Here is a 57,671-nt window from a genome sequence, read left to right as displayed (position 1 = left end):
TGCCCACCCACGAATTCGCCTTCCAGGTCATGGCTCAGCAGGCGGTGCGTTTCAACGAGTTCCGCCGCTTCCCGCTGCTCAAGGCGCTGGACTGGCTGGAAACCAACTTCCGGCCCTACAACCCGGAAGAAGAGCTGCAGGTCGGGCTGTTCCGCGTGCCGGTGCCCAAGGTGGACATGGGCGCGTTCCGCGAAGCGGTGGCCAATGCGCTGGTTCACCGTGACTATCACGGCCGTGGCGCGGTGCATGTGCGCCTGGAGGACGATGCCCTGGTGGTCAGCAACCCCGGCGGGCTGGTCGATGGCGTGACCCTGGACAACCTGCTGGTCACCGAGCCGCGCCCGCGCAACCCGGCGCTGGCCGATGCCATGAAGCGCATCGGCGTGGTCGAACGCTCCGGTCGCGGCGTGGATAAGATCTTTCGCGGCATGCTCAAGTTCGGCCGGCCCGCACCGGACTATGGCAACACCACCACACAGAGCGTGGTGCTGCGCCTGCCCACCACCGAGGCCGATCTGGAGTTCCGCCGCCTGGTGGTCGAGCACGAACGCGCCCACAACGCCGAACTGCCGATCGACAGCCTGATTGCGCTGGCCGCCCTGCGCGCGACCAAGCGGGTCACTGCGGATGAGCTGGCGGTACAGATCCAGCGCGACACCACCAGTGCCAAGCGCACCCTGGAAGCCCTGACCGAGGCGGGCCTGGTGGAAGCGCACGGCGCCACGCGAGCACGCAGCTACACCCTGTCAGCCAGCCTGTACCAGGCCGTGGGCGATAAGGCTGCCTACACCCGACAAGCCGGATTCAGCCCCATCCAGCACGAGCAGATGGTGTTGAGCTACGTGCAGCAGCATGGACAGATCAAGCGGGCGGAGGTCATGGACCTGTGCCGGCTTACCGAGGATCAAGCCTGGCAACTGCTCAAGCGCTTGGTGTCGGCTGAAAAGCTGGTCAAGCACGGCGAGCGGCGGTGGAGCTTCTATACCCTGCCAGGAACGGATTGATACACGGCGCTATGCGTTTCTATACGGATCTATACGTTTGCGTATACGCATAGAAGGACACGAGGCCGCATGAGACATGGGTAGCGGCGAGTGAGCCTTCGACGCCGCATAGAATGTTATGGGGTGATTGCCCCATACAGGTCGGATTAAAAGGAGTGGCCTGTGGGCTGGGAACTGGAAGATGTCGAGAAACCCTTTGTCGTTCAATTGCAGGGGCTGGGCTGGACGCCTGTGGAGGGAAGTCTCGACGACCCGGCACTGACCGAGCGCAAGAGCTTCGCCGAGGTGCTACAGGAGTCGGTACTGCGCGAGCGGCTACGCGCCATCAATCTGCGCGATGGCCAACCCTGGCTGGACGAGGAGCGCCTTTGCGAGGCGGTCGCGGCCATCACTCGATTGGGTGCCGCCAAGCTCATGGAAGCCAACCAGAAGGCCACGGAACTGCTGCTCAAAGGCATTACCGTCGATGGCCTGCCGGGTTGGGATGGCGGGCGTGGGCAGACCATTCAGTACATCGACTGGGATACGCCGACCAATAACCGCTTCACGGTAATCAATCAGTACCGGCTGGACTGCCCGCCCGGCTATGACAGCGGCAAGAAATTCATCGTCCCCGATCTGGTGTTGCTGGTGAACGGCATCCCGCTGGTGGTGGTGGAGTGCAAGAGCCCATCCATCCCCGAGCCACTGGCCGAAGCGGTGGACCAGCTGCGTCGCTACAGCAATCAGCGCAAGGCGGTCTTCGAAGTCGAGGAGAACGAGGGCAACGAGGCGCTGTTTGCCAGCGTTCAACTGTTGATCGCCACCAGCTACGACGAGGCGCGGGTGGGCTGCATCGGCGCCGGCTTCGCCCATTTCGCCCAATGGAAGACGGTGGTCGGTCCGGATGGCAACGGCAGCGAGCAAGGCGTCGCGGCGGCGCTGGGTAAGGCGACGCTGTCTGAACAGGAGCGACTGGTGGCGGGCATGTTGGCGCCGGCCCATCTGCTCGATCTGATGCGCCATTTCATGCTGTTCATGCAGGTGGGCGGGCAGACCATCAAGACGGTTTGCCGTTACCAGCAATACCGCGCGGTGAACCATGCGATTGCGCGCCTCAAGCGCGGCCAGACCCGCGCGGAGCACGGCGAGAGCGATCAGCGCGGCGGCATCATCTGGCACACCCAGGGCTCGGGCAAGAGCCTGACCATGGTGTTTCTGGTGCGCAAGATGCGCACCAACGAGCAACTGCGGCGCTTCAAAGTGATCGTGATCACCGACCGCAAGGATCTGCAGAACCAGTTGGCCGCCACGGCAACCTTGAGCGGTGAACTGCCGGAGGTGGCCTCCAACATCGAGGGTGTGAAGGCTCTGGCCCGACGCAAGGGGCCTGGGCTGGTGTTCGCCACCATTCAGAAATACCGCAATCCGGAGCTGGACGACGAGGCGTCGGTCGCACCGGATTCGGCAGGCGCCGCCACGCCAGCCAAGGCGGCGGAAAAGCGCGCGCCTTACCAGGCAAGCAAGCCATGCGAAGTGCTCAACGACGATGAGAGCATTCTGGTGCTGGTGGACGAGGCACACCGCACCCAGGCCGGCGACCTGCACGCCAACCTGCAGGCCGGTCTGCCCAATTGCGCGCGCATCGGTTTTACCGGCACGCCGATCATCATGGGCGAGAAGAAGCGCACCCATGAGATCTTCGGTGCCTTTATCGACAAGTACACCATCAAGGAAGCCGAGGCCGACGGCGCCACGGTGCCGGTGCTCTACGAGGGGCGCACGGCAAACGGCGCGGTGAAGGACGGCGCCAGCTTGGACGAGCTGTTCGAGGACCTGTTCCGCGAATACAGCGAGGAAGAGCTGGAGCTGATCAAAAAGAAGTACGCCACCAAGGGCCATATCTTCGAGGCGCCGGCGCTGATCGCCGACAAGGCGCGCGACCTTCTGCGTCATTACGTCACCAACATCCTGCCCAACGGCTACAAGGCCCAGGTGGTGGCGTACAGCCGGATCGCGGCCATTCGTTATTTCCATGCGCTGCAGGTTGCCCGCGACGAGCTGCTGGCCGAGGCCGACGCCCTGTCGGCAACGGACAAGGGACTCGACGATGAGGCGCTGTGCCAGCGCTCGCCCCAGGTACAGGCGCGGGTGCAGGCCTGGCGGTACCGCGACACGCTGCGCACGCTGGAGTTCGCGCCGATCATTTCCGGGGCCAACAACGATCCGTCCGAATGGAAAGCCTGGACGGATGGATCGAAGCACGAACAGCTGATCAAGCGCTTCAAGAAGCCCCTACATCATGAGCAGCCGGGCAAGGCCGACCCACTGGCCTTCCTGATCGTCAAATCCATGTTGCTGACCGGCTTCGATGCGCCCATCGAAGGGGTGATGTATCTCGACCGACCGATCAAGGAGGCCGAGCTGTTACAGGCCATCGCACGGGTCAACCGTACTGGCTTCGGCAAGCGCTGTGGCATCGTGGTCGACTACTACGGGGTCGCCAATCACTTACAGGAAGCCCTGGCCGCCTATGCCGACGAGGATATCGAGGGCGCGCTGAGCAACATCAAGGACGAGGTGCCGGTGCTGCGTGATCGCCATCTGCGTGTTGTGGATGTGCTGCGCCGCCAGGGCGTCGAATCGCTGGAAGGCATTGAGGCCTGCGTTATCGCGCTGGCCAGCGAGAAAGTGCGCGCCGAATTCACGGTCAAGCTCAAGGCCTTTCTGGATTCACTGGATACTGTGCTGCCGCGCCCCGAGGGCTTGCCCTTCGTTAAAGATGCCAAGCGCCTGGCTTATATCCATGCGCGGGCGCGGGGGCGCTACAAGGACCTGCCGCAACTGGGCAAGGATGTCGGCGCCAAGGTGCGCAAGCTGATCGATGACCACGTCATCTCGTTGGGCATTGACCCGAAGATTCCGCCAATTCAGCTCACCGATGCGGATTTCGAGAAGCAGCTGGCTCGCAACGCGAACGACCGCGCCAAGGCCTCCGAGATGGAGCACGCCATTCGCTCGCACATACGCAAGCATGTCGACGAGGACCCGGTGCGCTTCCGCAAGCTGTCCGAGCGTCTAAACGAACTGCTGAAATCCCTGGGCGAACAATGGGATCAGCTCGTCGAACAGCTCCAGAAAATCATTGATGAGTTGCGCAGTGGCCAGCCAAGCGACGACAACGCTGCCTTGGATTTGCCCGAGCACTACGCCCCCTTCCTGCGTACCTTGCTGGATGTGGTGTGCGCCGAGCGCGACCCGCAACCGGCCGAGCTATTGCGCCTTAAGGATGCGACGGTGGAATTGGTGGACATGCTGGTCATCGAACTGCAGAGCCATCGCGATATCTGGAGCCCGCGCAAGCGGGCCGCCCAGGACGAGCTGGGCGGGCAGCTGTTCGATCACCTGATGCGCTTACGACCGCCGCTGGTGGACGCCGATACGGCGGGCGTGCTGGCTGACCGGCTGATCGATCAGGCCAGGGCCAGTCATGAGAGATTGATGCAGGTATGAGTGATCAAATGCTGATCGTGGACGATCTGCAGCTCACACTGCGCCGCAGCGCGCGGCGCAAGACGATGCAGATCACCGTCGAGCGCGATGGCGGCCTGATGCTGTCGGCCCCTCCCGAGCTGGCAGAGGAAAAGCTGCGTCAGTTCGTGCAGGAGAAGAGCTTCTGGATCTACTCGCGACTGGCTGAAAAGGAGCGGCTGCAGCGCGCCATCCCGGCCAAGGAGTATGTGGACGGCGAGGGTTTTCTTTACCTGGGACGCAGCTACCGATTGAAGCTGGTGGATGAGCAGGCTGTGCCGCTGAAACTATCGGCTGGGCGTTTCAACCTGCTACGCAGCGAGCAGTTTCGTGCCCGCGAGCATTTCATCCGCTGGTATAGCGACCATGCCCGTGATTGGCTGACATTGCGCGTGAAGAGCTATCAGGGCCGCATGGACCTGGCACCCACCGCCGTGCGGGTCCAGGACCTCGGCTACCGTTGGGGCTCCTGTGGCAAGGGTGCGCAGCTGTACTTCCACTGGAAGACCATCCTGTTACCCAAGCACATCGCCGAATACGTGGTGGTGCATGAGATGACGCACCTGCACGAGCCGCACCATACGCCCGAGTTCTGGCTGCGCCTGGAGCGCGCCATGCCCGACTATGAGCAGCGCAAGAACTGGCTGGCCGAGCATGGGATTGAAGTGGAGGGGGTTTGATAGATAGCGCCGCCCACCATACGTCAGCCCGCCATCGCCTCCGCAGGGTTCCTCTGCTCCGGTTAGTTGGAGCGAATTCACCTAGACGGTGCCCAGCGGCACGGGCACGACACTAAAGCTGACCTGTGCGGCCACGGCGTCCGCCAGGCCCGGCAGGTGCAGCAAGAAATCCTTGGCGATCCGGATGGTGTGGCAGCGCCATCCTGGTGACTGAGTACGTACTACTCCATCCTCCCCCCTCGCCACACGCCTGGCTCCCCCGCGATTTCAGTCCCCGTGCATTTCCGCACACCCCCTATGCACCAACCCACATTGATGTCGGCAATTCTGCACCCTAGGATCAAGTCAAAGGCTCATACCCATCCCATGACAAAATCTTCAGGACGGACAGCCATGCCCCAGCCCAGTGTCACTCCAACCGTCAAACTCCTGATCGGCGGCAAGCTGGTCGAGTCGTCCACCAGCCACTGGCGCGATGTCGTCAATCCGGCCACGCAGGAAGTGCTGGCGCGGGTGCCGTTCGCCACCGAGGCGGAGATGAACGCGGCGGTCGCCAGCGCCAAGGAAGCCTTCAAGACCTGGCGCAAGACGCCGATCGGCGCGCGGGCGCGGATCTTCCTCAAGTACCAGCAGCTGATCCGCGAGCACATGCAGGAGCTGGCGGCGATCCTCACCGCCGAGCAGGGCAAGACCCTGCCGGACGCCGAGGGCGATGTGTTCCGCGGCCTGGAGGTGGTCGAGCATGCCGCCGGCATCGGCAACCTGCAGTTGGGCGAGCTGGCCAACAACGTGGCCAGCGGTGTGGATACCTATACCCTGCAGCAGCCGCTCGGCGTGTGCGCCGGCATCACGCCGTTCAACTTCCCGGCGATGATTCCGCTGTGGATGTTTCCGATGGCCATCGCCACCGGCAACACCTTCGTGCTCAAGCCGTCCGAGCAGGACCCGATGGTCACCATGCGCCTCGCCGAGCTGGCCCTGGAGGCCGGCGTGCCGCCGGGCGTGCTCAACGTCATCCACGGCGGCGCCGACGCGGTGAACCTGATCTGCGATCACCCGGATATCAAGGCCGTCTCGTTCGTCGGCTCGACCAAGGTCGGCACCCACGTCTACAACCGCGCCAGCCAGGCCGGCAAGCGCGTGCAGTGCATGATGGGCGCGAAGAACCACGGCATCGTGCTGCCCGACGCGCACAAGGAGCAGACGCTCAACAACCTGGTCGGCGCCGCCTTCGGCGCGGCCGGCCAGCGCTGCATGGCGCTGTCGGTGGTGATCCTGGTCGGCGAGGCGCAGGACTGGCTGCCGGATCTGGTGGCCAAGGCCAGGACCCTGAAGGTGAATGCCGGTGTCGAGGGCGGCACCGACGTCGGCCCGGTGGTGTCCCGCGCGGCGCTGGAGCGCATCGGCGCGCTGATCGAGCGTGGCATCGGCGAAGGCGCCGAACTGGTGCTGGATGGCCGCCAGCCGCAGGTCGCCGGCTATCCCCAGGGCAACTTCGTCGCGCCAACGATCTTCTCCGGGGTCACCGCCGCGATGGACATCTACCGCGAGGAGATCTTCGGCCCGGTGCTCTGCGTGATGCAGGCCGCCAGCCTCGATGAGGCCATCGCACTGGTCAACGCCAACCCCAACGGCAACGGCACGGCGCTGTTCACCCGCTCCGGCGCGGCGGCGCGGCACTTCCAGGAAGAGATCGACGTCGGCCAGGTCGGCATCAACGTGCCGATCCCGGTGCCGGCGCCGATGTTCTCCTTCAGCGGCTCGCGCGCCTCCAAGCTCGGCGACCTCGGGCCCTACGGCAAGCAGGCGGTGCAGTTCTACACGCAGACCAAGACCGTGACCCAGCGCTGGTTCGACGAGAACGAAGTCGGCGGCGCGGTGAACACCACCATCACGCTGAAATGACCGCCGGCGGCGCCCCGCCTTTGTGCGCCGGCGTCGCTGCACTCGCCGCCAATAACAACAAGGAACACGGCCATGCATATCGGTTTTCTCGGACTCGGCAACATGGGCGGGCCGATGGCTCGCAATCTGCTCAAGGCCGGCCACCGGCTCAGCGTCTACGACCCTTCCGCCACGGCGGTCGCCGGGTTGGCGGAAGCCGGCGCGCAGCCGGCCGACTCCCCCGCCGCCGTCGCCCGGGCGGGCGTCGAGGCGATCATCACGATGCTGCCGGCCGCCGCGCAGGTACGGCAGGTCTACCTCGGCGATGACGGGCTGCTGGCCCATGTACCGGCCGGCGTGCTGCTGATCGACTCGTCCACCATCGACCCGATGAGCGCCCGCGAGGTGGCTGCCGCCGCCGCCCGCAACGGCAATCCGATGGTCGATGCGCCGGTGTCCGGCGGCACCGTCGGCGCCGCGGCCGCCACCCTGACCTTCATGGTCGGCGGCAGCGAGGCGCAGTTCCAGCAGGCCCAGCCGATCCTCTCGGCGATGGGCAGGAACATCGTGCACTGCGGCGCCAGCGGCAACGGCCAGGTGGCCAAGGTCGCCAACAACATGCTGCTGGGCATCTCGATGATCGGCGTCGCCGAGGCCATGTCGCTGGGCGTGGCGCTGGGCATGGACGCCAAGGTGCTGGCCGGGGTGATCAATTCCTCCAGCGGCCGCTGCTGGAGCTCGGAGGTCAACAACCCGTTCCCCGGCGTGCTGGAGAACGGCCCGGCGTCGCGCGGCTACAGCGGCGGCTTCGGCACCGACCTGATGCTCAAGGACCTCGGCCTGGCCAGCGAGGCGGCCAAGCAGGTGCGCCAGCCGGTGATCCTCGGCGCGCTCGCCCAGCAGCTCTACCAGGCCAGCAGCCTGCGCGGCCAGGGGGCGCTGGACTTCTCGGCGATCATCCGCCTGTACCGCCCGGAGGACGCGACATGAGCCAGGACGCTCCGGTACTCGTCGAGCTGCGCAACCGCGTCGGCTATCTGACCCTCAACCGCCCCGCCGGGCTGAACGCGCTGACGCTGCCAATGGTGCGCATCCTGCATCGCCAGCTGCAAGCCTGGGCGGACGATCCGCAGGTGGTCGCGGTGGTGCTGCGCGGCGCGGGGGAGAAGGCCTTCTGCGCCGGCGGCGACATCCGCTCGCTGTACGACAGCTACCGCAATGGCGAACGCCTGCACCGCGACTTCTTCGTCGAGGAGTACGCGCTGGACCAGTACATCCACGCCTACACCAAGCCGCTGCTGGCGCTGATGCACGGCTTCGTGCTCGGCGGCGGCATGGGGCTGGTGCAGGGCGCGGCGCTGCGGGTGATCAGCGAGCGCACGCGCATGGGCATGCCGGAAGTCGCCATCGGCTACTTCCCGGATGTCGGCGCCAGCTACTTCCTGTCGCGCCTGCGTGGCAACCTCGGCATCTACCTGGGCGTGACCGGCAACCAGGTCGACTGCGCCGATGCGCTGTACGCCGGGCTCGCCGATTACTGCCTGCCCGAGGCGCGCTTCGCCGAACTGGAGCGGCGCCTGGACGAGCAGGACTGGAGCACGCCGGCCAGCCTGGTGCTGACCGCCCTGCTCGCCGAGCTGGGCAGCCGGGAGCTGCCGGAACCCTCGTTCCGCGCGCTGTTGCCGGCCATCGAGCAGCACTTCGCCCACGACAGCATCGCCGCCATCCGCGCATCCCTGGCGAGCGAAAGCCGTGACGCCTACCGTGACTGGGCGGCGCAAACCCTGCAGGTGATCGACAGCCGTTCGCCGCTGGCCGTCAGCGTCACCCTGGAAATGCTCCGGCGCGGTCGCGCGCTGTCGCTGGCCGAGTGCTTTCGCCTGGAGTTGCAGTTGGGCCGCCAGTGGTTCGACCGGGGCGACATCATCGAAGGCATCCGCGCGCTGATTGTCGACAAGGACAAGAACCCGAACTGGAACCCGCCGACACTGGCCGAGGTGACCCCACAACGCATTGCCGCTTTTTTTGCCGGCGCCTGAAACGAGGATCAGCCCATGCACGACATCGAACTGACCGAAGAGCAGCGCATGATCCGCGATATGGCGCGCGAGTTCGCCCGCGCCCAGATCGCGCCGAACGCCCAGGCCTGGGAAAAGGCCGCCTGGATCGACGACGCCACGGTGGCCAAACTGGGCGAGCTGGGCCTGCTCGGCATGATCGTCCCCGAGCGCTGGGGCGGCAGTTATATCGACTACGTCGCCTACGCCCTGGCGGTGGAGGAAATCTCCGCCGGCGACGGCGCCCTGGGCACGCTGATGTCCGTCCACAGCTCGGTGGGCTGCGGCCCCATCCTCAACTACGGCACGCCCGAGCAGCAGGACACCTGGCTGCCGGAGCTGGCCAGCGGTCGCGCCATCGGCTGCTTCGCCCTCACCGAGCCGCAGGCCGGCTCCGAAGCCCACAACCTGCGCACCCGCGCGGTGCTGGACAACGACGACTGGGTACTCAACGGCACCAAGCAGTTCGTCAGCAACGGCAAGCGCGCGAAGATCGCCGTCGTGTTTGCCGTCACCGATCCGCAGCTGGGCAAGAAGGGCCTGTCGGCCTTCCTGGTGCCCACCGACACGCCCGGCTTCATCGTCGACCGCACCGAGCACAAGATGGGCATCCGCGCCTCCGACACCTGCGGCGTGACGTTGCGCGACTGCCGGGTGCCGGCCGCCAACCTGCTCGGCCCGCGCGGCAAGGGCCTGGCCATCGCGCTGTCCAACCTGGAGGGCGGGCGCATCGGAATCGCCGCCCAGGCGCTGGGCATCGCCCGGGCCGCCTTCGAAGCGGCGCTGGTCTATGCCCGCGAGCGCATCCAGTTCGACAAGCCGATCATCGAGCACCAGAGCGTCGCCAACCTGCTGGCCGACATGCACACCCGGATCAACGCCGCGCGCCTGCTGATCCTGCACGCCGCGCGGTTGCGCAGCGCCGAACTGCCGTGCCTGTCGGAAGCCTCGCAGGCCAAGCTGTTCGCCTCGGAAATGGCCGAGTACGTCTGCTCCAAGGCCATGCAGATCCATGGCGGCTACGGCTACCTGGAGGACTACCCCGTGGAACGCTACTACCGCGATGCGCGCATCACGCAGATCTACGAGGGCACCAGCGAGATCCAGCGCCTGCTGATCGCCCGCGAGCTGCGCAACTACGGCGTCTAGGCAAGGCGCCGCTGGAGACAGGGAGGAATGACGGCTTCGATCTGCACGCGCACGGGCGGCCGGTCCGCTCCGCGTCGGCCCCGGGCATCGGGGCCGCATCCGAGACAACAACAATAAGGACGACGACGATGCTTACTGGAACGATGCAACAGACCCCGCTGATGCTCAGCGCCATCCTCACCCACGCCGCCATGGCCCACGGCGACCGGGAAATCGTCTCGCGGCTGGTCGACGAACCCCTGTGGCGCTACGACTACGCGGGCCTCGCCAGACGCGCCGGCCAGGCCGCCTCGATGCTGCACCGCATCGGCGTGCGGGCCGGCGACATGGTCTCCTCCCTGGCCTGGAACACCCACCGTCACTTCGAGCTGTTCTTCGCCGTGCCCGGCATCGGCGCCGTGCTGCACACCGCCAATCCGCGGCTGTCCGACGAGCAGATCATCTATACGCTCAACCACGCCGGCAGCGGCGTGCTGCTGTTCGACCGCAACTTCCTGGCCCTGGTCGAACGCCTGCGCCCGAAGCTGGAGCGCATCCATACCTTCATCATGCTGTCCGATGCGCAGCGCACCGAGCCGGGCACGGTCGGCGCGCTGAGCTATGAAACGCTGATCGCCGACGCGCCGCCGCTCACCGCCTGGCCGCAGTTCGACGAGAACGCCGGCGCCATTCTCTGCTACACCTCCGGCACCACCGGCCACCCGAAGGGCGTGCTCTACAGCCACCGCTCCATCGTCCTGCACGCCATGGCGGCCGGGCTCAGCGGCGCCTTCGGCTTCTCGGCGTTCGACTGCATCATGCCCTGCTCCTCGCTGTATCACGGCACCGCCTGGGGCGTGCCCTTCACCGCGGCCATCAACGGCTGCAAGTTCGTCCTGCCGTGCGACAAGATGGATGGTGCCAGCCTGCAGGAGCTGATCCAGAACGAGGGCGTGACCTTCTCCGGCGGCGTGCCGACCATCTGGACCATGTACCTGGACTACCTGGAACGCACCGGGGAAGACGCCGGCAAGCTGGAGCGCCTGGTGATCGGCGGTTCGGCGGTGCCCAGGGTCATGGCGCAGAAATTCCAGACCCGCTACGGCGTGAGCGTGCGCCAGCTGTGGGGCATGACCGAGACCAGCCCGCTGGGCGTGGTCGCCACGCCGACGCCGAAGCTCGAGGCGCTGGGCCAGGCCGCCGCCGACGAGGTGATCTGGACGCGCCAGGGGCGCCTGCAGTTCGGCATCGAGCTGAAGATCGTCGACGAGTCGGGCCGCGAACTGCCCCATGACGGCGTCAGTTCCGGCAACCTGCTGGTGCGCGGCCCCTGGACGGTGGAGCGCTACTTCCGCAGCGAAACCAGCGCGCTGGACGGGGACGGCTGGTTCAACACCGGCGACATCGCCACCCTGGACGCCAACGGCTTCATGCGCATCACCGACCGCAGCAAGGACGTGATCAAGTCCGGCGGCGAGTGGATCAGCTCCATCGACATCGAGAACATCGCCGTGGGCTGTCCGGGCGTGCGCATCGCCGCGGTGGTCGGCGTCACGCATCCCAAGTGGGAAGAGCGCCCGGTGCTGATCATCGAGCCCCACGACGGTGTGGAGATCTGCGTCACCACGGTGCTCGGCCATCTGGAGCCGCACATCGTCAAATGGTGGATGCCGGACGCGGTGATCATCGCGGCGGTGCCGCTCACCGCCACCGGCAAGATCGACAAGAAGCTGCTGCGCGACCGCTATCGCGCGTACCTGCTCGATCTGGAGACCGGTGAAACGAGCGCGGCGAGCCTGTAGCGGCGACGTGGTGGATGTGGAAAGCGACATCCACCCTACGGATAACCTGAAACCGGGAGCAGCCATGCCGGACACCCCTCGCCAAGGCCCGCTGCGCGGCCTGCGCGTACTGGAATTCGCCGGCATCGGTCCCGGCCCGCATTGCGCCATGCTGCTCGCCGACCTGGGCGCCGAGGTGCTGCGCATCGAGCGCGAAGGCGGCAACGGCTGGCCCAATCCGGTGGTCGATCGCGGTCGCAAGCGGCTGACCCTGGACATCCGCAGCGATGCCGGGCGCGAACGCTGCCTGGCGCTGGCCGAGAACGCCGATGTGCTGATCGAGGGCTTCCGCCCCGGGGTGATGGAGCGTCTCGGGCTCGGCCCGCAACCGATGCACGCGCGCAATCCGCGCCTGGTGTACGGGCGCATGACCGGCTGGGGCCAGGACGGCCCGCTGGCCCACAGCGCCGGGCATGACATCAACTACCTGGCCCTCAGCGGCGCGCTGGCCGCCATCGGCACGCCCGGCGGGCCGGCGACTCCGCCGCTCAACCTGGTCGGCGACTTCGGCGGCGGCTCGCTGTACCTGGCGTTCGGCATCCTCGCCGCACTGTGGGAACGCGAGCGTTCGGGGCAGGGTCAGGTGGTCGACGCGGCCATCGTCGATGGCGTGTCCTCGATGATGAGTTTCTTCGCCGGCCTGCTGCCCGGCGGCCGGATTTCCCTGGAGCGCGAGCGCAACCTGCTCGGCGGCGCCGCCCCGCATTACCGCTGCTACCGCTGCGCCGACGGCCGCGAGATCGCCATCGGCCCGCTGGAGCCGCAGTTCCTCGCCGAGCTGCTGCGGCGCATCGAGGCGCCGGCGGAGCTGCTCGCCGGCTGCGCCGACCCGGACAACTGGCCCGCACAGGGCCGCCAACTCGCAGACTTGTTCGCCCGCAAGACGCAGGCCGAGTGGTGCGCGCTGCTCGAAGGCAGCGACGCCTGTTTCGCCCCGGTGCTGACCCTGGCCGAAGCCGCGCGGCATCCGCACATGCGCCAGCGCGGCGTGTACCGCGACATCGACGGCGTGCTGCACGCCGCCCCGGCACCGCGCTTCTCGCGCACGCCGGGCGCGATCCGGGGCTCAGTGGCGGCGAGCGACTGGGACTGAGCGCCGCCCCGCGAACGCCCTCAATCCAGCCGCTCGATGGCCATGGCGGTGGCCTCGCCGCCGCCGATGCAGATCGCCGCGATGCCCTTGCGCAGGCCGCGTTCGCGCAGCGCGGCGAGCAGCGTGACCAGGATCCGCGCGCCCGAGGCGCCGATCGGATGGCCGAGGGCGCAGGCGCCGCCGTTGACGTTGACCTTGGCGTGGTCCAGCCCGAGCTGGCGCATGGTGACCATGCTCACCACCGCAAAGGCCTCGTTGATCTCGAACAGGTCCACCTCGTCGAGGTGCCAGCCGGTGCGGGCCAACAGGGCCTGGATGGCGCCGATCGGCGCGGTCGGGAACAGGTTCGGCGCATCGGCGAACTCCGCATGGCCGCGAATCACCGCCTGCGGCTTCAGGCCCAGGCGTTCGGCGACCGAATGCCGGGTCAGCACCAGCGCGGCGGCGCCGTCGGAAATCGAGCTGGAGTTGGCCGCCGTCACCGTACCGCCATCGCGAAACGCCGGCTTGAGCGTGGGGATCTTCTCCGGATTGGCCTTGGGCGGTTGCTCGTCGTCGGCGATGGTCCGCTGCTCGCGGCCCCGGGTGACCGTCAGCGGCACGATCTCGCTGGCGAAGTGGCCGCCGCTGATCGCCTCACGGGCGCGCAGCAGCGAGGTCAGCGCGTAGGCGTCCTGCTCCGCGCGGCTGAAGCCGTGGCTCTGCGCGCAGTCCTCGGCGAAGGTGCCCATCAGGCGGCCCTTGTCGTAGGCGTCCTCCAGGCCGTCGAGGAACATGTGGTCGAGCACGTTGCCGTGGCCCATGCGGTAGCCGCCCCGGGCCTTGTCCAGCAGGTACGGCGCGTTGGACATGCTCTCCATGCCACCGGCCACCACCAGATCGACACTGCGGGCGCGCAGCACGTCGTGGGCGAAGATCGCCGCCTGCATGCCGGAGCCGCACATCTTGTTCAGCGTGGTGCAGGCGGTGCCCTTGTCCAGGCCGGCGCCCAGGGCCGCCTGGCGCGCCGGCGCCTGGCCCAGGCCGGCCGGCAGCACGCAGCCCATCAGCACCTGCTGCACGCGCTCGGGCGCCACGCCGCTGCGCTCGACCGCCGCGCGGATGGCGGCGGCGCCCAGTTGCGGGGCGCTGAGGCTGGCGAGGTCGCCCTGGAAGCCGCCCATCGGCGTGCGCGCGCTGCCAAGAATTACTACCGGGTCGCTGTGCATGGGGTTCACCTCTCTTTATTTCGCGGCCATGCGCAGGGCGCCGTCCAGACGGATCACTTCGCCGTTGAGCATGTCGTTCTCGACGATCTGCCGCACCAGTGCCGCATATTCGGCCGGACGGCCCAGGCGCGGGGGAAAGGGCACGCCGGCGGCCAGCGCATCGCGCACCTCCTGCGGCATGCCGGCCATCATCGGCGTCTCGAACACGCCCGGGGCGATGGTCATCACCCGGATGCCGTGGCGCGCCAGCTCACGCGCGGCGGGCAGCGTCAGGGCGACGATGCCGCCCTTGGACGCCGCATAGGCCGCCTGCCCGATTTGACCATCGAAGGCGGCGATCGATGCGGTGTTGATGATCACCCCGCGATTGCCCTGCGCGTCCGGCGCCCCCTCGGCGATCGCCTCGGCGGCCAGGCGCAGCATGTTGAAGCTGCCGATCAGGTTGAGGCCGATCACCCGGGCGAAGCTGTCCAGGCCATGCGGCCCCTGGCGACCGAGGATGCGCTCGCCGCTGGCCACCCCCGCGCAGTTGACCAGGCCGTGCAACGCGCCGAAGTGCTCCTGCGCCGCGCTCACCGCGGCCTGGGCGGCCGCCGCGTCGCACACATCGGTGACCACGCCGCGCGCATGGGCGCCCAGGGCGCGCACGCGCTCATCCAGCGCCTCTGCGTTGATGTCCGCCAGCAGCACCCGGGCGCCGGCCGCCAGCAACCCTTCGGCCGCCGCTGCGCCGAGGCCCGAAGCGCCCCCGGTGATCAGGAAAACCTTGTCCTTGATGTCCACGGCATAGCCCTCGCAATCAGGTTCGCGTCATCTTCAGCAGCCCCAATGGCGCGGACAATGGTCGCTCGTCTCAATCTGCCTGACCGTTTTCGCCAATCGGCGCGCCGAGGATCAGTGCGCGGTACTGGCCCGGATTGGTGCCGGTCCACTTGCGAAACGCCCGGTAGAACGAGCTGACCTCGGCAAAGCCCAGGCGCTCGGCGATCTGCGTGTAGGTGAGCGTCGCATCGGCCAGCCACAGCGTGGCCATCTCCTGGCGCACCAGGTCCTTGATCGCCTGGTACGGCAGGCCGGCTTCGGCCAGGCGGCGGCGCAGGGTCGAGGGCGACAGGCAGTACTGCCGCGCCAGTTGCTCGCCGCTCGGCCACTGCTCGGCCGGCAGGGCGCGCAACTGGGCCTTGATGCGGCTGGCCAGACTGCCGGTGTCGCGGTAGCGGACCAGGATGTTGGCCGGCGCCTGGGCCAGGAAGGCCTGCAATTCCGCTTCGCTGCGGCGCACCGGCAGGTCGAGCGCGGCGGCGGCGAAGATGATCCGCGTGCGGCCCTGGGCGAAGCGCAGGTTGTCGGAGAACATCACCCGATAGTCGTCGGTGTAGGCCGGTTCGGCGCAGCGCAATTCGACGGCCAGCAGCGGGATGCGCCGCCCGGTCAGCCAGCAGGCCAGACCGTGCAGGAGCATCCAGAAGGTGAAATAGCCGAACGCGCGCAGCGGCCGCTCGTCAGCCTCCAGCAGGACGACCTCCGCCAGGCTCTGGCTGCGCTGCAGGTCGGCGCGGAAGCGCTCGAAGGCCAGGGCGAAGAACTCCAGGGCCACCCGCAGCGCGCGCTCCAGGGTCGGCTGGCCCATCGCCGCGCGGCAGACGAAGGCGAAGCTGCCCGCGCGCAGCCGCCGCGCATCCATACCGAAGAACTCGTCGTCGAAGTGCCGCGCCAGTCGGCGCCACAGCCGGCTGTACTGCGCCACCTCGACCCGCGCCTCGGCGTCGCGCAGGTCGATCGACGCCAGCCCAAGCTGGCGCAGCAGGTCCTCGGCCGACCGCTGCGGCGAGGTGAAGGCCAGCAGCGCCTGCTCCACCAGCCGCACGGAAATGCTGCCCCGGCCGTCGCGGCTCATGCGCGGCCCATCATCAGGTCGTGGCTGCTGGCCGCGACTTCGCGCAGGAAATCCCAGCACACGCGCATGCGCGCCAGGTCCTTGTTTTCCACCGGCATGAGCATCCAGAAGGTGCGGGTGAACTCGATCTCGTCGACCAGCACGCCCTTGAGCAGCGGCTCGCGGCGCGCGGCGAACGCCGGCAGGATCGCCAGCCCGGCGCCGGCGGCGACGGCCTCCTGCTGGGCGAGGATGCTGGTGCTGCGCAGCGAGTGCTGGCGCGGCCGGACGATTTCGTCGAGGTAGAACAGCTCCTTGCTGTACAGCAGGTCCTCGATGTAGCTGACGAACACGTGCTCGCCGAGGTCTTCGCGGCTGCGGATCGGCGGGTGGGACGCCAGGTAGGCTTCCGAGGCGTACAGGCGCAGCACGTAGTCGGTGAGCTTGGTGATCACGTAGGGCCCGCGTTCGGGGCGCTCCAGGGTGATGACGATGTCCGCCTCGTTGCGCGCCAGGCGCACCGAGCGCGGCACCGCCAGCAGGTCCACGCCCAGGTGCGGGTAGCTGCGCGTCAGGCTGGCCAGGTGGCCGGCGAGCATCAGCGTGCCGTAGCCCTCGGTGGCGCCGATGCGCACCTGCCCGGAGAGGCGGTCGGCGCTCAGGCTCGGTTGCTCGATGGAGGCGACGGCGCTTTCCATCGCCTCGGCCTGGGCGAGCAGCTCGCGTCCAGCCTCGGACAGGCGATAGCCGGCCTTGGCGCGGATGAACAACTGGCGGTCGAGGGCCTTCTCCAGCGCCTGCACGCGCCGCGCCACCGTGGTGTGGTCGACACCCAGGCGCCGCGCGGCCGCGGTCAGCCGGCCGGCACGCGCCAGTTCGAGGAAGTAACGCAGGTTGTCCCAATCCACAGCCGCCTCCGAATGCCATCCGTGCAAAAACGCAGATTACCTCTGCGTCCAGCACCGTGGGTTTACGATTTTCCCGCTGCTAGCATCGGGCCTCGACCTCATCACAAGGAACCGCCATGAGCCCAGCCAAGATTCAGCTCGCCATGCACGGGCACACCGCCCTGCTGACCATCGCCAACCCGCCGGCCAACACCTGGGACCGCGAATCGCTGGCCGCCCTGGAGCAGTTGATCGGGCAGCTCAACGACGACCCGGCTGTCTATGCGCTGGTCATCACCGGCCAGGGCGACAAGTTCTTCTCCGCCGGGGCCGATCTCAAGCAGTTCGCCGACGGCGACAAGACCGCCGCCCGCGAGGTCGCCGAGCTGTTCGGCCGCGCCTTCACGGCGCTGAGTCAGTTCCGCGGCGTGTCCATCGCCGCGATCAACGGCTACGCCATGGGCGGTGGCCTGGAATGCGCGCTGGCCTGCGACATCCGCATCGCCGAGGAGCAGGCGCAGATGGCGCTGCCGGAAGCCAGCGTCGGCCTGCTGCCGTGCGCCGGCGGCACCCAGAACCTGCCGTGGCTGGTGGGCGAAGGCTGGGCCAAGCGCATGATCCTCTGCGGCGAGCGCGTCAGCGCGCAGAAAGCCGAGCGCATCGGCCTGGTCGAGGAAGTCGTGCCGCGCGGCGAGGCGCTGGCGTTCGCCCTGCAACTGGCCGAACGCGTGCACGCGCAGAGTCCCTCCTCGGTCAGCCGCTGCAAGCGCCTGGTGATGAACGCGCGCAGCGCGCCGCATGCCGAGGGCTGGGCCGCCGAGCGGGACCTGTTCGTCGAGCTGTTCGATACCCGCGACCAGCGCGAAGGCGTGAATGCCTTCCTGGAAAAGCGCAGCGCGCGCTGGCAGAACGCCTGAACCCGGCGCAGCCCCGCCACCGCGGGGCTGTCTGCCCGCCGGCATCAGGGCTGCCGTTCCGCCTTGGGGCGCAGCTCGCTCGACCAGACATGCCGGCGGCCCGGCTCCGGCGCGCTCAAAGGCTGGCATTCCACCAGGCTCTCGCGGCAGCGCTGGGCGAGCAGCTGATACTCGCGCGTGGCGGCCTGCTTCCAGGCGACTTCCTCGTCGCCGAGCAGGCGCTTCACGCTGGCCGGCGCACCCATCACCAGCGATTGCGGCTCACAGGTGAAGCCCGCCTTGACGAAGGCCGAGGCCGACACGAACGACCGCGCGCCGATCGAGGCGCGATCCATCACCACCGCGTTCATGCCGATCAGCGCGTCGGCGCCGATCCGGCAGCCGTGGATCACCGCGCCATGGCCGATATGGCCGTGCCGCTCGACCACCGTGTCGCTGTCCGGGAAGCCATGCATGACGCAGGTGTCCTGCAGGTTGGCGCCCTCCTCCAGGACGATGCGCCCGAAGTCGCCGCGCAGGCTGGCCAGCGGGCCGACATAGCAACCGGCGCCGACGATCACGTCGCCGATGAGTACCGCGGTGGGGTGCACGAAGGCGCTGGGATGCACCACCGGCGTCAGGCCATCGAGGCTGTAACAGGGCATGGCGATTCTCGTCTGCCAGGGGGATCGACGAACCGCGCCGGCGCCAGCCGGCGCCGGCTCACTTGAAGTTGCGCTTCACCAGTCGCTCCAGCCAACCGACGATGCCGGAGCGGAACAGCAGCACGCAGAGCACGAAGATCACCCCGAGGATCACATGCACCCACTCGCCCAGCGGGCCGTTGGACAGCGAACTCTGCAGCGTGACCACCACCGTGGCGCCGACCAGCGGGCCGAGCAGCGTGCCCACGCCGCCGAGCAGGGTCATCAGGATCACCTCGCCGGACATGTGCCAGTGCGCATCGGTGAGCGAGGCCAGCTGGAAAACCACGGTCTTGGTCGCCCCTGCCAGGCCGGCCAGCGCCGACGAAATCACGAAGGCCAGCAGCTTGTGCGCATCGACGTTGTAGCCGAGCGACACCGCGCGCGGCTCGTTCTCGCGGATCGCCTTGAGCACCTGGCCGTAGGGCGAATGGATGGTGCGCTGGATGACCGCGAAGCCGAACACGAACACCGCCAGCACGACGTAGTACAGCGCCAGGTTGTTCTGCATGTCGATCAGGCCCAGCAGATGACCGCGTGGCACGCCCTGCAGGCCGTTCTCGCCGCCGGTGAACGGCGCCTGGACGAAGACGAAGAACACCATCTGCGCCAGCGCCAGGGTGATCATCGCGAAGTAGATGCCCTGCCTGCGGATCGCCAGCAGGCCGAAGATCAGCCCCAGCAGCGTGGAAGCCAGCGTGCCGGCGAGGATGCCCAGCTCGGTGCTCAAGCCGCTGTAGCTGCTCAGCATGTGGCCGGTGATATAGCCGCCGCAGGCGAAGAACGCCGCATGGCCGAAGGACAGCAACCCGGCATAGCCGAGCAGCAGGTTGAAGGCACAGGCGAACAGGGCGAAGCACAGCAGCTTCATCAGGAACACCGGGTAGATGGCCAGCGGCGCCAGCAGCGCCAGGCCCAGCAGCGCCAGGTAGAACAGTTGCCGACGGCGCAGCGCGGCGCGCCGGCGCTCGCGTTCGACATTGGCCCGCACCGCCATCGGCACCGCCGCAACGCTTTCTTGACTCGACATGCTCACGCCTCCTTACCGAACAGGCCCGCCGGACGCACCAGCAGCACCAGCACCATGATCACGAAGATCACCGTGTTGGCGGCCTCCGGATAGAACACCTTGGTCAGGCCTTCGATCAGGCCCATGGCCAGACCGGTGATGATCGCGCCCATGATCGAACCCATGCCGCCGATGACCACCACGGCGAACACCACGATCAGCAGGTTCGCGCCCATGCCCGGCGTCACCGCATAGATGGGCGCGGCCAGCACGCCGGCGAACGCCGCCAGGGCCACGCCGTAGCCGTAGGTCAGGGTGACCAGCAGCGGCACGTTGATGCCGAACGCCTGCATCAGCTTGGGGTTCTCGGTGCCGGCGCGCAGGTAGGAGCCCAGCCGGGTGCGCTCGATCATGTACCAGGTGACGAAGCACACCAGCAGCGCGGCGACGATCACCCAGGCGCGGTAGGTGGGCAGGAACATGAAGCCCAGGTTGTAGCCGCCCTTGAGGGCGTCGGGCATCGGGTAGGACGAGCCGGACACGCCGAACAGCTTGACGAAGCTGCCCTCGACGATCAGCGCCAGGCCGAAGGTCAGCAGCAGGCCGTAGAGGTGATCCTCACCGGCGATGCGCCGCAGCAGGCCGCGCTCGATGCCCATGCCCAAGAGGCCGATCAGCAGCGGCGAGAGCAGCAGCGCCGCCCAGTAGTTGACGCCCAGGTAGTTCAGGCCGAGGAACGCGGCGAAGGCGCCGAGCATGTACTGCGCGCCATGGGCGAAGTTGATGATGCGCAGCAAGCCGAAGATGATCGCCAGGCCAAGGCTCAACAGCGCATAGAACGAGCCGTTGATCAGGCCGAGCAGCAGCTGCCCGAGCAACACGCTCAGGGGGACGCCGAAAACAAGAGTCATGATTCACCACCGTCGTGAAGGTCCGCGCACCCCCCGGCCGCTGGCGACCGAGGAATGCCTGGATCGGCGCTCGATCAGTTCTTGGCCACCAGCTTGCACTGGCTCTCGGCGAGCGGCCGGAAGGCTTCATTGCCCGGGATGGTGCGGACCATCTGGTACAGGTCCCATTCGCCCTTGGATTCGGACGGGGTCTTGACCTTGACCAGGTACATGTCGTGGACCATGCGGCCGTCCTCGCGGATGCGGCCGTCCTTGGCGAACATGTCGTTCACCGGGGTCTTGGCCATCTGCGCGCGCACGGTCGCGGTGTCGTCGCTGCCGGTCTGCTTCACCGCGTTCAGGTAGTGGGTGGTGGCCGAGTAGATGCCGGCGTGCACCATGGTCGGCTTGCTGCCGACGCGCTTCTGGTAGCGCTCGGCCCAGGCGCGGGTTTCCTCGTTCATATCCCAGTACCAGCCGGTGGTCAGCATCAGGCCCTGGGTCACCTCCAGGCCCATGGCATGGATGTCGTTGAGGAACACCACCATGCCGGCGAGCCGCTGGCCGGCTTGCGTCACGCCGAATTCGCTGGCGGTCTTCAGCGAGTTGACGGTATCCGCGCCGGCGTTGGCCAGCGCGACCACGTCGGCGCCGGAACCCTGCGCCTGCAGGATGTAGGAGGAGAAGTCGCTGCTCGGGAACGGATGGCGCACGGCGCCGACCACGCTGCCACCCTCGGCATTCACCACCTTCTTGATGTCGGTTTCCATCGAGTGGCCGAAGGCGTAGTCGGCGGTGAGGATGTACCAGCTCTTGCCGCCGTCCTTGAGCACCGCGTTGGCGGTGCCGTTGGCCAGGGCGAAGGTGTCGTAGGTCCAGTGGATATGGTTGGGCGAGCAATGCTCGTTGGTCAGGCTGGAGGCCGCCGCGCCGGAGATCAGCGCCAGCTTGCCGCCCTGCTCCACCACCTTGCTCGCCGCCAGCACCACGGAGCTGGCGACCAGGCCGGTCACCATGTCGACGTTGCGCTCGTCGATCCACTGGCGCACGGTGTTGGCGCCGACATCCGGCTTGTTCAGGTCGTCGGCGTTGAACAGCACGATCTTCTTGCCGTCGACCGTGCCGCCGAAGTCTTCCACCGCCATCTTCAGCGCCTCCAGGCCGCCGGGGCCGGAGAGGTCGCGGTAGGTGCCGGACATGTCGGCCAGGTAGCCGATGCGGATCTCGTTGTTGCTGATCTGCGCCTGGGCGGCTGCGGCGATCAGGCTGGAAGCCAGGATGGCGCTGGCGCTGTTGCGGACAAAGTTCATGGCTCAAATCCCTCACGATTGTTTTTATTGTTTTACCGGCCGCATCCCGTGCGGCCGCTTGCTGCCTGCCTTGTCGAAAGCAGGGGTCACACCCCCAGACAACTGTTGAGAAAGTCCTTTCTGGCGTCCAGGTCCGCCGCCTTGATCTCCTCGATGATGCGGCCGTGTTCCATCACGTAGTGCCGGTCGGCCAGCGGCGCGGCGAAGCGGAAGTTCTGCTCCACCAGCACGATGGTCAACCCGCGCTGCTTGAGCTTGATCAGCACCTCGCCGAGCTTCTGCACGATCACCGGCGCCAGGCCCTCGGTGATTTCGTCGAGCAGCAGCAGGTTGGCGCCGGTGCGCAGGATGCGCGCCATGGCGAGCATCTGCTGTTCGCCGCCGGACAGCCGCGTGCCCTGGCTGAAGCGGCGCTCGTAGAGGTTGGGGAACATCTCGTAGAGCTCGTCCAGGCCCATGCCGCCGCTGCGCACGGTGGGCGGCAGCAGGAGGTTTTCCTCGACGCTCAGGCTGGCGAAGATGCCGCGTTCCTCCGGACAGTAGCCGACCCCCAGGCGCGGGATCTGGTGGGCCGGCATGCCGATGGTCTCGTTGCCATTGACCAGGATCGAGCCGGTACGCCGGCCGACCAGGTTCATGATGGCGCGCAGGGTCGTGGTGCGCCCGGCGCCGTTGCGCCCGAGCAGCGTGACCAGCTCGCCGCGCCCGACCACCAGATCGACACCGTGCAGGATGTGCGATTCGCCGTAGAAGGCGTGCAGGTCGCTGACCTGCAGTTGATGACGCTCGGCCGTCGGTTTCATGGCTGGGCCTCCACGGCGGCTTCGCTGCCCAGGTAGGCCTCGCGCACCTGCGGGTTGGCCGAAACGCTGTCGTAGTCGCCCTCGGCGAGCACCGCACCGCGCGCCAGCACGGTGATGCGGTCGCACAGGCGGCTGACCACGCTGAGGTTGTGCTCGACCATCAGCACCGTGCGGTTGACGGCCGCGCGGCGCACCAGGGCGACCACCATGTCGACGTCTTCGCCGCCCATGCCCTGGGTCGGCTCGTCGAGCAGCAGCACGACGGGGTCCAGCGCCAGGGTGGTGGCCAGCTCCAGCGCGCGCTTGCGGCCGTAGGGCAGCTCGATGGCCAGGGTGTCGGCGAAGGATTCCAGGTCCACCTCGGCGAGCAGCTGCATGGCCTGTTCGTCGAGCGCGTGCAGGCTGCGCTCGGATTTCCAGAACTGGTAGGAAGTGCCCAGCTTCTGCTGCAGGGCGACGCGCACGTTCTCCAGCACGCTCAGGTGGCCGAACACCGCGGAGATCTGGAACGAGCGCACCAGGCCGAGCCGGGCGATCTCGCTCGCCTTCATCGCGGTGATGTTCTTGCCGCGATAGAGGATCTCGCCACGGGTCGGCGTGAGGAACTTGGTAAGCAGGTTGAACACGGTGGTCTTGCCGGCCCCGTTCGGGCCGATCAATGCATGGATGTGCCCCTGACGGACTTGCAGATCCACGGCGTCCACTGCGGTGAAGCCGCGAAACTCCTTGGTCAGGCCGCGCGTTTCCAGCACGAACTGCGATTCCATGGGATGCCCTCTAACCTTGATTGTTGTTGTTGGTTATGGCGCAGCCAGATGCCCTTTACGTAAACGATAACAACCGGTTTCCGCGGCCAGCAAGCGGCATTTTCAAACGCTCGACTGATTGGTCAGGAGATGACGCATCAGGTCGAGAACTGCGCCCCGCTCTCAGCGGGCGACCGCCCTGGGCACGCGGCCCAGCAGGTAGAACTCGTCATTGGGCGGCGTGCGCGCCATGGACACCAGGCGGTTGGACAGCCCGAACAGGGCGGCAATGGCGCCGATGTCCCAGATGTCGTCGCGACTGAAACCCTGTGCTTCCAGGCGCGCCTGCCAGGTGTCGTCGAGCACGCCGCGCCCGGCGGCCAGGTGCAGGGCGAAATCCAGCATCGTGCGCTGGCGTTCGGAAATCGGCGCGGTGCGGTAGTTGACCGCGATCTGGTCGGCCAGCTGCGCGTCCTTGGCCAGGATGCGCAGGATCGCACCGTGGGCGACCACGCAGTACAGGCAGCCGTGGTCGGCGCTGACCGCCACCACGATCATTTCCTTCTCGGCCTGGGTCAGGCTGTCGGACGCGCGCTCCATCAGCGCGTCGTGGTAGGCGAAGAAGGCGCGGAACTCCGCCGGCCGATGGGCCAGCATGAGAAACACGTTGGGGATGAAGCCGGCCTTTGCCTGCACGGCGAGGATCCGTTCGCGCAGGTCGGCGGGCAGTGCATCGAGGCTGTCGGGCAGCGGAAAACGACTGATCGGCTGAGACATGGAGCAGCTCTCCGTGGGAGTGGATCGACGTTGAACCTGCTGGCCGGGCGAGCCCGGCCAGTGCCGGTCAGTGCTGTTCGCTGATGCCCAGCTCGACCACGCTGATCTCGCGCATGCGGAACTTCTGCACCTTGCCGCTGATGGTCATCGGGAAGTCATCGACGAACTTGATGTGGCGTGGCGTCTTGTAGTGGGCGATGCGCCCCTTGCAGAACTCGCGCAGCGTCTCGCACTCGACCTGATGACCCGGGTGCAGCTTGACCCAGGCGACGATCTCCTCGCCGTACTTGCTGTCCGGCACGCCGATCACCTGCACGTCGGCCACCGCCGGATGGGTGAAGAGGAATTCCTCGATCTCGCGCGGATACACGTTCTCGCCGCCGCGAATGATCATGTCCTTGTTGCGGCCGACGATCTTCACGTAGCCCTCGTCGTCCATCACCGCCAGGTCGCCGGTGTGCATCCAGCGCGCGCCGTCGATGGCTTCGCGGGTGGCGTCCGGGTTGTTCCAGTAGCCGAGCATCACGCTGTAGCCGCGCGTGCAGAGTTCGCCGATCTGCCCGCGCGGCACCACCGCGCCGTGTTCGTCGACGATCTTGCTTTCCAGGTGCGGCTGGGTGCGGCCGACGCTGGTCACCCGGCGCTCCAGGTCGTCGTCGGCGCTGGTCTGGGTGGACACCGGGCTGGTTTCGGTCATGCCGTAGGCGATCTGCATTTCGGCCAGGTGCATGTCGTCGATGACCCGCTTCATCACCTCGATCGGGCAGGTGGAGCCGGCCATGATGCCGGTGCGCAGGCTGCTGAGGTCCAGCGACTGGCGCTCCGGGTGGTCGAGCATGGCGATGAACATGGTCGGCACGCCGTACATGCCGGTGGCCTTTTCCTCGGCCGCGGCCTGCAGCGCCGCCAGCGGCTCGAAAGCCGCGCTCGGGTAGATCATGGTGGTGCCGTGGGTGACGCAACCGAGGTTGCCCATGACCATGCCGAAGCAGTGGTACAGCGGCACCGGGATCACCAGGCGGTCGTGCTCGGTCAGCTTGAGGCTCTCGCCGACCATGTAGCCGTTATTGAGGATGTTGTAGTGGCTGAGGGTGGCGCCCTTGGGAAAGCCGGTGGTGCCGGAGGTGTACTGGATGTTGATGGGGTCGTCGAACTGCAGGCGCTCGCCGCACTGGCGCAGCTGCTCGGGGCCGACCTGCTCGGCCATCTCCATCAGCGCCGGCCAGGGCAGCATGCCGTCCAGCGGCTGGCGGCCCAGGCTGATCACGCCGCGCAGCTCCGGCAGCATGTGGCTCTGCAGCGCGCCGAGCGCCGCGTTTTCCAGCTCCGGCAGCAGCTCGTGGAGCATGGCGTGGTAGTCGGAGGTCTTGAAGGCATCGGCGCAGATCAGCCAGCGGCAGCCGGACTGCTTGAGCGCGTATTCCAGTTCGCTGAGCCGGTAGGCCGGGTTGATGTTGACCAGCACCACGCCGATCTTCGCCGTGGCGAACTGGGTGATGCACCACTCGGCATTGTTCGGCGACCAGATCCCGAGCCGCTCGCCGGCCTGCAGGCCGAGCGCCAGCAAGCCGCGTGCGCAACGGTCCACCGCCTGCGCCAGCTCCGCCCATGTGTAACGCAGTTGCTGATCGCGTACCACCAGGGCCTCGCGCCGGGGAAAGCGCTCCACGGTGCGATCGAAGGCCGCGCCGATGGTCATGGGCAACAGGGGTTTGCTCTGCGGTCCGCAGGTATAACTCGGAAGACTCATGGCGAATTTCCTCAGTCTTATGTTTGTTATGAGGCGTTGCTTCCCAGGGGGCCCCGTGGTGTTGACAGTTGTCCAGGGGCAGGATTACGTTAACGTAAAGGTCATTAGCCGACAACCCGCTCCAAAAGTCGAAGAACAGCGGGCCGGGGTGGCGGAAAAAGATGGCGCAATCGCCGCCGGCGCGATGGCGGAACAACCCGAACATAGAACAACTACAAGACAGCAGGTGCCCCATGAACTATTCCAGCCTCAACTTTGCACTCGGCGACACCATCGACATGCTGCGCGAACAGGTGCAGGCCTTCGTCGCCGCCGAGCTGGCGCCGCGCGCAGCGGCCATAGACCAGGACAACCTGTTCCCTGCGGACATGTGGCGCAAGTTCGGCGAGATGGGCCTGCTCGGCGTGACCGTTTCCGAGGAATACGGCGGCGCCGGCCTCGGCTACCTGGCGCACGTGGTGGCGATGGAGGAAATCAGCCGCGCTTCGGCCTCGGTCGCCCTCTCCTACGGCGCGCATTCCAACCTGTGCGTCAACCAGATCAACCGCAACGGCACGGCCGCGCAGAAGGCCAGGTACCTGCCGAAACTGATCAGCGGCGAACACATCGGCGCGCTGGCGATGAGCGAGCCGAACGCCGGTTCCGACGTGGTCTCCATGAAGCTGCGCGCCGACCGGAAGGGCGACCGCTTCGTGCTCAACGGCAGCAAGACCTGGATCACCAACGGCCCGGATGCCAACACCTACGTGATCTACGCCAAGACCGACCTGGACAAGGGCGCGCACGGCATCACCGCGTTCATCGTCGAGCGCGACTGGAAGGGTTTCTCGCGCGGCAACAAATTCGACAAGCTGGGCATGCGCGGCTCGAACACCTGCGAGCTGTTCTTCGACGACGTCGAGGTGCCGGAGGAGAACGTGCTCGGCCAGCTCAACGGCGGGGTGAAGGTGCTGATGAGCGGCCTGGACTACGAGCGCGTGGTGCTGGCCGGCGGCCCGACCGGGATCATGCAGGCCTGCCTCGACGTGGTGGTGCCCTACATCCACGACCGCAAGCAGTTCGGCCAGAGCATCGGCGAGTTCCAGTTCATCCAGGGCAAAGTGGCCGACATGTACACCCAGCTCAACGCCAGCCGCGCCTACCTGTATGCGGTGGCCCAGGCCTGCGAGCGTGGCGAGACCACCCGCAAGGACGCCGCCGGGGTGATCCTCTACACCGCCGAGAACGCCACGCAGATGGCCCTGCAGGCGATCCAGATCCTCGGCGGCAACGGCTACATCAACGAGTTCCCCACCGGCCGCCTGCTGCGCGACGCCAAGCTCTACGAGATCGGCGCCGGCACCAGCGAGATCCGCCGCATGTTGATCGGCCGCGAGCTGTTCAACGAATCCAAGTGAGCCGTAGGGTGGAAGACGCCCCCCAGCATCAACAGTCGTAGGGTGGAAAACCGCAAAGCGTTTTCCACCGCAGCCGGTGGATGGCAGCGCCATCCACGATGGAATGAACCGGAGCCAACCATGGCCATCCTGCACACCCAGATCAATACCCGCTCGCCGGAGTTCGCCGCCAACCGCGCGGCGATGCTCGACCAGGTGAACGAGCTGCGCGCCCTGCTCGGCCGCGTCAGTGAAGGCGGCGGCGCGTCCGCCCAGCAGCGCCATGTGTCGCGCGGCAAGCTGCTGGTGCGCGAGCGCATCGATACGCTGCTCGACACCGGCTCGGCCTTCCTCGAACTGGCGCCGCTGGCCGCCCACGAGGTGTACGGCGAGGACGTCGCCGCCGCCGGCGTGGTCGCCGGCATCGGCCGCGTCGAAGGCGTCGAATGCATGATCATCGCCAACGACGCCACGGTTAAAGGCGGCACCTACTACCCGCTGACGGTGAAGAAGCACCTGCGCGCGCAGACCGTCGCCCGCGAGAACCGCCTGCCGTGCATCTACCTGGTGGACTCCGGCGGCGCCAACCTGCCGCGCCAGGACGAGGTGTTCCCCGACCGCGAGCACTTCGGCCGCATCTTCTTCAACCAGGCCAACATGAGCGCCCTGGGCATTCCGCAGATCGCCGTGGTGATGGGTTCCTGCACCGCCGGCGGCGCCTATGTGCCGGCGATGGCCGACGAGACCATCATGGTGCGCAACCAGGCGACCATCTTCCTCGCCGGCCCGCCGCTGGTGAAGGCCGCCACCGGCGAGGTGGTGACCGCCGAGGAGCTGGGCGGCGCCGACGTGCACTGCAAGACCTCCGGGGTCGCCGACCACTACGCCGAGAACGACGAACACGCGCTGGCCCTCGCCCGCCGCTGCGTGGCCAACCTCAACTGGCGCAAGCTCGGCCAGTTGCAGAGCCACGCACCGCGCGCGCCGCTGTACGCGGCCGAGGAGCTGTACGGGGTGATCCCGGCGCAGGCCAAGCAGCCCTACGACGTGCGCGAGGTGATCGCGCGCCTGGTCGACGGCAGCGAGTTCGATGAATTCAAGGCGCTGTTCGGCACCACGCTGGTCTGCGGCTTCGCGCACCTGAACGGCTACCCGATCGCCATCCTCGCCAACAACGGCATCCTGTTTTCCGAGGCGGCGCAGAAAGGCGCGCACTTCATCGAGCTGGCCTGCCAGCGCGGCGTGCCGCTGCTGTTCCTGCAGAACATCACCGGCTTCATGGTCGGGCAGAAGTATGAAGCGGGGGGCATCGCCAAACATGGCGCCAAGCTGGTCACCGCGGTGGCCTGCGCCCAAGTGCCGAAGTTCACCGTGCTGATCGGCGGCAGCTTCGGCGCCGGCAACTACGGCATGTGCGGACGCGCCTACGACCCGCGTTTCCTGTGGATGTGGCCCAACGCGCGCATCGCGGTGATGGGCGGCGAACAGGCCGCCGGGGTGCTGGCCCAGGTCAAGCAGGAACAAAGCGAACGCGCCGGCAAGGTGCTCGGCGACGACGAGGTGGCGGCCATCAAGCAGCCGATCCTCGAGCAGTACGAGCGCCAGGGGCATCCCTATTACTCCAGCGCGCGGCTGTGGGACGACGGCGTGATCGACCCGGCGCAGACCCGCGAGGTGCTGGCGCTGGCGCTGTCCGCCGCGCTCAACGCACCGATCGAGCCGACCCGCTTCGGCGTGTTCCGCATGTAGATCACCCTCTCCCCAGCCCTCTCCCGTCAAGGGAGAGGGGGTATGAGGAGCTGCACGCTCGACTCCCCTCTCCCCCTGCGGGAGAGGGGCCGGGGGAGAGGGGGAAAGGCGCCAGCCAGGCTGGGCGAGTGCCAGGTTCCACGCACGGACTGTACCCGCCCTATGCACCATTACCGTTGGAGTTCACATGACTGATTTCAGCACTCTCCAGCTCGAGCGAGATTCCCGTGGCGTGGCCACCCTGTGGCTGAACCGCGCGGACAAGAACAACGCCTTCGACGCCCGGGTGATCGCCGAACTGAACGCGGCGCTGGCCGAGGTGGGGGATGACGCGAGCATCCGCTTCCTGGTGCTGCGTGGGCGCGGCAAGCACTTTTCCGCCGGCGCCGACCTGGGCTGGATGCGCGAATCGGCGCGGCTCGACTACCAGGCCAACCTGGACGACGCCCACCAGCTCGGCGAGCTGATGCAGCGCCTCCACCAGCTGCCGCAGCCGACCCTGGCCGTGGTGCAGGGCGCGGCGTTCGGCGGCGCGCTGGGGCTGATCGCCTGCTGCGACCTGGCCATCGGCGCCCGCGACGCGCTGTTCTGCCTGTCGGAAGTTCGCATCGGCCTGGCCCCGGCGGTGATCAGCCCGTTCGTGGTCAAGGCCATCGGCGAGCGCGCCGCGCGGCGCTACGCGCTGACCGCCGAGCGCTTCGACGGCGAGCGTGCCCGCGAGCTCGGCCTGCTCGCCGAGACCTACCCGGCCGGCGAGCTGGACGCCGCCCTCGAGCACTGGATCGACAACCTGCTGCTCAACAGCCCGCAGGCGCTCAGGGCCTGCAAGGCGCTGCTGCTGGAAGTGGGCGATGGCGATTACGACGCCGCACTGCGCCAGACCACCGAACAGGCCATCGCCCGCCTGCGCACCAGCCCGGAAGGCCAGGAGGGCCTGAGCGCCTTCCTGGAGAAACGCACCCCCGCCTGGCAGGAGAACCAGCCATGAACCGTTCCATCGATACCCTGCTGGTGGCCAACCGCGGCGAGATCGCCTGCCGGGTGATGCGCACCGCCAAGGCCCTGGGCCTGACCACCGTCGCCGTGCACAGCGCCGTCGACGCCAGCGCCCGGCACGCCCGCGAGGCGGATATCCGCATCGACCTGGGCGGCGCCAAGCCGGCCGACAGCTACCTGCGCATCGACAAGCTGATCGACGCGGCGAAAGCCAGCGGCGCCCAGGCCATCCACCCGGGCTACGGCTTTCTCTCGGAGAATGCCGAGTTCGCGCGCGCCATCGAAGAGGCCGGGCTGATTTTCCTCGGCCCGCCCGCCTCGGCCATCGACGCCATGGGCAGCAAGTCGGCGGCCAAGGCGCTGATGGAGGAAGCCGGCGTGCCGCTGGTGCCCGGCTATCACGGCCAGGCCCAGGACTACGAAACCTTCCGCGCCGCCGCCGAGGTGATCGGCTATCCGGTGCTGCTCAAGGCCACCGCCGGCGGCGGCGGCAAGGGCATGAAGGTGGTCGAGCGCGAGGCGGACCTGGCCGAGGCGCTGGCTTCCGCACAGCGCGAGGCGCAATCCTCGTTCGGCGATTCGCGCATGCTGGTGGAGAAGTACGTGCTCAAGCCGCGCCACGTGGAGATCCAGGTATTCGCCGACATGCACGGCAACTGCCTGTACCTCAACGAGCGCGACTGCTCGATCCAGCGTCGCCATCAGAAGGTGGTCGAGGAAGCCCCGGCGCCCGGCATGACCCCGGCGCTGCGCCGCGCCATGGGCGAAGCGGCGGTGAAGGCCGCCCAGGCGATCGGCTATGTCGGCGCCGGCACCGTGGAATTCCTGCTGGATGCACGCGGCGAGTTCTTCTTCATGGAGATGAACACCCGCCTGCAGGTGGAACACCCGGTCACCGAGGCCATCACCGGCCTGGACCTAGTGGCCTGGCAGATTCGCGTCGCCCGGGGCGAGCCGCTGCCGATCAGCCAGGAACAGGTGCCGCTGCGCGGCCACGCCATCGAGGTGCGCCTGTACGCCGAGGACCCGGACAACGATTTCCTGCCGGCCACCGGCACCCTCGACCTGTACCGCGAAGCCGCCGCCGGCCCGGGCCGCCGCGTCGACAGCGGCGTCGCCGAGGGCGACACGGTGTCGCCGTTCTACGACCCGATGCTCGGCAAGCTGATCGCCTGGGGCGAGAACCGCGAGGAAGCGCGCCAGCGCCTGCTGGCCATGCTCGACGAAACCGCGGTCGGCGGCGTGCGCACCAACCTGGCCTTCCTGCGCCGGGTGGTCGGCCACCGCGCCTTCGCCGAGGCCGAACTGGACACCGGCTTCATCCCGCGCCACGAGCGCGAGCTGCTGCGTCCGGCCGGCGAGCTGTCCGAAGCCTTCTGGCAGCAGGCGGCCGAGTGTTTCGTGCGCAGCGCGGCCGCCCGCGTGCGCGACGACGACGCGCATTCGCCGTGGTCCCGGCGCGACGGGCTGCGCTTCGGCCTGCCGGCGCAGATCAGCCTGCACCTGCAGTGCAACGGCGAAAGCCGCCGGTTGAAGGTCGATCCAACGGCGCAGCCGTCGAGCGCCCGGTCTCCGAGGGCGATTCGCCAGGGCGATACGCTGTATGTGCAATGGCAGGGCGAATGGCTGGCGGTCACCGCCTTCGACCCGATCGCCGAAGCCGAAGCCAGCCACCCGCAGCACGGCGGGCTGACCGCGCCGATGAACGGCAGCATCGTGCGCGTGCTGGTCGAGGCCGGGCAGCAGGTCGAGGCCGGCACCGCGCTGATCGTGCTGGAGGCGATGAAGATGGAGCACAGCATCCGCAGCGCCCAGGCCGGCGTGGTCAAGCGCCTGTTCTGCAGCGAGGGCGAGATGGTCAGCGAAGGCGCGGTGCTGCTGGAGATGGAGGAGGGCCTATGAACCTGCCCCAACAGGTCCGTCTGGTCGAAGTCGGCCCGCGCGACGGTCTGCAGAACGAGCGCCAGCCGATCAGCGTGGCCGACAAGGTGCGCCTGGTGAACGACCTGAGCGCCGCCGGCCTTTCCTATATCGAGGTCGGCAGCTTCGTGTCGCCCAAGTGGGTGCCGCAGATGGCCGGCTCGGCCGAGGTGTTCGCGCAGATCGCGCGCAAGGCCGGCGTCACCTACGCGGCGCTGACGCCCAACCTGAAGGGACTGGAGGCGGCCATCGAGGCCGGGGTGCGGGAAGTCGCGGTGTTCGCCGCCGCGTCCGAAGCCTTCTCGCAGAAGAACATCAACTGCTCGATCGCCGAGAGCCTGGCACGCTTCGTCCCGCTGCTGGACGCCGCCCGCGCGCGGGACATCCGCGTGCGCGGCTACGTGTCCTGCGTACTCGGCTGCCCCTACGAGGGCGAGGTGGCGCCGGGTAAGGTCGCCGAGGTGGCCGGCGAGCTGCATGCCCTGGGCTGCTACGAGATCTCGCTGGGCGACACCATCGGCACCGGCACGCCGGGCAAGGCCCGCACGCTGTTCGATACCGTGGCGCGCGTGGTGCCCCGCGAGCGACTGGCCGGGCATTTCCACGACACCTACGGCCAGGCGCTGGCCAACATCTACGCCAGCCTGCTGGAAGGCATCGCGGTGTTCGACAGCTCGGTCGCCGGCCTCGGCGGCTGCCCCTATGCGAAAGGCGCCAGCGGCAATGTCGCCAGCGAGGACGTGCTGTACCTGCTCGATGGCCTGGGCATTCACACCGGCGTGGATCTGCCGGCGCTGATCGCGGCCGGCCAGCGCATCAGCGAGGTGCTGGGCCGGCCAAATGGCTCGCGGGTGGCGCGGGCGCGTCTGGCGCAATGACACCGATGCCAACAAGGCGGCCGCATGTGCATAAAATAGCCCGCCGGCCGGGGGCTCCCTGCCAGGCACCTCCATCGAGTAGTGGAATCACCATGTCCAAACAGACCTACCGGATTTCCGACCTGGCCAACGAGCTGGATATCACCACGCGGGCCATCCGCTTCTACGAGGAGCAGGGCCTGCTGTCGCCGACCCGGCGCGGCCAGGAGCGCATCTACTCGGCCAAGGATCGCGTCGCGCTGAAGCTGATCCTGCGCGGCAAGCGCATCGGTTTCTCGCTGGCCGAATGCAAGACGCTGATCGAGCTGTACGACCCCCAGGCCGGCAACCAGAAGCAGCTCAACATCATGCTCGGCATGATTGCCGAACGCCGGCAGCAGCTCGAGCAGCAGTTGCTGGACATCCAGCAGATGCAGCTCGAACTGGATACCGCCGAAGAGCGCTGCCGTACCGCCCTGCAAACGCTCCAGGAGAAGCACTGAGCGAAAGCGCTCACGCCGCCGCTACACCTGCCCCAGCACCTCCTGGCTCAACCATTCCTTCACCGTGCGCATATGCACCTGCTCCTGCTTGAGCGCCTTGCCGAAGGAGTCGGCGATGTCGCCCTGGCCGGAGGCGTTGGCCAGGTCGATGAGCAATTCCCAGCCGGCGTTGTCGCTGAGTTCGGCGGTGAGCAGGGCGTTGAGACACTGGGCGAGGCTGGTGCGCGGGTCGGTGATGGTTTCCATCATGCCCATGTTGATGCAGCCGGCCACATCGGCGCAGGGGGTCATGGCGGTGGGGTCGGCGCCGAGCTTTTCGATGGCGGCGGTGACCAGGCCCAGGTGTTCGGCTTCTTCCTGGCGAAAGTGCTGCAGGGTCTGCAGCATGGACTTGTCCAGGGTGTCGATGGCCTTGGCCTTGGCCAGCAGGGCGTCGTAGAGGCGCACGCCGCCGCGCTCGAAGGCCAGGCGCTCGCCCAGCTTGTCGATCAGCACTTCGGGGCTGACGCCGACCAGCTTGTTGACCGCCGTTTTCAGCATGCCCTTGGCCGACCCGGGTACCGGCACCGAGCCGATGGACTCGGCCTGGGCCGCTTCCCGGGTGCGCACCAGGGCGAGTTTTTCCGGGCCGCCCGCCACATCCGGCGGCACGTCCCGCGTGGCCTTGAGTTGCGCTTCGCTGTCCTTGGGCGACATCTGCGCGCCGGTGACGTTGTGTCCCATCTTGACTGCGGTCTGCATGGTGAACTCCTCAGGAGGCTTTCTTCAGGCTGAGTTCGGTTCCCGGTGTCCACTGGTAGCCGGCGGACACGGTTTGCGAGGCAACGCCGTCGGCGTGCAGCTGCTTGCGGTAGTCCTTGCTGGCCTTGCCCTCGTTCTTGCGGTCGACGAAAGCGTGCCCCTTGGCGCGCAGGTCGATTTCCTCGGCCAGGGTCTTGCGCACGAATTCGCGCTGGCTCTTGAACTCGATGAGCTTGGGCACCGAGCCATTGAGAATCTCCGCCGGGTCGCGCCGCTCGTGCTTCTTGAGCAGTTCGCCGACCAGTTGCAGATGGCCCAGTTCGTAGTCGACGAAGCGCTCCCAGATCGCCTTGATGCGCGGGTTCTCCTCCTGCTCCATGCAGCTGTGGTAGGCGTAGATTTCCATGGCCTCGTGGACCAGCCACTTCTCCAGGAAGCTCTCGTCGGGGTCCTGCAGCGAGCCGTACTGGGTGACGTGCTGTTCCTCGACCGAGGCGATCTCCGCGTACAGCTGGCGGGCCAGCGGGTCGGAGAAGGTCGGCCCGATGGTCATGTAGTAGTCGTGGGTCTGGTATTCGGCGGCGGTGATCATGGCCGCGTGGATCTTGGTGATCAGCGCGGCGCTGTCGCGCTGGTAGGAATCGCGCAGGTCGTCTTCCGGAGCGCGGTGGTGATCGGTGGTCGGCCGGCTGGGGATGATGTCCGTATAGCCCTGCAGGATGTTGTTGGCGTCCTTGCCTTCCAGGCGATCGAGCATCGCCGAGTAGCGGTACAGGTGGTCGAAATCCTCCAGCAGGCCGAAGCGATAGGTCTGCGCCTGATAGGGATCGGGCTCGGTCTGCGCCACGGCGGCGGTGACCTCGATGGCCACCTGTTCGTAGGCGACGGTGGTCTCCAGCGGCGAGTGGTCGGCCGAGAGCAGCCAGTTGACCATAGTGGCCTGGTGCTGCTCGGCACGCCGCACCTGGGCGAGGGCCTCGCGCAGCGGGCCGTGGAAGCGCGCGCCGATGTTCTTCAGGCGCAACGCGTCGGTCTCGATGCCGTTCATGAGGATGATGCGCACCCGGGTGAAGGCGTCGTCGTCGAGCTTGCTGATGGGTTTGCCCGCCATCTCGCGCCAGGTGAATTTCTGCTTGTCCAGGGGCGTGCCCTTGGCGTCGAACAGGCTGGTCAGGGTCTCCATGCTTACCTCCGTACAGTCGGTGGAAGGCCACGATAGCCACTCAGTCCTGATCGGGAGCCGCGCGCAGAGTTGCAGGCGCACGATGGGCGGCCGCCGGCGTTTCCACCCGTCCCCTTTCCTGAACACCCGGCGGGCGGCCCGCTCACAGCAGACGACCACTGCCATGGGAGGACCGAACAATGACGACGATCCAAGACAACCTGCTCGACTGGCTGCGCGACGCCCATGCGATGGAGCAGCAGGCGGAAAACATGCTTAGTTCCCAGGTCGAGCGGCTGGAGCACTACCCGCAGCTGCGCGCCCGCATCCAGCAGCATCTGGAGGAAACCCATCAACAGCGCGCCCAGCTGGAAACCTGCCTGCGGCGCCTGGGCAGCAGTCCGTCCACGCTGAAGGACCTCTCCGCCAAGATCATGGCCTTCGGCCAGGGCATGGCCGGCATGGTGATGAGTGACGAGGTGGTGAAGGGTGCCATGAGCGGCTACGTGTTCGAGAACATGGAGATCGCCTCGTACACCGTGCTGATCGAGGCCGCCAAGGTGGCCGGGGACGCCGAGACCCAGCGGGTCTGCGAGTCCATCCTGCAGCAGGAGGTCGCCATGTCCGACTGGCTGCGCGCGCACCTGCCGGAACTCACTCAGGCGTTCCTGACGCGCTCCGCGGCGCCGGGTGTGGAAGCAAAACGCTAGGTTGCGACACATGCGTCAGGGATGACGGAACAAAACCGTCACTGCCGGTTCATGTTCGCTTGCTTATACTGGCGACGCGGATCAAGGAGAAATGGCATGTATCACGGTGAACGCTTCAACGCCTGGAGCCATCTGGCCGGCGCCCTGCTGGCCCTGACCGGCTCGGTGTGGCTGATCGTCCTCAGCAGCCTGGATGGCGACCCCTGGAAGATCGTCGGGGTGTCCATCTACGGTGCCACGCTGCTGCTGCTCTACACCATCTCCACCGTCTACCACAGCGTGCGTGGGCGGGCGAAGCGCATCCTGCGCAAGCTCGATCACCTGTCGATCTACCTGCTGATCGCCGGCAGCTACACGCCCTTCTGCCTGGTGACGCTCAATGGCGCCTGGGGCTGGACGCTGTTCGGCATCGTCTGGGGCCTGGCGATCATCGGCATGCTGCAGGAGATCAAGCCGCGCTCCGAGGCGCGCGTGCTGTCGCTGGTGATCTACGCGGTGATGGGCTGGATCGTGCTGATCGCCATCGGCCCGTTGCTGCGCAACCTGGGCGGCGAGGGCTTCGCCTGGCTGCTGGCCGGTGGCGTGGTGTACACGGCGGGTATCGTGTTCTTCGTCTACGACACGCGCTTTCGGCACTGGCACGGCATCTGGCACCTGTTCGTGGTCGGTGGCAGCTCGCTGCACTTCGTGGCCATTGGCGGCTATGTGATCTGAGCATCGCCTGTCGGTAGGAGGGGTTTCAGCGCCGATGCTGTTCATCCCCCAAAGCATCGCGGCTGAAGCCGCTCCTACAGGCCTGACATCCGCGTCACCATGAAGATCGTCATCGCCCCGGACTCGTTCAAGGGAAGCCTCGCCGCCCCGCAGGTGGCCGAGGCCATCGCGCGCGGCTGGCAGGCGGTGTTCCCGGCGGCCGAATGCCTGCTGCGACCCATGGCCGATGGCGGCGAAGGCACGGTGGACGCGGTGCTGGCGGCAGCGGGTGGCGAACGGCGCACCTGCACGGTCAGCGGCCCGCTGGGCACGCCCGTCGAGGCCCACTGGGGCTGGCTGGACGACGGCACCGCCGTGATCGAGATGGCCGCCGCCAGCGGCCTGCACCAAGTGGCGGCCGACCAGCGCGACATTCCGCGCGCCTGCAGCCAGGGCACCGGCGAGCTGATTCGCCAGGCCCTGGATGCCGGGGCGCGACACATCATCCTCGGCCTGGGCGGCAGCGCCACCAACGATGGCGGCGCCGGCCTGCTGCGCGCCCTGGGCGTGCGTCTGCTGGACAGCGCCGGGCAGCCGCTGGCGCCCGGTGGTGCGGCGCTGGCCCGGTTGGCGGAAATCGATCTGTCCAGGCTGGACCCGCGCCTTGCCCAGGTGCCGGTGCTGGTGGCAGCCGACGTGGACAACCCGCTGTGCGGCCCGCACGGTGCCTCCGCGGTGTTCGGCCCGCAGAAGGGCGCCAGCCCGGAGCAGGTTCGCCTGCTGGATGCGGCGCTCACCCATTACGCCGAGCGGATGGCCGCCACGCTGGGCACGGATCATTCGACCGAGCCGGGTGCCGGGGCGGCCGGCGGGCTGGGTTTTGCGGCGCGCGCCCTGTTGGGCGCCCGCTTCCGCCCCGGCATCGCGGTGGTGGCCGAGCTCTGCGGCCTGGCCGAGGCCGTGCAGGGTGCCGACCTGGTGATCACCGGCGAGGGACGCCTGGACGCCCAGACCCTGCACGGCAAGACGCCGCTGGGCGTGGCCCGCATCGCCCACGCGGCCGGCGTGCCGGTGATCGCCCTGGCCGGCAGCCTGGGCGAGGGTTACCAGCGCCTGTACGCCGCCGGCCTCAGCGCCGCCTTCAGCCTGGCGCCCGGCCCGATCGATCTGCGGCAGGCCTGCGCCGATGCCGCCGCCCTGCTGCAGGCGCGCGCCACCGAAATTGCCCGACTCTGGCAAGTCGCCCGCCGCTGACGCAACCGGGCCACCCCCTGATCCGCTGAGGCATTCTGTCACGCACTGGCGCTGCTCCGGCCCCAGCCGAGCGGATACCATGTCGCCCGCCGGCAACCCCCATTGCAGACGCCGGCGCATGCCGGACGTCGAGGAGTCGAACATGACACAGAGGGTTTGGGACCTGCCGCTGCGGCTGTTTCACTGGTTGCTGGTGCTGAGCGTGGCGGGCACGATCGCCACCGGGCTGGCCGGCGGCAACTGGATGGGCTGGCACGCCGATCTGGGCGTGTTCGTCGCCGGCCTGCTGGTGTTCCGCCTGCTGTGGGGCCTGCTGGGTTCCACCTATGCCCGCTGGAACGCCATCGTCAGCGCGCCGTTCGCGATGGGCCGCTACCTGCGCGGGGAATGGCGCCAGCCGGGGCACAACCCGCTGGGCGCGCTGTCCGTGCTGGCCCTGATCGCCGTGCTGATCGCCCAGACCGTGACCGGTCTGCTGGCCTATGACGACATCGCCCTGCGCGGCCCGCTGGCCCGCCTGGTGGATACCGAGACCAGCCTGTGGCTGACCGACATGCATCGCCAGCTGAAGAACCTGCTGATGCTGCTGATAGTGCTGCACATCGTGGCTATCGTGGCGTATCAGCTGCGTGGCAAGAAGCTGGTGCAGGCCATGCTGCATGGCCGTGACACGGAGATGGCACCGGAACAGGCGGCCCGTGGCGGCAGTCTGGCAGCGTTCCTGTTCGCCCTGGCCATCAGCCTGGCGGCGGGGTGGGCGCTGCAGCAGGCGCCGCAATGGCTGGAACCGCCGAAACCGGCCACCCCGCCGCCGGCGTTGAGCTGGTAGCGGAACGCCCTCTCCCCTCGCGGGAAGAGGGAAAGTGTCCGGGAGCATGGCCTCTGCGATCCCGCACAAAAAAGGCCGATCGAATGATCGGCCTTTTGCATGACGCTTCAGCGCTTACTTGGCGCGGAAGTCGTCATGGCAAGCCTTGCAGCCGGCGCCGACGTCACCGAAGGCCTTGCGGATGCGTGCCTGGTCGCCGCTGGCGGCTTCGCTGGCCAGGGTGTTGGCGGCCTGCACGAACTGGCCGCCGATCTGGCCGGCCTTTTCCAGGTTCTGGAAGAACTCGGGCTTCAGGCGGGTCTTCACCGGGGCCTTGCCCTGCACGCTGTCCGGGCTGTACAGCGCGCCCATGCCGGAATTGGCCAGCGCGGCGATGGCGTTGGCGGAAGCCTGCACCTGAGCGGCGTCGAACGGCACGCTGCCGTCGATGACCTGGGCCTTGATCTTGCCCATGTTCCAGGACATGAACTGGTAACCGGCCTTGCGGTACTGGATCTGGTCTTCAACGCTCAGCTGAGCATTGGCGGTCAGGCTGACGGCGGCGAGTACGGCACTCAGGCTGCCGATGACAAGAGCTTTCACGGTGTTCTCCTTTTGGTGACAGCACGACCCCATGGTCGAAGCGGCAATGGTGGCCTTCCGTCGGGCTGGAGACAACCTCGGCCTCCATACCCCCGGGCGTATAGAAACACCCTGCAATAAAAAACCCCGTGGCTTGCGCCACGGGGTTCGCCTGTTTGCACGCAGGCATTTTTTCTGTGTGGATCAGCCCTGACGGATCAGGTGATCGAAGGCGCTCAGCGACGCCTTGGCGCCTTCGCCGACCGCGATGACGATCTGCTTGTAGGGCACGGTGGTCACGTCGCCGGCGGCGAACACGCCGGGGATGTTGGTCTGGCCCTTGGCGTCGACCACGATCTCGCCGAAGCGGTTCAGCTCGACGGTGCCCTTCAGCCAGTCGCTGTTGGGCAGCAGGCCGATCTGCACGAAGATGCCTTCCAGCTCGACGGTGTGCAGCTGCTCGGTGGTGCGGTCCTTGTAGACCAGGCCGGTCACCTTCTGGCCATCGCCCAGCACCTCGGTGGTCTGCGCCAGGGTGTGGATGGTGACGTTCGGCAGGCTGCGCACCTTGGCCTGCAGGACGGCGTCGGCACGCATGCTTTCACCGAACTCCAGCAGGGTCACGTGGGAGACGATGCCGGCCAGGTCGATGGCCGCTTCCACGCCGGAGTTGCCGCCACCGATCACCGCCACGCGCTTGCCCTTGAACAGCGGGCCATCGCAGTGCGGGCAGAAGCACACGCCCTTGGCCTTGTATTCGGCTTCGCCCGGCACGTTCATTTCGCGCCAGCGGGCACCGGTGGAGAGGATCACGGTCTTGGCCTGCAGGCGGCCGCCGCTCTCGAATTCCACGGTGTGCAGGCCGCCTTCGCTTGCCGGAATCAGCTTGCTGGCGCGCTGCAGGTTCATGATGTCCACGTCGTACTGCTTGACGTGCTCTTCCAGGGCGCGGGCCAGCTTCGGACCTTCGGTCTCCTTCACGGAGATGAAGTTCTCGATGGACATGGTGTCCAGCACCTGACCGCCGAAGCGCTCGGCCGCCACGCCGGTGCGGATGCCCTTGCGGGCGGCGTAGACGGCGGCGGATGCGCCGGCCGGGCCGCCACCGACGACCAGCACGTCGAAGGCGTCCTTGGCATTCATCGCGTCGGCGGCGCGGGAGGCGGCGCCGGTGTCCAGCTTGGCGAGGATCTGCGCGACGTCCATGCGGCCCTGGCCGAACACTTCACCGTTCAGGTAGATGCTCGGTACGGACATCACCTGGCGGGCTTCGACTTCGTCCTGGAACAGCGCGCCGTCGATGGCGACGTGGCGGATGTTCGGGTTCAGCACGGCCATCAGGTTCAGCGCCTGCACGACGTCCGGGCAGTTCTGGCAGGACAGGGAGAAGTAGGTCTCGAAGTTGAATTCGCCTTGCAGACCCTGGATCTGTTCGATGACGTCCTGGCTTTCCTTGGACGGATGGCCGCCGACCTGCAGCAGGGCCAGAACCAGGGACGTGAATTCGTGGCCCATCGGCAGACCGGCGAAGGTCAGGCTGATGTTGCCGTTGATGCGGTTCAGGGAGAACGAAGGGCGGCGCGCATCGTTGCCATCGGTGCGCAGCGTGATCTTGTCACTCAGGCTGGCGATGTCCTGCAGCAGGCCCAGCATCTCCTGGGACTTCGCGCCATCATCGAGGGACGCGACGATCTCGAACGGCTGGGTGACCTTGTCGAGGTAGGCCTTCAACTGGGTTTTAAGATTGGCGTCCAACATGGTGTGCGATACCCCGTGTAGAAATTCCGGAAACAAAACGCCCGGACGGATCACGCCCGGGCGTCGGGCCAGAGGGAAGCCGGTTGGCTCCCGTAGCGGTACAACCGTTGCGGGTTGCTTAGATTTTGCCTACCAGGTCCAGCGACGGAGCCAGAGTGGCTTCGCCTTCCTTCCACTTGGCCGGGCAGACTTCGCCCGGGTGGGAAGCGACGTACTGGGCAGCCTTGACCTTGCGCAGCAGGTCGGAAGCGTCACGGCCGATGCCTTCGGCGGTGATTTCCACGGCCTGGATGATGCCGTCGGCGTCGACGATGAAGGTGCCGCGGTTGGCCAGGCCCTGGTCTTCACGCAGGACTTCGAAGTTGCGGCTGATCTGCATGGTCGGGTCGCCGATCATGGTGTACTGGATCTTGCCGATGGTTTCGGAGCTGTCGTGCCAGGCCTTGTGGGTGAAGTGGGTGTCGGTGGAGACGGAGTAGATTTCCACGCCCAGCTTCTGGAACTCGGCGTAGTGGTCAGCCACGTCGCCCAGTTCGGTCGGGCAGACGAAGGTGAAGTCGGCCGGGTAGAAGAAGAATACGGACCACTTGCCCTTCAGGTCGGCTTCGGTGACTTCGACGAACTTGCCCTGCTTGAAGGCCTGGGCTTTGAACGGCTTGATCTGAGTGTTGATAACGGACATTCACTGACTCCTTGGAGGGTGGGTTGCAACGTTTTGATGGGGGCCATCTTAGCCGATTGACCCGCAAGCACTAATTTATTAACTAAATCCCGCTAATAGAACTAGCCTATAACGACGGTCTCATAAAGGATGGGGATGGTTGTCCGACCCTTCAAGCGCTCCGTCCGTCGCACTTGAACCGCGCCGGCGTTCCGGCGACCCTATGGCCTTGCCGAATCACACCAAGCCGCATGACCCAACCTTCCGTTTCCTCGAACAGGCCGCGCTGGCGCAACCTGGGCATTCTCGCCCTGCTGCTGGCCCTGCTGCTATGGCCGCTGCATGAGCTTGCCGAACGCTATTACAGCGCGCGCCTGGCCGAGCAGAACCGCCAGACGCTGGACCTGTACGTCGCCAATCTGCTGGGTACGCTGCGCAGCTACGAAACCCTGCCGGGCATCCTCGGCAACCTGCCGGTGCTGCGCAACGCCCTGCTCAGCCCGGACAACAGCGCCTCGCTGGAGCTGGCCAACCACCAGTTGACGCGCCTCAAGCAGCAGACCGGCGCGGATGTGATTTACCTGATGCGTGCCGACGGATTGACCATCGCCTCTTCCAACTGGGACCAGCCGGACGCGTTCGTCGGCCGCAACTTCGCCTTCCGGCCCTATTTCCTGGAAGCCATGGACGGCCACCTGGGGCGCTTCTTCGGCCTGGGCAACACCTCCGGCAAACGCGGCTACTACTTCGGCCAGGCCATCGAGTATGGCCGCGAGCGGCTCGGTGTGCTGGTGGTCAAGGTGGACCTGGACCAGACCGAAACCCTGTGGGGCAACGCGCCGGAACGCCTGCTGGTCACCGACAGCCAGGGCGTGGCGATCCTGACCTCCTTCCCGAACTGGCGCTTTCGCACCACCCGCCCGCTGAGCGTCGAGGAACAGGACGCCATTGCCCTGCACCGCCCCTACCCGACCCTCGACCTGCCGGTGCTGCAGCTCGACCCCAGCCTGTGGCTGCAGCAGAGTCGCCACCTCAACGAGATCGGCTGGACAGTGAGCATCCTGACGCCGACCAGCCAGCTGGAACGGCCGGTGCAGAGCATCCTGGCCGGCGGCGCCATTGCCCTGCTGGCGATCCTGGCGCTGTATGGGCTGTGGTTGCAGCGCCAGCGCCACTACCTGGATCGCATCGCGCTGAGCACCCGCGCCCAGCGGGAACTGGAAGCCCGGGTGCTGGAGCGCACCCGCGACCTGGAAAGCCTCAACAGCCGCCTCAAGCAGGAGGTGCTGGAGCGTGAGCAGGCCCAGCAGGAGCTGGTGCGCGCCCAGGACGAACTGGTGCAGGCCGGCAAGCTGTCGGCGCTGGGCACCATGAGCGCCAGCATCAGCCACGAACTGAACCAGCCGCTGGCGGCGATGCGCAGCTACGCCGACAACGCGCGCATCCTGCTGGAACACCAGCGCCACGACGAGGTGAACGCCAACCTTCAGCAGATCAGCGCGCTGACCGCCCGCGCCGCGTCGATCATCGCCCACCTGCGCGCCTTCGCGCGCCGCGACCGCCACGCGCCGGAAAGCATGGCGCTGCAGCCGGCGCTGGACGACGCCCTGGCCCTGCACGCGCAGCGCCGCCGCACCCTGGACGTGGAGCTGATCCGCGACCTGCCGGACGCGCCGCTGTGGGTGCAGGCCGGCGAGACCCGTCTGCGCCAGGTACTCAGCAACCTGATCGCCAACGCCCTGGACGCGCTGAGCGAGCGGCCGCAACCGCGCAAGCTGTGGATCGCCGCCCACCAGGACGAGCAGGCTGTGTCGCTGAGCATCCGCGACAACGGGCGTGGCTTCGGCGACGAAGCGCTGGCCCGCGCCCTGGAACCCTTCTTCACCACCAAGACCAGCACCCAGGGCCTGGGCCTGGGTCTGGCGATCTGCGACAGTCTGATGCGCGCCCTGGGCGGCGAGCTGCTGATCGGCAACCATCCCGAAGGTGGTGCGCAGCTGACCCTGCGCCTGCGCCTGGCCGAGCCCGGAACCAACCCCTACCCGCCGGAGGATCTGTCCGCATGAGTCCGGATGCTGCCATCGACAACGCGATCCAGGTACTGCTGATCGACGACGACCCGCACCTGCGTCTGGCCCTCAGCCAGACCCTGGACCTGGCCGGCCTCAGGGTGCTGGCCCTGGACAGCGCGCAGGGTGTCGCCGCGCGCCTGGATCGCGACTGGCCCGGGGTGGTGGTCAGCGACATCCGCATGCCCGGCCTGGATGGCCTGCAGCTGCTGGCGCAGATCCAGGAGCGCGACCCGCAGTTGCCGGTGCTGCTGATCACCGGCCACGGCGATGTGCCGCTGGCCGTGCAGGCCATGCGTGCCGGCGCCTACGACTTCCTGGAAAAACCCTTTGCCAGCGAGCATCTGCTCGACAGCGTGCGCCGCGCCCTGGACCTGCGCCGCCTGGTGCTGGACAACCGCAGCCTGCGCCTGGCGCTGGCCGACCGCCAGCAGCTGGAGGTGCGGCTGCTCGGTCGCTCGCCGGTCATGCAGCGCCTGCGCGAGCAGATCGCCGCCCTGGCGGCCACCTCCGCCGACGTGCTGATCCTCGGCGAAACCGGCGCCGGCAAGGAGGTGGTGGCGCGCGCGCTGCACGACCTTTCCGCGCGCCGCGACGGCCCGTTCGTGGCCATCAACGCCGGCGCGCTGGCCGAGTCGGTGGTGGAAAGCGAGCTGTTCGGCCACGAGGCCGGCGCCTTCACCGGCGCCGCCAAGCGCCGCATCGGCAAGTTCGAGCACGCCAGCGGCGGCACCCTGTTCCTCGACGAGATCGAGAGCATGAGCCTGGACGTGCAGGTCAAACTGCTGCGCCTGCTGCAGGAGCGCGTCGTGGAGCGCATGGGTTCCAACCAGCTGATTCCGCTGGATATCCGGGTGATCGCCGCGACCAAGGAGGATTTGCGCCAGGCCGCCGACCAGGGGCGCTTCCGCGCCGACCTCTACTACCGGCTGAACGTCGCGCCGCTGAAGATCGCCCCGCTGCGCGAGCGCGGCGAGGATGCGCTGATGCTGTTCGAGCATTACGCAACTGCCGCCAGCCAACGCCATGGCCTGCCGGTGGTGCCGCTCGACGCCGGCCAGCGCGCCCTGCTGCTGCGCCACAGCTGGCCGGGCAACGTGCGCGAGCTGCAGAACACCGCCGAGCGCTTCGCCCTCGGCCTCGGCTTGGGACTCGAAGCCGAGTCGCCCGGGACGCCCGCCGCAGCCACCCAAGGCGGGCTGAGCGAGCAAGTGGAAGCCTTCGAACGCGCCTTGATCGCCGCCGAACTGGCGCGCCCGCACAATTCTTTACGCAGCCTCGCCGAGGCGCTGGGCATTCCGCGCAAGACCCTGCACGATAAGCTGCGCAAGCATGGACTGACGGTGCACGACGCTGGCGGGAATCCGCCAGAGTCATTCGACTGACCGGCGGGATCCCGCCAAAAGGCACCTGCCATGCGACCTGCACCGCTTCCACTGTAGTCTGCCGGCATGGACGCTACAGGGTTGCGGCAAATTGGCATATCAATTGCTAGTCGCCTTGTCGCCGGTTTCGGTCCAAGCTTTGCCCATGTTCGCGTCGAGAAGTTCCAACAACCAGAAGCGGACATGGCTGACCGAGCACGGCTTCATCGCCTAGCGATACACACAACAAAGAGGATGTACCCAACCATGTTCAAGCTAACTGCCAAGGCTGTCGCCTGCGCACTGTCCCTGAGCGTCGCGGGACTGGTCCATGCGGCCGATCCGATCACCATCAAGTTCTCCCACGTCGTCGCGGAAAATACCCCGAAGGGTCAGGGCGCGCTGATGTTCAAGCGTCTTGCCGAAGAGCGCCTGCCGGGCAAGGTGAAGGTCGAGGTCTATCCGAACTCCTCGCTGTACGGCGATGGCAAGGAAATGGAAGCGCTGCTGCTGGGTGACGTGCACATCATCGCCCCGTCGCTGGCGAAGTTCGAACACTACTCCAAGGCCATCCAGATCTTCGACCTGCCGTTCCTGTTCGACGACATCGAAGCCGTTGACCGCTTCCAGAAGAGCGAAGGCGGCCAGAAGCTGCTGGCTTCCATGCAGGACAAGGGCATCACCGGCCTGGGCTACTGGCACAACGGCCTGAAGCAGCTGTCCGCCAACAAGAAGCTGGTCGAACCGAAGGACGCCCGCGGCCTGAAGTTCCGCGTACAGGCTTCCGCCGTGCTGGACGAGCAGTTCAAGGCACTCAAGGCCAACCCGCGCAAGATGAGCTTCGCCGAGGTCTACCAGGGCCTGCAGACCGGCGTGGTGAACGGTGCCGAGAACCCCTACTCGAACATCTACTCGCAGAAGATGCACGAAGTGCAGAAGTACATCACCGAGTCCAACCACGGTCTGCTGGACTACATGGTGATCACCAACACCAAGTTCTGGGAAGGTCTGCCCAACGACGTGCGCGGCGAACTGCGCAAGGTCATGGACGAGGTGAGCGTCGAGGTCAACCGTCTGGCCTACGAGCTGAACGAAGGCGACAAGCAGCGCATCCTGGCTGCCGGCACCACCGAAATCATCACCCTGACTCCCGAGCAGCGTGCCAAGTGGCGTGAAGCCATGCAGCCGGTGTGGAAGAAGTTCGAAGGCGAAATCGGCGCCGACCTGATCAAGGCCGCCCAGGCCGCCAACCAGAAGTAATTCCTTCTGGCCTTACGGCCTTACGGGCACGCTTCGGCGTGCCCGTTTCAATGCCGCGGGACCTGCGGTAACAACAAGACACAAAACTGCCAGGTACGGCTTCTGGTCGCTCTCGCGACGTTCGTCCAACCCACCGGGAGATGTCATCCATGAACGCCCTGCGGCGCATCTGGGATCACTTCGAGGAGATGTTCATCGCATTTCTCCTCGGCGCCATGACACTGGTTACCTTCGTGTATGTCGCGCTCAACAACCTTTACTCGATGTTCTACTGGTTCGCGGAAAAGATGCCGAGCCTGGAGGACTTCTGGTTCACCATCGGCGACGCCATCCTGTCCGTAGCCCAGGCCATGACCTGGAGCAACGCGCTGACCAAGGCGCTGTTCGCCTGGCTGATCTTCTTCGGCATCGCCTACGGCGTGCGCACCGCCGGCCACATCGGCGTCGATGCCATCGTCAAGCTGTTCAACCACAAGACCCAGCGCGCCATCGGCATTCTTGCCTGCCTGATCTGCCTGGGTTACGCCGGCCTGCTGGCCGAGTCCAGCCTGGAATGGGTGGCCACCCTCATGCGCGCACAGATCGGCGCCGAGGACCTGGGCCATTACGGCGTCATGCAATGGCACATCGCACTGATCGTGCCGCTGGGCTTCACCCTGTGCTTCATCCGCTTCTTTGAAATCTTCGTGCGCATCCTGCGCGGCCAGCAGACCGGCCTGGGCCTGGCTGACGAGGCCGCTGAAGCGGCACACCTGGCACAGCACGACGACACCGAGGAGCGCAAGTAATGTCCATTCTGTTCCTGTTCGCCGTGCTGTTCGCGCTGATGTTCATCGGCGTGCCGATTGCCGTTTCCCTCGGCCTGGCCGGTTCGCTGACCATCATGATCTTCAGCGAGGACTCGGTCCGTTCGCTGGCCATCAAGCTGTTCGAGACCTCCGAGCACTACACTCTGCTGGCCATTCCGTTCTTCCTGCTGGCCGGCGCCTTCATGACCACCGGCGGCGTGGCGCGCCGTCTGATCGACTTCGCCAACGCCTGCGTCGGCCACATCCGTGGCGGCCTGGCCATCGGCGCGGTGCTGGCGTGCATGCTGTTCGCCGCGCTGTCCGGCTCCTCGCCGGCCACCGTGGCGGCGGTGGGCTCCATCGCCATCGCCGGCATGGTGCGCTCCGGCTACCCGCAGGCGTTCGGCGCCGGCATCGTCACCAACGCCGGTACCCTGGGCATCCTGATTCCGCCGTCGGTGGTGATGGTGGTGTACGCCGCCGCCACCGAACAGTCGGTGGGCAAGCTGTTCGTCGCCGGGGTGATTCCGGGCGCTCTGCTCGGCCTGGCGCTGATGCTGGCCATCTACATCGTCGCGGTGAAGAAGAACCTGCCGGCCATGCCGCGCGCCTCGCTGCGCCAGTGGCTGAGCACCGGCCGCAAGGCGCTGTGGGGCCTGCTGCTGATGGTGATCATCCTCGGCGGCATCTACTCCGGCATGTTCACCCCCACTGAAGCCGCCGCCGTGGCCGCCGTCTACTCGGCGTTCATCGCGATCTTCGTCTACAAGGACCTGACCATCAAACAGGTCCCGCAGGTGATCCTGGAGTCCGGCAAGCTGAGCATCATGCTGATGTTCATCATCGCCAACGCCATGCTGTTCGCCCACGTGCTGACCACCGAGCAGATTCCGCAGCAGATCACCGCCTGGGTGGTCGAGCTGGGCCTGCAGCCCTGGCAGTTCCTGCTGGTGGTTAACATCGTGCTGCTGATCGCCGGCGCCTTCATGGAGCCGTCCGCGGTGATCCTGATCCTGGCGCCCATCCTGTTCCCCATCGCCGTGGAGCTGGGTATCGACCCGATCCACCTGGGCATCATCATGGTGGTGAACATGGAGATCGGCCTGATCACGCCACCGGTGGGCCTCAACCTGTTCGTCACCTCGGCGGTGACCGGCATGACCGTACCGCAGGTGATCCGCGCCGCCATGCCCTGGCTGTGCCTGCTGCTGGTCTTCCTGGTGATCATCACCTACGTGCCGGCCGTCTCCCTGGCGCTGCCGAACTGGCTGGGCATGCCGTAAGGCGGCTCACCCTCTCCCCAGCCCCTCTCCCATCAGGGGAGAGGGGAAACCCAACCGAAAGCCCGGCCCCGCGCCGGGCTTTCGCGTTTCTGCCGCCCGGCGGGGAACTCCGACCAATGGGTGACATCCGTGACTTCATGGTCAGACACTGCGTCAAGCAAGGCAGTCCACAAGAACGTGCCTCGTCGTCTGCAGGCGCGACAAATTCCCGGTCAGCGCGTCCCACCGCGCCGACCCTTTGCGTGAGGAGTATCCCGGGTCATGTCTCGCTTACCTGTCATAGTCGGTTTCGGTGGTTACAACTCGGCCGGACGCAGCTCGTTCCATCACGGCTTCCGGCGCATGGTCATCGAATCCCTGGACAGCGAAACCCGCCAGCAGACCCTGGCCGGCCTGGCGGTGATGATGAGGCAGGTGAGCTACAGCGAAGGCGCCTACCGTGACGCCGACGGACTGATCATCACCCCGGCCGAAATCGAACAGCGCTTCGGCGCATACATCCTCGAGCACACCCTGATCCGCCGCATCGAGAAGCAGCACCTGGATGTCGACGCCGCACACTGGCAGAAGAGCCTGGTGCTGGACAGCGTCGAGGGCCAGCCGCTGAGCTTCGTCACCAGCCGCAAGCAGCTGCCCGAGCCGCTGCCGGCCAACTGGACGGTGGAACCGCTGTCCGGCAGCCAGGTGCGGGTTTTCCTGCAGGGCAGCTGCGAGGTCAAGGTGGACAGCTACCGGCCGCTGCCGGTGAAATCCGCCGGCCAGCTGCCGACCGGCTTCGAGCCGGGTGAGCTGTACAACTCCCGCTTCCACCCGCGCGGCCTGCAGATGACCATCGTTGGCATGACCGACGCATTGCGCTCGATCGGCATCGACTGGGAACGCATCACCGCCAGCGTGGCTCCGGACGAGATCGCCGTGTACGCCGGCAGCATCATGAGCCAGCTGGACGAGAACGGTTATGGCGGCCTGATGCAGGCGCGCCTGAAGGGCGGCCGGGTCACCTCCAAGCAGCTGCCGCTGGGCCTGAACACCATGCCGGCGGACTTCATCAACGCCTACGTGCTGGGCAGTGTCGGCAGCACCGGCGCCATGTCCGGCGCGTGTGCGACCTTCCTGTACAACCTGCAGAAGGGCATCGATGCCATCCAGAGCGGCCGCGCCCGCGTGGCGGTGGTCGGCAACAGCGAGGCGCCGATCACCGTCGAGTGCATCGACGGCTACGGCGCGATGAGCGCCCTGGCCACCGAGGAAGGCCTGCGCCACATCGAAGGCAGGGACGAGGTGGACTTCCGCCGCGCCAGTCGCCCGTTCGGCGAGAACTGCGGCTTCACCCTGGCCGAGTCCTGCCAGTTCGTGGTGCTGATGGACGACGCGCTGGCCCTGGAGCTGGGCGCCGACATCCACGGCGCCACGCCGGAAGTGTTCGTCAACGCCGACGGCTTCAAGCGCTCGATTTCCGCGCCCGGCCCGGGCAACTACCTGACCCTGGCCAAGGCGGTGGCCAGCGCCATGCAGCTGGTCGGCGAGGACGGCGTGCGCCAGCGCAGCTTCGTGCATGCGCACGGCTCCAGCACCCCGGCCAACCGCGTCACCGAGTCGGAGCTGATCGACCGCATCGCCGCGGCCTTCGGCATCCAGGACTGGCCGGTGGCGGCAGTGAAGGCCTATGTCGGCCACTCCCTGGCCCCGGCCAGCGCCGACCAGTTGGTGGCCGCGCTGGGTACCTTCAAGTACGGCATCATCCCCGGCATCAAGACCATCGATCGCGTGGCCGACGACGTGCATCAGCAGCGCCTGCGCATCGCCACCCGCGACCTGCAGCTGGGCGAGCAGGCGATGGACGTGTGCTTCCTCAACTCCAAGGGCTTCGGCGGCAACAACGCCAGCGCCTACGTGCTGGCCCCGCATGTGGTCGAACGCATGCTGCGCAAGCGCCATGGCGAAGCCATCTTCAACGACTACCTGGCCCGCCGCGAGGCCACCCGCGCCGCCGCCAGCGCCTACGACCAGCAGGCCCTGCGTGGCCAGCTCGATGTCCTCTACCGCTTCGGCGAGGAAATGATCGACGAGCACGCCCTGCAGATCGATGACCAGCGCGTGCAGATCCCCGGCTTCGCCCAGCCGGTGCGCTACCCGACCGAGAACCCCTACCGGGACATGGTGGAGTAAAAGCTCGCGGACAAGTCCGCTCCCACGGAACGCTCCAGCCTTCCCGTGGGAGCGAATTCATTCGCGAGCTTCTGGCTGCGGCCCGCAACTCCGACCCGCCACCGAAACAGACCTTACGCAAACAGAAACGCCGCCCCGAGGGGCGGCGTTTTGGTTTATGCCAAAGCGATCAGCTCTGCGGCTCGTCGGCCAGCCAGCCGCCGCCGAGGGCCTTGTACAGGTCCACTTCGCTGATCAACTGCGCCAGGCGGTCGCCGACCAGTCCCTGACGCGCCGCGAACAGCTGTCGCTGGGCGACCAGCAGGTTGAGGTAGCTGTCCACACCGCCACGGTAGCGACGCTCGGCCAGTTGGTAGTACTCCTCGCTGGCAGCCAGCAGGTTGCGCTGCGCCTGGACCTGGTCGCTGTAGGTGGCCCGTGCCGCCAGTCCGTCGGCCACTTCGCGGAAGCCCGTCTGGATAGCCTTCTCGTACTGCGCCACCTGGATGTTCTTCGCCACCTCGGCGTAGTCGCGGTTGGCGCGCAGGCGGCCGGCGTTGAAGATCGGCACGCTGATGCTCGGCGTGAAGCTCCAGTAGTCGGCGTCGGAGCCGAACAGGTCGGACAGTTCGCCGCTGGCGAAGCCGGCGGCGCCGGTCAGGCCGATGCGCGGGAAGAATGCCGCGCGCGCCGCGCCGATATTGGCGTTGGCGGCGCGCAGCTGGTGCTCGGCCTGCAGGATGTCCGGACGGTTGCGCAGCAGGTCGGACGGCAGGCCGGCCGGCACCTCGGCCAGCAGGTCGGCGTCCAGGCCGGTCGGCTCCAGCAGTTCCGCCGGGACCGGGCCGCCAAGCAGTTGCGTCAGTGCGTTGCGGCCCTGGGCGACCAGCCGGGTGTACGTCGCCAGTGCACCCCGGGTGCTTTCCACGGCGGTCCTGGCCTGGCTCAGATCCAGCGCCGAGGCGACGCCCACGTCGTAGCTGCGCTGGGTCAGCGTCAGGCTTTCCTCGTAGGTCTTCAGCGTGTCGCTGGCCACCTGCAGCAGGGCCTGGTCGGCCTGCAGCGCCAGCCAGGCATTGGCCACCGCCGCCACCAGACTGACCTTGGCGCTGCGCTGCGCGGCTTCGCTGGCGAAGTACTGTTCCAGCGCCTGGTCACGCAGGCTGCGCACCCGGCCGAACAGGTCCAGCTCCCAGGACAGCCCCAGGGTGGCGCTGTACTGGGTGTTGGTGCCGGCCAGCGGGTTCACCGCCGCCGGGGTGTGCGTGCGGCTCATGGCGGCATCGGCGCTTACGCTCGGCAACAGGTCGGCGCGCTGCACGCGGTACTGGGCGCGGAACGCTTCCACGTTGAGGGTGGCGACGCGCAGGTCGCGGTTGTTCTCCAGGGCGATGCCGATCAGCTGCTGCAGACGAGCATCGCGGAAGAAGCCCTGCCAGCCCAGCTCGGCGGCCGGCACGCTGGCCACCTGGCCGGCGTCGGCCTGCAGCGCGGCCGGGGTCCAGCGCTCCGGCAGTCCCGATTCGGGACGCTGGTAGTCGGGGGCCAGCGAGCAGCCGGTCAGCGCCACGGCCAGGGCCAGAGTCAATGCGGACTTGTTCATTGTGCCTCTCCGTTGCGCTCAGTCTTGCGCGGGGTCTTGAACAGCGCGGTCACCATGACGAAGAACAGCGGCACCCAGAAGATCACCAGCACGGTGGCGGTGAACATGCCGCCAACCACGCCGGTGCCGATGGAGTGCGCACTGCCGGAGCCGGCGCCGGTGGCCAGGGCCAGCGGCACCACGCCCATGGTGAAGGCCAGCGAGGTCATGACGATCGGACGCAGACGCATGCGGCAGGCTTCCACCGCGGCGTCGACCAGACCCATTCCCTGGTCGTAGAGATCCTTGGCGAACTCGACGATCAGGATGGCGTTCTTGGCGGTCAGGCCGATGGTGGTCAGCAGGCCCACCTTGAAGAACACGTCACTGGTCAGGCCACGGCCCAGGGTGAACATCACGGCACCCAGCAGGCCCAGCGGAACCACCAGCATCACCGCGAACGGGATCGACCAGCTTTCGTACAGGGCGGCCAGGGCGAGGAACACCACCAGCAGCGCCAGACCGAGCAGGATCGGCAGCTGGCTGCCGGACATGCGCTCTTCGAACGACAGGCCGGTCCAGCTGATGCCGACGCCGTTGGGCAGCTTGGCGGCGATTTCCTCGATGGCGGCCATGGCGTCACCGGTGCTGTAGCCCGGCGCGGCGGCGCCCTGGATCTGGATGGACTCCACCCCGTTGTAGCGCGACAGCTTGGGCGGGCCGTAGGTCCAGGTGCCGGTGGCGAAGGCGCTGAACGGCACCATCTCGCCCCTGTTGTTGCGGATGTACCACTTGTCCAGGTCTTCCGGGTTCATGCGCGAGTGCGCCTCGGCCTGCATGAACACCTTCTTCACCCGACCGCGGTCGATGAAGTCGTTCACATAGGCCGAACCCCAGGCGATGGACAGGGTGTTGTTGATGTCATTCATCGACAGGCCCAGCACCTGCGCCTTCTCGTCGTCGATGAGGATCTGGTACTGCGGCTCGTCGTTCAGGCCGTTGGGACGCACGCCGACCAGGGCCGGGTGCTGGGCGGCCATGCCGAGCAGCTGGTTGCGGGCGTCCATCAGCGCGTCGTGGCCGACACCGCCCATGTCCTGCAGGTAGACGTCGAAGCCCGAGGCGTTGCCCAGCTCGATCACCGACGGCGGCACGATGGCGAAGGCCATGGCGTCGCGGTACTGGAAGAAGCGCATCTGCGCGCGCTGCTGCAGGGCGAACACCGCGTCCTTGGCGTCCGGACGCTGCGCCCAGTCCTTCAGGCCGACGAACATCAGCGCGGCGTTCTGGCCGCGACCGGCGAAGCTGAAGCCCTGCACGCTCATCACGCTCTTCACCGCGTCACCTTCCTCGGTGAGCAGGTAGTCGCGCAACTGATCGACCACCTTCTCGGTGCGCTCGTAGGACGAGCCCACCGGGGTGAGGATCTGCACGAACATCACGCCCTGGTCTTCCGGCGGCAGGAAGGCGGCCGGCACGCGCAGGAACAGCACCACCACGGCGGCCACGATGCCCACCCAGACCAGGCCGAAGGTCAGCGGACGCTTGAGGAAGCCTTTCACGCCGCGCTCGTAGCGGTGCACGCCGTTTTCGAATTTGCGGTTGAACCAGCCGAAGAAGCCGCGCTTGGCCTCGTGATGGCCCTTGGGGATGGGCTTGAGCAGCGTGGCGCACAGCGCCGGGGTGAAGATCAGCGCCACCAGCACCGACAGGGCCATGGCCGAGGCGATGGTGACGGCGAACTGGCGGTAGATCACACCCACCGAGCCGGCCATGAAGGCCATCGGCAGGAATACGGCGGACAGCACGATGCCGATGCCCACCAGCGCGCCCTGGATCTGACCCATGGACTTGCGCGCCGCCTCGCGCGGCGGCAGGCCTTCCTCGGCCATCACCCGCTCGACGTTTTCCACCACGACGATGGCGTCGTCCACCAGCAGGCCGATGGCCAGCACCATGGCGAACATGGTCAACGTGTTCACGCTGTAGCCGAACATGAAGAGCACGCCGAAGGTGCCCAGGATCACCACCGGCACCGCCAGGGTCGGGATCAGCGTGGCGCGGAAGTTCTGCAGGAACAGGTACATGACCAGGAACACCAGCACGATGGCCTCGAACAGGGTCATCACCACGCTGGAGATGGACGCCGAGATCACCGGGGTGGTGTCGAACGGATAGACCACTTCCATGCCTTCGGGCAGGAACGGCTCCAGACGACCGATGGTCGCGCGCACCGCTTCGGCGGTAGCCAGGGCGTTGGCGCCGGTGGCCAGGGTCACGGCGATACCGGTGGCCGGCATGCCGTTGTACTTGGCGCCGATGTTGGAACGCATGGCGCCCATTTCGACGCGCGCCACGTCTCCCAGGCGCACCTGCGAACCGTCGGTGTTCACCTTGAGCAGGATGTTGCGGAACTGCTCGGGGGTTTCCAGACGGGTCTTGCCGGTGATGGTCGCGGTCAGCTGCTGACCGGGCAGCGCCGGCAGGCCGCCGAGCTGGCCGGTGGACACCTGCACGTTCTGCGCCTTGATGGCGGCGCTGACGTCCATGGGGGTCAGCGCGAAGCTCACCAGCTTGGCCGGGTCGAGCCAGATGCGCATCGAGTAGGAGGAACCGAACACGGTGAAGTCACCCACGCCCGGGGTCCGCGACAGCGGGTCCTGGATGTTGGAGATCACGTAGTCGGAGAGGTCGATGTTGCTGTAGCGCCCGTCGGTGGACACCAGCGCCACCACCATCAGGAAGCCGCCGGCTGCCTTGGTGACACGGATACCCTGCTGCTGCACTTCCATCGGCAGCAGCGGGGTGGCCAGCTGCAGCTTGTTCTGCACCTGCACCTGGGCGATGTTCGGGTCGGTGCCCTGCTCGAAGGTGATCTTGATCGAGCCGGTACCGTCGTTGTTGGCTTCGGCGGACATGTAGCGCATGCCGTCCAGGCCGCTCATCTGCTGCTCGATGACCTGGATGACGGTGTCCTGCACGGTCTGCGCCGAGGCGCCCGGGTAGGTCAGGCTGATGTTGACTGCCGGCGCGGCGATGCTCGGGTACTGGCTGACCGGCAGCTGCAGCAGGCCCAGACCGCCAGCGAGCATAATCACCAGGGCGATCACCCAGGCGAAGATCGGGCGATCGATGAAGAAATTAGGCATGACGACTTCCCGATTTACTGTTGGTCGGCGGCGAGATTACCGGCCGGCTTGGTCTGCACCGGCACACCCGGCTTGATGAACTGCAGCCCTTCGGTGATCAGGCGATCGCCGGCCTTCAGTCCGGAGGTGACCAGCCAGCGGTTGCCCACGGCGCGCTCGGCTTCGACGACGCGTGCCTCGACCACACCTTCCATGTTCACCACCATGGCCATCGGGCGACCACGCGGATCGCGGGCGATGCCCTGCTGGGGCGCCAGGATGGCGTTTTCCAGCACGCCGCTGACCAGCTCGGCCTTCACGAACATGCCCGGCAGCAGCAGCTTGTCCGGGTTGGGGAACAGCGCGCGCAGGGTCACCGAGCCGGTGCTGGCGTCCACGCTGACTTCGGAGAACTCCAGCTTGCCGGTGTGCGCATAGGTGCTGCCGTCTTCCAGCTTGAGGCTGACCTGCGCGGCGTTCTCGCCGGCCTTCTGCAGGCGGCCGGCGGCCAGATCCTTGCGCAGGCGCAGCAGCTCGGAGCTGGGCTGGGTCACGTCGACGTAGATGGGATCGAGCTGCTGGATGGTGGCCAGCGGCTGGGCCTGGCCGTTGTTGACCAGCGCGCCCTCGCTCACCGAGGAGCGGCCGATCCGGCCGTCGATGGGCGCCAGCACCTTGGTGTAGCGCACGTTGATGCGCGCCTGTTCCAGGCTGGCTTGGGCCTGCAGGTAGGCGGCGCGTGCCTCGTCGTGGGCCTGCTGGCTGACCGCCTTGTCCTTGACCAGCTCGGCGTAGCGCTCGGCCAGCGAACGGGTGGAGGCCAGGGTGGCTTCGGCGCTCTTCAGGGTGGCTTCGTAGACGGCGGCGTCGATCTGGTACAGCTGCTGGCCGGCCTTCACTTCGCTGCCTTCATCGAACAGGCGCTTCTGGATGATGCCGTTCACCTGCGGACGCACTTCGGCGCTGCGATAGGCGGTGGTGCGCCCCGGCAATACCGTGGTCAGCGCATAGGGCTGGGCCTGCAGGGTAACGATGCCGACCAACGGGGCCGGAGCGGCGGCGCCCTGGGCCGGCGCCTGATCCTTGCAAGCAGCAAGCAATGTCGCGATAGCAAACACGGGAATCAGAGCCACATGGGCGGGCTTGATCGACATGGACAACCTCGTGAAGGGTAGAAAGCAGAAACGCGGGAAGAGAACGGCAAGGCCTCTCCCGTCCTCTGCAACACTGTGAATTTGACGGCGCAATATACTTACATCCATGATTGTTTGTAAATAAGCCGATCCCTTTCCAAATATTGCTCCGCGTGCCTGTGTGCGCCGGAGCAGAGCCCCGTAACCATGGCCCGACGCACCAAAGAAGAAGCCCTCGCCACCCGCCTGCAGATTCTCGATGCCGCGGAGCTCTGCTTCCACGAACGAGGCCTTTCGCGCACCTCGATGGCGGACATCGCGCGGGCCGCCAACATCAGCCGTGGCGCCGTGTACTGGCACTTCGAAAACAAGGATCAGGTGTTCCAGGCGCTGCTGGATAACCGCAGCCTGCCGCTCGGTGAACTGGAGGCCGCCACGCGCGACCCCGATGAAAAGGATCCGCTCGGCCATATGCACCGGCTGCTGACCCGCCTGTTCCAGCTGTCCGCGCGGGATCCCGGCTTCCGTCGCCTCAACGAGATCCTGCTGTTTCGCTGCGAATACACCGATGCCACTTGCGGCCTAGGCCAGTTCCTGCCCACCGCCGTGCGGGAGTGTCACGACATCATCACCCAGGCGCTGGCCAACGCCGTCGACAAGGGTCAATTGCCCGCCACCCTCGACCTGCCGGCTGCGGCGCGCACGCTACATGCCTGCGTGTCGGGACTGATTCGCGAGTGGCTGCTGCTGCCCGACAGCCACGACCTGCACCAGGAGGCCGAGCGCCTGGCCAGCACCTGCCTCGATATGCTGCGCCTGAGCCCGGCGCTGCGGCGGGCACCCTAAATGCAAAACGCCGGCGCGAAGGCCGGCGTTTTGCACGGAGGGGGCGAGCTTACTTGCGCACGCCTTCCACGGTCAGGATCAGCTCGACGTTCTCGCTCTGCGGGCCGAGATCCATCTTGATGCCGAAGTCCTTCATCTTGATGTTGGTGGTGCCTTCGAAGCCGGCGCGGTAGCCGCCCCACGGGTCCTTGCCTTCGCCGAGGAACTTGGCGGCGATTACCACCGGTTTGGTCACGCCGTTCAGGGT

General features: G+C 67.1%; 48 protein-coding genes (2 of these 48 only partly in view). 27 read left to right on the top strand and 21 right to left on the bottom strand.

What is annotated here, in order from left to right; translation table 11 throughout:
• From VL129_RS12690 to VL129_RS12650, 9 genes are all read left to right on the top strand, one after another.
• Positions 1–1,004 carry the 3' portion of an ATP-binding protein gene (locus VL129_RS12690; protein ID WP_325413228.1) on the top strand. 658 nt of this gene lie to the left of the window's left edge, so the window shows 1,004 of its 1,662 coding nt (coding positions 659–1,662); its start codon lies off the left edge, out of view; the stop codon is at positions 1,002–1,004.
• 162 nt (positions 1,005–1,166) lie between these two features.
• Entirely contained in the window at positions 1,167–4,496 is a 3,330-nt protein-coding gene (locus tag VL129_RS12685) for a type I restriction endonuclease subunit R (RefSeq protein ID WP_325413226.1), read from the top strand.
• On the top strand, positions 4,493–5,194 hold the full coding sequence (locus tag VL129_RS12680) for a M48 family metallopeptidase (RefSeq protein WP_325413224.1): 702 nt from the start codon (positions 4,493–4,495) through the stop codon (positions 5,192–5,194). The genes VL129_RS12685 and VL129_RS12680 overlap by 4 nt, the downstream gene beginning before the upstream one ends.
• A 393-nt stretch (positions 5,195–5,587) precedes the next feature.
• Positions 5,588–7,099 (top strand): CoA-acylating methylmalonate-semialdehyde dehydrogenase, encoded by a 1,512-nt coding sequence (locus VL129_RS12675; protein ID WP_325413222.1) that lies wholly within the window; start codon positions 5,588–5,590, stop codon positions 7,097–7,099.
• Between the two features lie 72 nt (positions 7,100–7,171).
• Positions 7,172–8,068, top strand: coding sequence for a 3-hydroxyisobutyrate dehydrogenase (mmsB, locus tag VL129_RS12670; protein WP_039606660.1), 897 nt, complete (start codon positions 7,172–7,174; stop codon positions 8,066–8,068).
• On the top strand, positions 8,065–9,117 hold the full coding sequence (locus tag VL129_RS12665) for an enoyl-CoA hydratase/isomerase family protein (protein ID WP_325413219.1): 1,053 nt from the start codon (positions 8,065–8,067) through the stop codon (positions 9,115–9,117). The genes mmsB and VL129_RS12665 overlap by 4 nt, the downstream gene beginning before the upstream one ends.
• A gap of 15 nt (positions 9,118–9,132) precedes the next feature.
• On the top strand, positions 9,133–10,284 hold the full coding sequence (locus tag VL129_RS12660; protein ID WP_325413217.1) for an acyl-CoA dehydrogenase family protein: 1,152 nt from the start codon (positions 9,133–9,135) through the stop codon (positions 10,282–10,284).
• A gap of 128 nt (positions 10,285–10,412) precedes the next feature.
• Complete coding sequence (locus VL129_RS12655; RefSeq protein WP_414705199.1) at positions 10,413–12,065, top strand: long-chain fatty acid--CoA ligase; 1,653 nt, start codon at positions 10,413–10,415, stop codon at positions 12,063–12,065.
• A 64-nt stretch (positions 12,066–12,129) separates the two neighbouring features.
• On the top strand, positions 12,130–13,197 hold the full coding sequence (locus VL129_RS12650; RefSeq protein ID WP_325413215.1) for a CaiB/BaiF CoA transferase family protein: 1,068 nt from the start codon (positions 12,130–12,132) through the stop codon (positions 13,195–13,197).
• A 20-nt stretch (positions 13,198–13,217) separates the two neighbouring features.
• Here the strand turns inward: VL129_RS12650 and VL129_RS12645 are convergent, their stop codons facing one another.
• From VL129_RS12645 to VL129_RS12630, 4 genes are all read right to left on the bottom strand, one after another.
• Positions 13,218–14,405, bottom strand: coding sequence for an acetyl-CoA C-acyltransferase (locus VL129_RS12645; RefSeq protein WP_325413213.1), 1,188 nt, complete (start codon positions 14,403–14,405; stop codon positions 13,218–13,220).
• Between the two features lie 15 nt (positions 14,406–14,420).
• Positions 14,421–15,188, bottom strand: a complete 768-nt coding sequence (locus tag VL129_RS12640; protein ID WP_325413211.1) for an SDR family NAD(P)-dependent oxidoreductase — start codon at positions 15,186–15,188, stop codon at positions 14,421–14,423.
• Positions 15,189–15,258: 70 nt separating this feature from the next.
• On the bottom strand, positions 15,259–16,302 hold the full coding sequence (locus VL129_RS12635; RefSeq protein ID WP_325413209.1) for an AraC family transcriptional regulator: 1,044 nt from the start codon (positions 16,300–16,302) through the stop codon (positions 15,259–15,261).
• On the bottom strand, positions 16,299–17,189 hold the full coding sequence (locus tag VL129_RS12630) for a LysR family transcriptional regulator (RefSeq protein ID WP_039561082.1): 891 nt from the start codon (positions 17,187–17,189) through the stop codon (positions 16,299–16,301). Before VL129_RS12630 ends, VL129_RS12635 begins: the two co-directional genes overlap by 4 nt.
• Positions 17,190–17,305: 116 nt before the next feature.
• Here VL129_RS12630 and VL129_RS12625 point away from each other — a divergent pair, with 116 nt between their 5' ends.
• The gene (locus tag VL129_RS12625; RefSeq protein WP_325413206.1) at positions 17,306–18,085 is read left to right on the top strand and encodes an enoyl-CoA hydratase; all 780 of its coding nucleotides are present in this window, start codon (positions 17,306–17,308) and stop codon (positions 18,083–18,085) included.
• A 44-nt stretch (positions 18,086–18,129) separates the two neighbouring features.
• On the opposite strand, the gene paaY is transcribed toward VL129_RS12625, so the two are convergent.
• The 8 genes from paaY to VL129_RS12585 all read right to left on the bottom strand — a co-directional run bounded on the left by paaY (position 18,130) and on the right by VL129_RS12585 (position 26,053).
• Complete coding sequence (gene paaY, locus VL129_RS12620; protein WP_325413204.1) at positions 18,130–18,729, bottom strand: phenylacetic acid degradation protein PaaY; 600 nt, start codon at positions 18,727–18,729, stop codon at positions 18,130–18,132.
• 58 nt (positions 18,730–18,787) lie between these two features.
• On the bottom strand, positions 18,788–19,798 hold the full coding sequence (locus tag VL129_RS12615) for a branched-chain amino acid ABC transporter permease (protein WP_325413202.1): 1,011 nt from the start codon (positions 19,796–19,798) through the stop codon (positions 18,788–18,790).
• A gap of 2 nt (positions 19,799–19,800) precedes the next feature.
• Entirely contained in the window at positions 19,801–20,688 is an 888-nt protein-coding gene (locus tag VL129_RS12610; protein WP_325413200.1) for a branched-chain amino acid ABC transporter permease, read from the bottom strand.
• A gap of 74 nt (positions 20,689–20,762) precedes the next feature.
• Positions 20,763–21,977 carry an ABC transporter substrate-binding protein gene (locus VL129_RS12605; RefSeq protein ID WP_325413198.1) on the bottom strand — a complete coding sequence of 405 codons (1,215 nt, stop codon included), beginning with the start codon at positions 21,975–21,977 and terminating at the stop codon, positions 20,763–20,765.
• An 86-nt stretch (positions 21,978–22,063) separates the two neighbouring features.
• Positions 22,064–22,780: an ABC transporter ATP-binding protein gene (locus VL129_RS12600; RefSeq protein WP_027589064.1), complete on the bottom strand. Its 717-nt coding sequence runs from the start codon at positions 22,778–22,780 to the stop codon at positions 22,064–22,066.
• Entirely contained in the window at positions 22,777–23,547 is a 771-nt protein-coding gene (locus tag VL129_RS12595; protein WP_325413195.1) for an ABC transporter ATP-binding protein, read from the bottom strand. Before VL129_RS12595 ends, VL129_RS12600 begins: the two co-directional genes overlap by 4 nt.
• 162 nt (positions 23,548–23,709) lie before the next feature.
• Positions 23,710–24,303 carry a peroxidase-related enzyme gene (locus tag VL129_RS12590; RefSeq protein WP_325413193.1) on the bottom strand — a complete coding sequence of 198 codons (594 nt, stop codon included), beginning with the start codon at positions 24,301–24,303 and terminating at the stop codon, positions 23,710–23,712.
• Between the two features lie 67 nt (positions 24,304–24,370).
• Positions 24,371–26,053, bottom strand: a complete 1,683-nt coding sequence (locus VL129_RS12585) for an AMP-binding protein (RefSeq protein WP_325413192.1) — start codon at positions 26,051–26,053, stop codon at positions 24,371–24,373.
• Between the two features lie 233 nt (positions 26,054–26,286).
• Here VL129_RS12585 and VL129_RS12580 point away from each other — a divergent pair, with 233 nt between their 5' ends.
• From VL129_RS12580 to VL129_RS12555, 6 genes are all read left to right on the top strand, one after another.
• Positions 26,287–27,450 (top strand): isovaleryl-CoA dehydrogenase, encoded by a 1,164-nt coding sequence (locus tag VL129_RS12580; RefSeq protein ID WP_325413191.1) that lies wholly within the window; start codon positions 26,287–26,289, stop codon positions 27,448–27,450.
• 120 nt (positions 27,451–27,570) lie between these two features.
• Complete coding sequence (locus tag VL129_RS12575) at positions 27,571–29,178, top strand: carboxyl transferase domain-containing protein (RefSeq protein WP_325413189.1); 1,608 nt, start codon at positions 27,571–27,573, stop codon at positions 29,176–29,178.
• A gap of 187 nt (positions 29,179–29,365) precedes the next feature.
• Positions 29,366–30,166 (top strand): gamma-carboxygeranoyl-CoA hydratase, encoded by an 801-nt coding sequence (locus VL129_RS12570; RefSeq protein ID WP_325413187.1) that lies wholly within the window; start codon positions 29,366–29,368, stop codon positions 30,164–30,166.
• On the top strand, positions 30,163–32,076 hold the full coding sequence (locus VL129_RS12565; protein WP_325413185.1) for an acetyl/propionyl/methylcrotonyl-CoA carboxylase subunit alpha: 1,914 nt from the start codon (positions 30,163–30,165) through the stop codon (positions 32,074–32,076). Before VL129_RS12570 ends, VL129_RS12565 begins: the two co-directional genes overlap by 4 nt.
• The gene (locus VL129_RS12560; RefSeq protein WP_325413183.1) at positions 32,073–32,972 is read left to right on the top strand and encodes a hydroxymethylglutaryl-CoA lyase; all 900 of its coding nucleotides are present in this window, start codon (positions 32,073–32,075) and stop codon (positions 32,970–32,972) included. Before VL129_RS12565 ends, VL129_RS12560 begins: the two co-directional genes overlap by 4 nt.
• Positions 32,973–33,064: 92 nt before the next feature.
• Positions 33,065–33,454 (top strand): MerR family transcriptional regulator, encoded by a 390-nt coding sequence (locus VL129_RS12555; RefSeq protein WP_325413181.1) that lies wholly within the window; start codon positions 33,065–33,067, stop codon positions 33,452–33,454.
• A 21-nt stretch (positions 33,455–33,475) separates the two neighbouring features.
• On the opposite strand, the gene VL129_RS12550 is transcribed toward VL129_RS12555, so the two are convergent.
• Together VL129_RS12550 and VL129_RS12545 are read right to left on the bottom strand one after the other, a co-directional pair.
• Positions 33,476–34,195: a ferritin-like domain-containing protein gene (locus VL129_RS12550; RefSeq protein WP_325413179.1), complete on the bottom strand. Its 720-nt coding sequence runs from the start codon at positions 34,193–34,195 to the stop codon at positions 33,476–33,478.
• A gap of 10 nt (positions 34,196–34,205) precedes the next feature.
• Complete coding sequence (locus VL129_RS12545; protein WP_325413177.1) at positions 34,206–35,378, bottom strand: hypothetical protein; 1,173 nt, start codon at positions 35,376–35,378, stop codon at positions 34,206–34,208.
• A gap of 179 nt (positions 35,379–35,557) precedes the next feature.
• Between VL129_RS12545 and VL129_RS12540 the strand changes: the two genes are divergently transcribed.
• From VL129_RS12540 to VL129_RS12525, 4 genes are all read left to right on the top strand, one after another.
• Positions 35,558–36,067, top strand: a complete 510-nt coding sequence (locus VL129_RS12540; RefSeq protein WP_325413175.1) for a ferritin-like domain-containing protein — start codon at positions 35,558–35,560, stop codon at positions 36,065–36,067.
• A gap of 96 nt (positions 36,068–36,163) precedes the next feature.
• On the top strand, positions 36,164–36,781 hold the full coding sequence (trhA, locus tag VL129_RS12535; RefSeq protein ID WP_027589077.1) for a PAQR family membrane homeostasis protein TrhA: 618 nt from the start codon (positions 36,164–36,166) through the stop codon (positions 36,779–36,781).
• Between the two features lie 99 nt (positions 36,782–36,880).
• Positions 36,881–38,014 (top strand): glycerate kinase, encoded by a 1,134-nt coding sequence (locus tag VL129_RS12530; RefSeq protein ID WP_325413172.1) that lies wholly within the window; start codon positions 36,881–36,883, stop codon positions 38,012–38,014.
• Positions 38,015–38,156: 142 nt separating this feature from the next.
• Positions 38,157–38,843 (top strand): cytochrome b/b6 domain-containing protein, encoded by a 687-nt coding sequence (locus tag VL129_RS12525; protein WP_325413170.1) that lies wholly within the window; start codon positions 38,157–38,159, stop codon positions 38,841–38,843.
• A gap of 114 nt (positions 38,844–38,957) precedes the next feature.
• Here VL129_RS12525 and VL129_RS12520 read toward each other — a convergent pair whose 3' ends face one another.
• The 3 genes from VL129_RS12520 to ahpC all read right to left on the bottom strand — a co-directional run bounded on the left by VL129_RS12520 (position 38,958) and on the right by ahpC (position 41,844).
• Positions 38,958–39,458 (bottom strand): c-type cytochrome, encoded by a 501-nt coding sequence (locus VL129_RS12520; RefSeq protein ID WP_414705201.1) that lies wholly within the window; start codon positions 39,456–39,458, stop codon positions 38,958–38,960.
• Positions 39,459–39,608: 150 nt separating this feature from the next.
• Entirely contained in the window at positions 39,609–41,162 is a 1,554-nt protein-coding gene (gene ahpF, locus VL129_RS12515) for an alkyl hydroperoxide reductase subunit F (RefSeq protein WP_325413166.1), read from the bottom strand.
• Positions 41,163–41,280: 118 nt separating this feature from the next.
• Positions 41,281–41,844: an alkyl hydroperoxide reductase subunit C gene (ahpC, locus tag VL129_RS12510; RefSeq protein ID WP_325413164.1), complete on the bottom strand. Its 564-nt coding sequence runs from the start codon at positions 41,842–41,844 to the stop codon at positions 41,281–41,283.
• A gap of 230 nt (positions 41,845–42,074) precedes the next feature.
• Between ahpC and VL129_RS12505 the strand changes: the two genes are divergently transcribed.
• The 6 genes from VL129_RS12505 (at position 42,075) to VL129_RS12480 (ending at position 50,756) form a co-directional block, all read left to right on the top strand.
• Positions 42,075–43,889, top strand: coding sequence for a sensor histidine kinase (locus tag VL129_RS12505; protein WP_325413162.1), 1,815 nt, complete (start codon positions 42,075–42,077; stop codon positions 43,887–43,889).
• Positions 43,886–45,277 carry a sigma-54-dependent transcriptional regulator gene (locus tag VL129_RS12500; RefSeq protein ID WP_325413160.1) on the top strand — a complete coding sequence of 464 codons (1,392 nt, stop codon included), beginning with the start codon at positions 43,886–43,888 and terminating at the stop codon, positions 45,275–45,277. The genes VL129_RS12505 and VL129_RS12500 overlap by 4 nt, the downstream gene beginning before the upstream one ends.
• 246 nt (positions 45,278–45,523) lie before the next feature.
• On the top strand, positions 45,524–46,516 hold the full coding sequence (gene dctP / locus VL129_RS12495) for a C4-dicarboxylate TRAP substrate-binding protein DctP (protein WP_325413158.1): 993 nt from the start codon (positions 45,524–45,526) through the stop codon (positions 46,514–46,516).
• A 149-nt stretch (positions 46,517–46,665) separates the two neighbouring features.
• Positions 46,666–47,304, top strand: a complete 639-nt coding sequence (locus VL129_RS12490; protein WP_325413156.1) for a TRAP transporter small permease — start codon at positions 46,666–46,668, stop codon at positions 47,302–47,304.
• Positions 47,304–48,587, top strand: coding sequence for a C4-dicarboxylate TRAP transporter large permease protein DctM (dctM, locus tag VL129_RS12485; RefSeq protein ID WP_325413154.1), 1,284 nt, complete (start codon positions 47,304–47,306; stop codon positions 48,585–48,587). The genes VL129_RS12490 and dctM overlap by 1 nt, the downstream gene beginning before the upstream one ends.
• Before the next feature lie 261 nt (positions 48,588–48,848).
• Positions 48,849–50,756, top strand: a complete 1,908-nt coding sequence (locus VL129_RS12480) for a beta-ketoacyl synthase (RefSeq protein WP_325413152.1) — start codon at positions 48,849–48,851, stop codon at positions 50,754–50,756.
• Positions 50,757–50,925: 169 nt separating this feature from the next.
• Here VL129_RS12480 and VL129_RS12475 read toward each other — a convergent pair whose 3' ends face one another.
• Genes VL129_RS12475 through VL129_RS12465 form a run of 3 tightly spaced genes read right to left on the bottom strand, consistent with a single transcriptional unit; the run spans position 50,926 to position 56,599 of the window.
• Positions 50,926–52,338, bottom strand: a complete 1,413-nt coding sequence (locus tag VL129_RS12475; protein WP_325413150.1) for an efflux transporter outer membrane subunit — start codon at positions 52,336–52,338, stop codon at positions 50,926–50,928.
• Positions 52,335–55,466, bottom strand: coding sequence for an efflux RND transporter permease subunit (locus tag VL129_RS12470; protein WP_325413148.1), 3,132 nt, complete (start codon positions 55,464–55,466; stop codon positions 52,335–52,337). Before VL129_RS12470 ends, VL129_RS12475 begins: the two co-directional genes overlap by 4 nt.
• 14 nt (positions 55,467–55,480) lie before the next feature.
• On the bottom strand, positions 55,481–56,599 hold the full coding sequence (locus tag VL129_RS12465; protein WP_325413146.1) for an efflux RND transporter periplasmic adaptor subunit: 1,119 nt from the start codon (positions 56,597–56,599) through the stop codon (positions 55,481–55,483).
• Between the two features lie 186 nt (positions 56,600–56,785).
• On the opposite strand from VL129_RS12465, the gene VL129_RS12460 reads away from it, so the two are divergent.
• A complete protein-coding gene (locus VL129_RS12460) occupies positions 56,786–57,424 on the top strand; it encodes a TetR family transcriptional regulator (RefSeq protein ID WP_325413144.1) in 639 nt (212 codons plus the stop codon).
• Positions 57,425–57,473: 49 nt separating this feature from the next.
• Here VL129_RS12460 and VL129_RS12455 read toward each other — a convergent pair whose 3' ends face one another.
• Positions 57,474–57,671, bottom strand: partial view of a YceI family protein gene (locus VL129_RS12455; protein ID WP_325413142.1) — the end only. Its footprint extends 378 nt past the window's final position; the window shows 198 of its 576 coding nt (coding positions 379–576); the start codon falls outside the window, past its right edge; it ends in the stop codon at positions 57,474–57,476.

Source organism: Pseudomonas sp. (genome assembly GCF_035497915.1).
GTDB lineage: Bacteria > Pseudomonadota > Gammaproteobacteria > Pseudomonadales > Pseudomonadaceae > Serpens.
Note: the sequence above shows the minus strand (reverse complement) of the source record. Positions and strands in the feature narration are given on the sequence as shown.

Coding starts and splice junctions, on each gene's coding strand:
- VL129_RS12680 (WP_325413224.1), top strand. CDS start 4,493: ATGAGTGATCAAATGCTGATCGTGGACGATCTGCAGCTCACACTGCGC.
- VL129_RS12675 (WP_325413222.1), top strand. CDS start 5,588: ATGCCCCAGCCCAGTGTCACTCCAACCGTCAAACTCCTGATCGGCGGC.
- mmsB (WP_039606660.1), top strand. CDS start 7,172: ATGCATATCGGTTTTCTCGGACTCGGCAACATGGGCGGGCCGATGGCT.
- VL129_RS12665 (WP_325413219.1), top strand. CDS start 8,065: ATGAGCCAGGACGCTCCGGTACTCGTCGAGCTGCGCAACCGCGTCGGC.
- VL129_RS12660 (WP_325413217.1), top strand. CDS start 9,133: ATGCACGACATCGAACTGACCGAAGAGCAGCGCATGATCCGCGATATG.
- VL129_RS12655 (WP_414705199.1), top strand. CDS start 10,413: ATGCTTACTGGAACGATGCAACAGACCCCGCTGATGCTCAGCGCCATC.
- VL129_RS12650 (WP_325413215.1), top strand. CDS start 12,130: ATGCCGGACACCCCTCGCCAAGGCCCGCTGCGCGGCCTGCGCGTACTG.
- VL129_RS12645 (WP_325413213.1), bottom strand. CDS start 14,405: ATGCACAGCGACCCGGTAGTAATTCTTGGCAGCGCGCGCACGCCGATG.
- VL129_RS12635 (WP_325413209.1), bottom strand. CDS start 16,302: ATGAGCCGCGACGGCCGGGGCAGCATTTCCGTGCGGCTGGTGGAGCAG.
- VL129_RS12625 (WP_325413206.1), top strand. CDS start 17,306: ATGAGCCCAGCCAAGATTCAGCTCGCCATGCACGGGCACACCGCCCTG.
- paaY (WP_325413204.1), bottom strand. CDS start 18,729: ATGCCCTGTTACAGCCTCGATGGCCTGACGCCGGTGGTGCATCCCAGC.
- VL129_RS12615 (WP_325413202.1), bottom strand. CDS start 19,798: ATGTCGAGTCAAGAAAGCGTTGCGGCGGTGCCGATGGCGGTGCGGGCC.
- VL129_RS12610 (WP_325413200.1), bottom strand. CDS start 20,688: ATGACTCTTGTTTTCGGCGTCCCCCTGAGCGTGTTGCTCGGGCAGCTG.
- VL129_RS12605 (WP_325413198.1), bottom strand. CDS start 21,977: ATGAACTTTGTCCGCAACAGCGCCAGCGCCATCCTGGCTTCCAGCCTG.
- VL129_RS12600 (WP_027589064.1), bottom strand. CDS start 22,780: ATGAAACCGACGGCCGAGCGTCATCAACTGCAGGTCAGCGACCTGCAC.
- VL129_RS12595 (WP_325413195.1), bottom strand. CDS start 23,547: ATGGAATCGCAGTTCGTGCTGGAAACGCGCGGCCTGACCAAGGAGTTT.
- VL129_RS12590 (WP_325413193.1), bottom strand. CDS start 24,303: ATGTCTCAGCCGATCAGTCGTTTTCCGCTGCCCGACAGCCTCGATGCA.
- VL129_RS12585 (WP_325413192.1), bottom strand. CDS start 26,053: ATGAGTCTTCCGAGTTATACCTGCGGACCGCAGAGCAAACCCCTGTTG.
- VL129_RS12580 (WP_325413191.1), top strand. CDS start 26,287: ATGAACTATTCCAGCCTCAACTTTGCACTCGGCGACACCATCGACATG.
- VL129_RS12575 (WP_325413189.1), top strand. CDS start 27,571: ATGGCCATCCTGCACACCCAGATCAATACCCGCTCGCCGGAGTTCGCC.
- VL129_RS12570 (WP_325413187.1), top strand. CDS start 29,366: ATGACTGATTTCAGCACTCTCCAGCTCGAGCGAGATTCCCGTGGCGTG.
- VL129_RS12565 (WP_325413185.1), top strand. CDS start 30,163: ATGAACCGTTCCATCGATACCCTGCTGGTGGCCAACCGCGGCGAGATC.
- VL129_RS12560 (WP_325413183.1), top strand. CDS start 32,073: ATGAACCTGCCCCAACAGGTCCGTCTGGTCGAAGTCGGCCCGCGCGAC.
- VL129_RS12555 (WP_325413181.1), top strand. CDS start 33,065: ATGTCCAAACAGACCTACCGGATTTCCGACCTGGCCAACGAGCTGGAT.
- VL129_RS12550 (WP_325413179.1), bottom strand. CDS start 34,195: ATGCAGACCGCAGTCAAGATGGGACACAACGTCACCGGCGCGCAGATG.
- VL129_RS12545 (WP_325413177.1), bottom strand. CDS start 35,378: ATGGAGACCCTGACCAGCCTGTTCGACGCCAAGGGCACGCCCCTGGAC.
- VL129_RS12540 (WP_325413175.1), top strand. CDS start 35,558: ATGACGACGATCCAAGACAACCTGCTCGACTGGCTGCGCGACGCCCAT.
- trhA (WP_027589077.1), top strand. CDS start 36,164: ATGTATCACGGTGAACGCTTCAACGCCTGGAGCCATCTGGCCGGCGCC.
- VL129_RS12530 (WP_325413172.1), top strand. CDS start 36,881: ATGAAGATCGTCATCGCCCCGGACTCGTTCAAGGGAAGCCTCGCCGCC.
- VL129_RS12525 (WP_325413170.1), top strand. CDS start 38,157: ATGACACAGAGGGTTTGGGACCTGCCGCTGCGGCTGTTTCACTGGTTG.
- VL129_RS12520 (WP_414705201.1), bottom strand. CDS start 39,458: ATGGGGTCGTGCTGTCACCAAAAGGAGAACACCGTGAAAGCTCTTGTC.
- ahpF (WP_325413166.1), bottom strand. CDS start 41,162: ATGTTGGACGCCAATCTTAAAACCCAGTTGAAGGCCTACCTCGACAAG.
- ahpC (WP_325413164.1), bottom strand. CDS start 41,844: ATGTCCGTTATCAACACTCAGATCAAGCCGTTCAAAGCCCAGGCCTTC.
- VL129_RS12505 (WP_325413162.1), top strand. CDS start 42,075: ATGACCCAACCTTCCGTTTCCTCGAACAGGCCGCGCTGGCGCAACCTG.
- VL129_RS12500 (WP_325413160.1), top strand. CDS start 43,886: ATGAGTCCGGATGCTGCCATCGACAACGCGATCCAGGTACTGCTGATC.
- dctP (WP_325413158.1), top strand. CDS start 45,524: ATGTTCAAGCTAACTGCCAAGGCTGTCGCCTGCGCACTGTCCCTGAGC.
- VL129_RS12490 (WP_325413156.1), top strand. CDS start 46,666: ATGAACGCCCTGCGGCGCATCTGGGATCACTTCGAGGAGATGTTCATC.
- dctM (WP_325413154.1), top strand. CDS start 47,304: ATGTCCATTCTGTTCCTGTTCGCCGTGCTGTTCGCGCTGATGTTCATC.
- VL129_RS12480 (WP_325413152.1), top strand. CDS start 48,849: ATGTCTCGCTTACCTGTCATAGTCGGTTTCGGTGGTTACAACTCGGCC.
- VL129_RS12475 (WP_325413150.1), bottom strand. CDS start 52,338: ATGAACAAGTCCGCATTGACTCTGGCCCTGGCCGTGGCGCTGACCGGC.
- VL129_RS12470 (WP_325413148.1), bottom strand. CDS start 55,466: ATGCCTAATTTCTTCATCGATCGCCCGATCTTCGCCTGGGTGATCGCC.
- VL129_RS12465 (WP_325413146.1), bottom strand. CDS start 56,599: ATGTCGATCAAGCCCGCCCATGTGGCTCTGATTCCCGTGTTTGCTATC.
- VL129_RS12460 (WP_325413144.1), top strand. CDS start 56,786: ATGGCCCGACGCACCAAAGAAGAAGCCCTCGCCACCCGCCTGCAGATT.